Raw genomic sequence first — 57,671 nt, 5'->3', positions numbered from 1 at the left:
GGACCGCAGCTGCTCCAAGGTGAGAATCTGCACCCCGGCCGCCGCCGCACCAAAGATGACATCGGCGCGCTTCATCAGCTCCACCTTGAGGGCATCGGAACTGCCGTCTGCCGCCTCGGCCTGGACTCCGTAGCGCGTGCTGCAGACATGCGCCGCCTCCGCTGCGGGACCGTGCCCGGAATGGCTCACGATGGTGACGTGCGCCCCCACGCGTGCCGCCAGCACAGAAGTCGCAATCCCTACCGGGCCGGTCCCGCCGAACACCAGCGCCCGTTGACCCTGCAACTCCACACCATGATGGGTACGCAATTGTTTCTCGACCGTCGCGACCAGGGCGGCCGACGTGGTGAATGCACCGCTCGGATCCGCAAATACGGAGATCTCGAAGGGGGGCACCATTGCGTCCCGGGCAGCCTCCAGCATATCCATGGCCACACCGGTGTCGCGCCCACCGATGAACATACCCGTACGACGTACCCCCTTTGGGCCACGGGAGAATATGGCATCCTGCACCAGCGATGTGACCTCCGACGTCTCTACACCGGTATACGGGATGAGGGCATCCCAGCCGGCGTCGTAGGCCATGTTCACGTCGAAGGGACTGACGTTCTTTCCCGGCGTGATCATGTGTAACAGCAGTGGTTTTTCCATCGATTCTTTCCCCATGGCAGCGTCGGTTACACGGATACCAGTGTGTTCTTCCGTAGTCGGGCCGCGTCGAACGTGACGATGGAACCACCCGTATTACGCGCTGCGACGACCTCGAAATGCAGCGACAGGGTCGCCGGGTAACGCCTGCGGGCTGCCTCCAGCAAGGACGCTGCCTCTGCGGCACTCCCCACAATGGCAAAGCCGGTCGGCCCCCAGGAACTCTGACCGATCCCGGACACGCCTTCGGCCTCCAGCCAGGCCAGGGCAGCGGCGACCCGGGGACTGGAAAACCGCCCTGACTGGGCAGCAGAAAAATGGTCACCCACCGTCCGTTGCAGTTCACCGATGGCGGCCCCGAATACCTGGCAATCCCGTTCGGCCAGCGCCGGCAGGGCCTGCAACAGCATCAACCGGCACAGGCGTTCGGCCTCCCGGGCGGGAAACTCGGGCAAATCCCGGAAGGCCTGCACCTCCTCAGGACCGTGCATGCCGGCGGCGTGCCGATCGAAGATCAGGAGAATTCGCCACTCGGCCGGAAAATCCTGACGCAGAATGATCGGCGGTGGCTGATCACCGCTGCCGCGGCCGCCATCGATGATGAAACCACCCTGCTCGAACGCCCCGATGCCGATACCCGAGCGCACCCCACGCTGGCCCGCGGCAGCGATTCCGCGCGCATCGAGCCCCAGCCCGTAGAGACCGGCCAGCGCACTCCCCAGCGCGAGTACCAGCTGGGTGCCGGAACCCAGACCAACATGATCCGGAATCGCCCGCACGACCCGGATGGCGACGCCCTGCGGCAGCCCAAGCCGCTTGATCAGTGCGGCCGCGTGGGTCATGACACGCGCCCGCGAGGCCTCGGGACCTTCGTATTCGAGCGTCTTCGCCGGGCGGGCCTCGATCTCGGTAGCGATTCCATCGAGTGTCAGACCGATACTGCCGAACCGTCTCCCCAGATTCCCATTGAGGTCGAGAAAGCCCACATGGAGGCGCCCGGGTGCTTGCACGCGGACGGTTCTCCAACGGGTCACGTCGGCAGGTTCAGTGCTCATACGAGCCATAGAGCAACCCGCATGCCAAGTGAGAAGTGACCGGGTTCAGGGGCCCTCAACCGTCACGGGCACCATGGATGCCACACAAACGGGACACTCTGTCACAGGGCGCACGATACCGGTGTAGCAGTTCTGCCCGCTCGTGATGGGACACCGTCTCTGAAAAGACACACCACCGTGTCGGATCGTCCGCGCCCGGGCATTCGCACTGCTGCCATAGACGGTCTACTACCAGCCCTCTTCAATTGGCATGGTCTGTGCTGCCGCACTGTACGTGCACGATGCTGAGAACACCCTTGCGCCCGGCGGACAATTTCTTTCCATAACCGCTTCCCTGCTCTGGAAATGAACCATCGCTCGCAGAGACCTATGTCGGACATGAATACGGCCAACGAGACCCGGTTCGAGAACGTCGCGTGCCCTTTCTGCGGCTTGTGTTGCGATGACCTGACACTGACGGCCCGAGGGTGCAGGGTCGACGTGGTCGCCAATGGCTGCGAACTGAGTCGCCGTGGCTTCGGCGCGCCCCTGCCGCCAGCCACGGCACTGGCCAGACAAGCGACGATCCAGGGCGATACCTGCACACTGGACGAGGCGATCGCCTACGCCGCGGACCTGTTGCGGCAATCCCGTCTGCCGCTGTTTGCCGGACTCGGCACGGACGTCAATGGTGCGCGCGCCCTCACCCGCATGGCCGACCGGATCGGCGCCATTCTGGATCACATGAACAGTGACGCCATGGCGACCAATCTCGCCGCGGTTCAGGACAACGGCTGGATCACCACGACGCTCACTGAAGTCCGCAACCGGGTCGACACGCTGGTCGTCTTCGGCGCGGGTATCGGCAGCGGCCTGCCACGATTCTACGAACGGTGTTTTTCGAACGTCGATACACTGTTCGACAATTCCACCGCCAACCGGCGCCTGTATCTGATCGGGGATGAACCGCTACCCGCCGGGGTAGACCCGTCACAGGTGGTGCGCATCCCCAGTGCACCGCAGAATCTGGTGAATGTGGCAACCACCCTGCGCGCCATTCTAAATGGTAATACTGACCGCCTGACCCCCACCGACGGGATCCCGATGGCCGACCTGCAGCAGCTGGCGGACCGGTTGCGTCAGTCGGTCTACAGCGTCTTCACCTGGGTGGCCGGCGATCTGGACTTCCCGCATGCCGATCTGACGATACAGACGATCTGCAATCTGTCCCGTGATCTCAACAAAAAGACCCGGAGTGCCGCCCTGCCACTGGGCGGCAACAATGGTGACCATACCTTTGCGCAGGTATGCACCTGGCAGACCGGCTATGCGACGCGGGTCAATCTCGCCACCGGACACCCGGAGTATGACCTGCATCGATACAGCGCTGCCCGGCTGCTCGCCGCGAAGCACGTCGATCTGCTACTTTGGGTATCGGCCTACGCTGCCGACCGCCTGCCACCCGCGGGTGAACTTCCCACCATCGTACTCGGACGGGCATCGATGCAGCTGGACCGTGATCCGAAGGTTTTCATTCCGGTTGCAACCCCCGGCATCGATCATGAAGGGCATATCTACCGGTGCGATGGTGTGGCCACACTGCCACTCAAAAAGCTGCGCTCGTGTGACCTGCCGGATGTCCATACGGTGGTAAGCCGGATCACGGAGATGCTGTAACCATCTTCAAGGATGACCATGCTCATAAAGCTCCAGTCCGGTACGGTCTACGATCCCACGAACGGCATCGATGGCCAGGTCCGTGACCTTTATATACGCGCTGGCCGCATCATAGAAGCGCCGGTGAGCGGTGACGAGAAATGCACCGTCTACGATCTGCGCGGCAAGGTGGTCATGTCTGGCGGTATCGACATCCACACGCACATCGGCGGTGGCAAGGTCAACATCGCCCGTACACTCCTGCCCGAGTTCTGCCGCGAGAACCCCAGTGAACGGCACGGACTGTTACGCTCCGGTTGCAGTCACGCCACGCCAACGACGCTGCTTACGGGATATCGCTACGCGGAAATGGGTTATACGGCCGCCTTCGAGCCCGCGGTACTGCCGATCAATGCACGCCAATCCCACATGGAGATGGCCGATACACTGCTCCTGGACACCGGTGGCTACGCGATCCTCGGCAATGATGACTTTCTGCTGCGCATGCTCTCCGATGGCGCCGACCAGGAGGCCATCAACGACTACGTGGCATGGACACTCCACGCCACGCAATGCGTCGGCATAAAGGCTGTCAACCCTGGCGGTATCAACGCCTTCAAATTCAATCAGCGGAAACTCGACGTAGACGAGAGAAATCCCTACTACGAGGTTACGCCGCGACAGATCGTGCAACGGCTGAGTCGCGCGCTGCACGAACTCGGGGTGCCTCATCCACTGCACATCCATGCGAGCAATCTCGGTGTTCCCGGCAACTACCGGACCACCCTGGAAACGATGGCTGCCGCCGAAGGCCTGCCGCTGCATATCACGCACGTGCAGTTCCACAGCTATGGCACGGAAGGTGACAGAGGCTTCTCATCGGCCGCCGCCGAGATCGCGGAGGCCGTTAACAGGAACCAGAATATCAGCGTAGACATCGGCCAGATCATGTTTGGCCAGACGGTGACGATATCCGCCGACACCATGCATCAGCATGCCAATCACCGGCATGCGCACCCACGCAAGTGGATTTGCACCGATATCGAATGTGAGGCCGGTTGCGGCGTAGTCCCGTTTCGGTATCGGGACCAGAATTTCGTCAACGCCATGCAGTGGGCGATCGGTCTCGAGCTGTTCCTGATGATTGACGACCCGTGGCGGGTGTTCCTGACCACGGACCACCCCAACGGCGCCCCGTTCACGAGCTACCCGCACCTCATCCGCCTGCTCATGGATCACAGCTTCCGTGAAGATCAACTCCAGCGGATCCATCCCGATGTGGCCGCGCACTCCCGTCTTGCCGGCCTGCGCCGGGACTATTCCCTCTACGAAATTGCCATCATGACCCGCTCCGGCCCCGCCCGTATTCTGGGACTGCAGGACCGCGGTCACCTGGCGCCGGGTGCATGGGCCGATATCGCCGTGTATGACGATCTGCCGGACCGGGAGGCCATGTTCGGCAGGCCCGCCTACGTATTCAAGGATGGGGAGCTGGTCGTCCGCCATGGTGAGGTCTGTGGGCTCGTGCCCGGTCGGACGCATGCCGTGCGCCCGGAGTTCGATCGGGGCATCGAGAAACATCTGAAATCCTACTTCGACCGCTACCACACCGTGAGCCTGGACAACTTCAAGATCAGTGCCGACGAAATGAGCGGTGGCATCGGCAGCGAAGTCATGCCGGTGGCGTGCGGGCGACGGGAATCAAAGTGATCATCAACGGCGTCACCATCGAAGACACCTTCGCGGAGGCCTTCGGCATGAAGGCCACGCGGGTGATCATTACCGCGCTCAACGAGACCTGGGCCCGGAACGCCGCGGTGACGATGACCGGATTCGCCACATCGGTCATCGGCAGCGGCATCGAGGCCGGCATCGAAGCCACCCTCGGGATCGACCAGACCCCGGATGGCCGCCCCGGTGTGTCGGTGCTGCTTTTCGGCATGTCGGCGAAGGATCTGGAAAAGCAACTGGAGCGCCGCGTCGGCCAGTGCATCCTCACGTCACCGTCCAGCGCCGTATATGCCGGAATGGAAGGCGCCAAGACGATCAATCTGGGCCGCAATATCCGCTTCTTCGGCGACGGCTTCCAGATCTCCAAGCTGATCGGTGAGCGACGCTACTGGCGCATACCCGTCATGGATGGGGAGTTCGTATGCGAAGAACGGACCGCCTATGGGGATGCCGTGGGCGGCGGGAACTTCATCGTGTTGGCAGCCTCCCAGGAACAGGCCCTGACCGCATGCGAAGCGGCGGTTGTCGCGATGCGCCGTATCCCCAACGTGATCATGCCCTTTCCCGGCGGCATCGTGCGGTCCGGGTCCAAGGTGGGATCCAAATATGCCGCCTTGCCCGCCTCCACCAATCACCAGTTCTGTCCGACCCTGCGCGGAATCACGGCGTCCAGGTTGTTACCGGATGAAATGTCCGTATTGGAGATCGTCGTCAACGGCCTGGCGGACACCGATGTCAGGGCCGCAATGCGTGCCGGCATCGAGGCGGTGTGCGCACTCGGGTCGACGGCCGGTATCCGGCGTGTGTCCGCCGGAAACTATGGTGGCAAGCTCGGGCAGTTTCATTTCCATCTCCGGGAGGTCATGGCGTGACGACGCCCATCACCCTTTCCTTGCGCGCCGCACCGGCTTTCGCCATCGATCTCAGCCCGCTGTGCGCGGTCGCCGAAAAGAACACGGATCCCACACGGATCGCCGATCTGCGGCTCGGGTACGGGAACCGCAATGTCCGGCTCGGCGACCTGTTCGACGTATCCGGGACCGATTCGACTCACATCCATATCCACAACAGCTGCGCCGCGCTGCATGGTATAGGCGCGGGCATGACGTCAGGCCGTATCGATGTCGATGGGGATGCCGGCGATTACCTTGGCCTCGGTCAACGCGGCGGTCACATCACGGTACACGGAAATGTGGGTAATTTTGCCGCGTGCGGATTGCGCAACGGCCGCATCGACATCCACGGCAATTGTGGCGACTACGCCGGTGCTCCGCGGACGGGCGAGATGCAGGGTATGCGCGGAGGCATCCTGTGCATCCACGGAAACGTGGGAGACCGCGTCGGTGATCGCCTGCGGCGAGGTCTCATCGTGGTCTCCGGGGACGCCGGCGCGTATGGCGGCACACGCATGATCGCCGGTACGATTCTGATCATGGGGCGTACCGGCCCCTACGTCGGCCATGCGATGCGGCGTGGCACACTGATTCTGGCCCAGCCGCCCGATCCACTGCCCGCCACCTGGGTGGACTGCGGCACCCATGAGCTCGTATTCCTGCGCCTGTTCTGGCCGGCCTTGAGGGATATCGATGCGGATATTGCCCGGACGCTGGAGTTCACCAGCCGCAGCAGACGCTATTGTGGTGATCTGAGTGGTATCGGCAGGGCCGAGATCCTGGTGCCATCCAGGCACTGAACAGCCTTATTCATTTGATCGTTACGGAGGCCAATGTCTGCCATGCACAATCGAATCGTCATGCGTATCGGTGAAGCCCTCGGCGATGCCGAACCGGTAGAACTCTGTGCCGAACCAGAGGTCGTCATCGGCGCACTGGATGGGCCGGTGGGGTACGCCTTCGCGACCCTGCTCGGCGACCAGACCAAGGGCCATTCCAGGGTTCTGGCCATTCTGAATCCCGATGTTCAGGTACGCCCTGCCACCCTGATGGTGAGCAAGGTCACCGTCAAGGACGAAGCCTATACGAACATACTCATGGGCACGGTACAGGCCGCCATCGCCAACGGCGTCCTCGATGCCGTTCGCTACGGTGACATTGCACGCGAACATGTCTATGGCCTGGGGATCATCGTTTCAGTATGGCTCGATCCGAATATCCTGAAGCTTGAAAGGATCGATCATAAAACGCTGTTCGATGTCCATAGGGCGGCCATGTCCAGGGCCATCCACAAGGCTCTGCAGAATGAACCGACCATCGAATGGTTGCTGGAGAATCAGGACGCCATAGTCCATGAGAACTATCAGCTCGGGCTGGATGGCGAATTATAACCGTCATGGCGACGCCACCCGCGCGCGCCTCCACATCCGATTCCGGATGACGATGTCCCTGCCGTGGGCGGATGAACGATGCAGGCAATCCCGATGGACATCACCATGCCAGGACCACTGATCTCCATGGCTCGCGCAGGCTCCCTGCAATTGCTGTTCGCCGTATGGTTGTGCATGGCGACCGGATCGGCATCGATCGCTGCTGCCCCGGATACACCGCCCAACGACGCGTTTACACTGATCGACGAACAGGGTAATCCCTTCCGTATCGCCACTACCCGTGGCAAGGTCGTGGTCCTTTTTTTTGGTTATACATCCTGTCCGGACGTGTGTCCGACCACCCTGCTGAGCGTGAAGGCCCTGATGAACCGCCTGGGTGACGACGCGAACATGATCCAGCCCATCTTCGTCTCGGTCGATCCGGGCAGAGACACGCCCGAGATCCTGCGGCGCTACACGGATTACTTCCACCCCTCCATCATCGGCGTTACCGGCAGCCAGGACGCCCTGAGGCAGTTGGCTCGCCGTTACCATACCTCCTATCGGTATGAGGGGAAGACGGACAGCGGGAATTATGTCGTAGACCACACCAGCGACCTGTACATCCTGAATCCACAGGGCACACTGGTACAGGCGATCCCCTATGGCACACCGACCGATGTCGTCGTCGAACGGGTACGGACACTGTTGCCCTCCAGGTGACGCAATGGCCAGAGGGACGATCGGTCAGACACGACCGCCGATGTCCCACGCCAGTGCATACAGCGGCACGATGGACTGGCGTACATGGGTGCTTCATCCCTATTGCGGCGTATATTCCTTGCCGAAATGGACCGTATCGAGACCGCCTTTCTCGAAATCCCCTACCGGTGCCGCAAACGCGTCTCTGACGAGTAGCTCGTATTCGCCCGTCAATGCCTTGAGCAACGCCACCAGATCCACCTTCTCCTCGGCAGACAGGCCAAGCGGCTTGATGAGCGGGCTCAGAAGTTCGTTCGGCACACCGCCTCCATCGTAGAATTCAACGACTTCTTCCAGTGTGGCGAATACCCCGTTATGCATATACGGCGCCGTCAGCGCGACATTCCTGAGCGAAGGCGTCTTGAATTTCCAGCGGTCATCCGGATTTCCGGTCACCAGGTACCGCCCCAGATCATTGTGGCGCTCCCCACCCAGCTCCTCGAACACCTCCGGTCCGAACTCGAAATACACCCCGGGAGCGATCAGCACTTTCGCATGTTGCGGCTGTTCGATCTTCATCGCGTGGCGGTAGCCATTGCCGGTGTTATGCAACTTGTTGTCGGAGAATACTGCGTATTCGGACCCGACCGTGTGACAGGTGATGCACGCCGCCTTGCCGCTGAACAGCTTGAAACCCCGCTGCGCAGCCGGTGACATGGCATCCTCATGCCCACCGTAATACCATTGATCAAAAGGTGAATTACCGACTACCAGGACGCGCTGATAGCTCGCGAGCGCCTTGCTCACGGTGTTCATATTGGCGGGCTCTCCGCCATACGCCGCCTCGAACAGACCCCGATAATCGGGTAGCGTACGCAGCCGCTCGACGACCAGCCCGATGGAAGGTGCGGCCATCTCATTGGGATGCAGAATCGGCTGCCAGGCCTGATTTTCCAGACTCGACTCGCGACCGTCATGAAAGAACATCTGCTGATAGGCGACGTTGTAGAGGGTCGGTGTATTACGCCCGACACTACGGCCCTCCGTACCCACCGCAATCGCCAGTTCGTTGTTGGTGAATCCCTGTTCCGGGATATGGCACATGGCACACGACTGGGTGCCATTCAAGGACAATCGACGGTCGTAGAAGAGCTTTCTGCCCAGTTGTACGGATGCTTTCGTGAGGGGGTTGTCCGTCGGTATTTCGGTTGGGGGCAGGCCCAGCGACTGGGCCCTCGCCCGGTCGATCAGATCGACCGCCTCACCCACACGTTCGACCAGGGGGCGGGAGCGCGTCTCGTACTCCGGGTCATCGTAGTTACCACGGTAATCGCCGGGTCCATCCACCGCCGCCGCTGCCACGCCCCAGCACCCCAGCAACGAGCCATAGAGAATCAGTCTTCGCATCGCCATCACCTCTCGGGCAGTCCACGTGATCCGCGGGTGAACCCGTCGGTCGTTATCCTCTGCGCCAGTGCATCGACATTGCTCCCCGTCAGTGTCTGCATGAATTCCACCAGATCGGCTTTGTCCTGCCCCGTCAATCCCAGCGGACGGATTCTCTCATCGATGAATTCATGCGCGAATCCGCCGCGATCGTAGTACTCGACGACCTCCTCCAGCGAAGCCATCGATCCATCATGCATGTAGGGTGCGGTCCGTGCGACATTGCGTAACGAAGGGGTCTTGTAGGCCCAGCGGTCATCCGGATGCTGGGTGGCCTCATACAAACCCAGATCATTGAAGGATTGCTCTTCCGTACCGGCCAATGCATCCTGGTCGACCTCGATGACAACATCAGAACCAATGACGATTCTTGGCGGTTTATCGTCATCATGCATGGATCTGTACCAGCCGATTCCGGTGTTGTGCAGCTTGTTGTCCGTGAATAACGCGTCCTTCGGCCCCACCGTATGGCATGCCGCGCAGCCTGCCTTGCCAGTGAACAGATCGAAGCCCCGCCTTGCCGAGGCGCTGATCGCATCGGCCTGCCCGCCGTAACGCCAGCGATCGAACGGCGAGTCCGCCGCAACGAGGGTTCGCATGTAGGCTGCCAGGGCATCCGATACCGTCTGCATGGAGACCCCCACACCCGGGAACGCCTGCTCGAACAACACCGCATACCCCTCGACCGCCTCGATTCTGGATAGCATACCCCCAACGTCACGATTGCCGGTCGTCGCATAATTCAACAACTCGTCCCATACCGCGGCCTCGAGCGAAAACTCCCTGCCATCCACAAACAGGCGTTTCATGTAGCCCACGTTGTACAGGCTGGGGGCATTGCGCCGCAGACTGCGTCCCTCGAAACCAATGGCCCTGGCCATGGAATTACTGGTGAATCCCTGACTGGGGATATGGCAGTGAGCACACGACAAGGAGGAGTTGGCCGTCAGGCGCCTTTCGAAGAACAGCGTTTCTCCCAGCTTGAACAGCGCGCGGTCGGCCGTCGTACCACCGGCCGTGTTCGTGGCCGGAAGCCCCAGCGGTGGGTTGTGAACCCGGGCGAGTCTGGCATCGATCGCGCTGGTCGTCGCGTCTGCCACCGCAGACTGTCGCGGCTCCAGACCACCACCCGGCAGCGCCAGCGTACGGATATCCGCCAGGATGACGTCGGTATGGAGAAACGAGACACTGTAGATGTTACGTATTCTCTGTTGGGCGTCGATGAGATAGACCCGCAAGACGTGCGCTATCGAACCCGCGCGCGCGCCCTCCGCAGCGAGTTCCTTCTGGATGGTCTGGCCATAGGATGCCAGGATCGGATCCAACGCCGCGGCCGATGCCGTGGTCACGTACTTCCACTCCGTGGCACCGTCCGGAATCCCGTTCTCATAGAGACGCATCACCTCCGGAGTATCCCGCTCCGGATCGAAGCTGAGACTCAGCAGCTTCACGGAGCCCGCCAGATCGGGATCCTTCTCCAGCCGGGCCTTCAGCTGATGCAGAACGAACGTTGCCAAGGGGCAGCCGTTTGCATCGGTGCAGGAACTGTAGATAAAACTGAGTACGACGATCTTGTCGTCGTAGAGATCATGAAGGGTGGTGGGTTCGCCGCTCGATGCAAGCACCACACCATCGGCCGCCGCCTTTATCACCGGAAGAAAATAGCTTCCCGGGACGGGGGCAGTGAACCCGAGCTGTCCATAACCGGGGGCCGCAGTGGCGGCCTGGCCGGTTTCCCTGGTAACGATTTCCGGGAGTTCCGTGTGGGCCACTGACAGGCTGGGTACCACCAGCAGCAGGTGCGTCAGCAGCGCTGCAATAGCGATCATCGGAATGTCTGTCCAGCTGCGCCTCGAACCTCGCCCGGCGCTCGAACCACTGCACATGAGATACCTCCAGCAGCCGCATGATGGCGGTCATACTCCAGCTGCCAACCGTACGGGTTGGCACGCAGAATAAGACAGATGCCGAAGCATTGCTCCGGCACCTGGTGAACCACATGTCCTACTGCTTGAAAGAGGCGTCCTTCAAAACGACCAGACTTTCCGCCACTGTACCTGCTGCCGCAGGCTGTGCAGCGGAAATCTGAGTATCGAACAACTGTCTCGAGTTGAAGGTAATCAGATGCGCCCGGCCAAGCTTCTGCTTGTAGAAGTCGATTTCCCACTGCTTCGCCAATTCCTTGCCATCCCAGTGATACAGCGTCAGGAACTGCTCATCGTGTTCACCCTTCTTGTCCCAGCTGGACAGCAGGGAGGAGCTGTAATACAGACGCTTTCCATCCCAGCTCTGCGATACCATATTGACCTGGGGACCGATCTTCTTCTCGTATACCATCTTCGCATGGAACGGATCGGACACATCGAACAGCCGTGTGCTGCCATCCATGAAGGTATCGATCCAGAGATACCGGTCATCCGCCGAGATGGAGAACGCCACCGGGATCGGCACATTGGCCGGATCACCGATCGTGCCGACCTTCTTGACGCTCCAGCCTTCCTTGACATCGTCGTAGATCAGGAAGATCTCGGAGGTCAGTGCGGTCGTCGTGAAGCAATAGTTGTTGCCCCACGCGCAGCGCACTTCCAGTGGTGCACCGGGCACGTCGATAACCTTCAACGGCTTGCGGGTATGCAGATCCCAGATGACGACGGTGTTCCCGAAGCGCTTCATCGCCTCCTCGTCACCCATCATCTTGCCGAAATCCATCATATAGTTGGACCAGCCGGTGAAGGATGACGTCACCATCACGTTCTTGGCGGGCAGAAAGCGGACATCATAGCCGTACCCGTCCGCATACTTGCCTGACTTGCTCGCTCCCTGCAGGTCACCATCGGTCGGCAGCCAGTAGGTATCGATGTACTCACCTTCATTGGTGTACTCGACCAGTGCCGTACGACCGCCGTGATCCTTGTTGTTCGACAGCGCGCTGATCATCATCCTGCCCGGCATGGCCACGAATGTGTGTGGACCCACCACCCCGCCGCTTGCAGACACGAAGTCATCGATCACCTTGGCGAGTTTGGGTTTGGCCGGGTCGGTGTACACATCGAATATGAAAATCTTGTTGGTATCCAGACCGCCGGCCCAGAGATAACGGCGGTCATCGGTGTAGCCGGAGTGGTGGGCCTCGTTTCTGCCGCCAACCGACAAGACATTGATGACTTCTCCATATTTTCCAGACTTGGGGTCCACATCGACCGTAACCAGCTTGTCCTGCTCGTCACCGACCCCCTCCACGCCCAGGGTCCATACATAGGCGAACTGCTCCTGGCCAACGATCTTGGCCGAATAGGGTGAAACACAGGTCTCATCAGCAGGCGCAGCACTGGGCAGAACCGACCCGGTTATACCGATTACGGCCGCCAGTCCCAGCGTCATGGCAGTGTCTCTGAAAGTCGCTTTGATCATGTCTATCGCTCCTTGCCCTCAAATACGATTGAAGGTCATGTTTTTTGTGACACCCAGGGAGGATGTAGTCCGTCACACACCCTGAAGTCCGTCTCATCAGGTATAGCCAATCCTTAAAGAATTGACATTTGCAAAGCACATGCCACTCACCCGGCACGGGAGAAAGACGCCGTTTGACGCCTTTAATCGATTCATATTCAAAGGATCTTTGAAGCGCACCGACCGCACGCCGAGGGTAACTACCTACCAGGACCGGCAGGGCTGGCTCGTGACATATGTCACGATTAAGAGACAGCGGGCACTCAAGTGATTCTTTAACTGCACAACGCTGTTTACCGGCGCGGGTTCAAGGGGGAGTCGCACGGATTCTACGCACGCAGAGGCCGCCGGCGAGGATCGCCGGCCATCAATTCGTTTTGTCGACCAAAACCACGTAATTGATACGGAGATACCAAAACCTGCATTAACAAAGCCTCACGCCGTGTCGGCAGGTGTCGGCCGCATGGACGCGGCCGTCAAGCCTACAGGGACGTATTCACGGTGTCCTGCCGACACGGCGTGAGGCTTTGTTAATGACTGCCTTAGTAAGATCCGTAGACGCGCCGCGTCGACAGCGCGACCGGTCTTCGATGGTTGGCCCGGGGCGCTGCCGGGCAACCGTATGGGCGACTAGGTGGTGGAGGGTAAAGGCCGTTCGTGATTGGCGTACCGCCGATCCCGTGCACGCTTTGCCAGGAGAACCGCATGGGTGACGTCAACTGCCTGTTTGTTTTCCCGCACGTCATGCACCCGGATGATGGACACCCCGTTCAGAATCCCGAGTGCCGTCATGGCCACCGTCGCATGCCGCAACTCCTCCGGCGTGTCGCAGTTACAGAGGCTCCCCATAAAACGCTTCCGGCTGACTCCAAGCAGTACCGGGTAACCGGTTGGGACACAGTCCTGCAGATTTCCAAGGATTTCCAGGTTGTCGACCTTGCGCTTGCCAAAGCCGATACCGGGATCCACGACGATCTTCTGTGGTGCCACCCCCGCATCCTGCGCCGCCTTGCATCGTGATGACAAAAAGTCGCGTATCTCTGTGACCGCATCGATATAGCTCGGCTGGTCCTGCATCGTCGCGGGCGTTCCCTGCATGTGCATCAGGACGAGTGTCGCGCCACTCTGGGCGGCCACCTCCAGCATGCGGGCATCCGTCCTGGCCGCACTGATATCGTTGATGATGTCCGCCCCCAGTCGAATCGCCGCTGCGGCGACGAGGGCAGACTGGGTATCCACACTGATCCGGACCTGTGCCGGCGTCGAGCTGCGCAGTGCATGAATCACTGGAAGAATCCTGCGACATTGTTCTTCCGGAGAGATCGGCCTGGACCCGGGACGGGTCGACTCCCCCCCCACATCGATGATATCCGCCCCCTCCCGGACCATGATCCTTGCGTGCTCGAGTGCATGGTCGATCTGCAGATGCCTGCCGCCATCCGAAAAGCTGTCTGGCGTCACATTGAGAATACCCATCAGGCGGGGTTTCGATACATCCAGCGCCCGCGGCCGTGATCGGGAAGTGTAGTCGATCGACGTGCCCAGGCATCGCTCGACCAGAGAATCCACTTCGTGCTGCATACCAACGCCTCCATTGCCTGCGTAACGCTCATCCTGACAGAGAGCCAGGGATTGCCTTGCTGATTATCCACCTGCCGACCGTCAACTCAAGCCAGAGATCAAGACAGTCTGAGCCCGCAGACCCGGGGTAACTACCCATTTTCTGACCGCCTCGATGGTGGTATTTTCCTACGCTCAAAGGCCAGAGTCCGACGGCGCCGCCGTATTGCACATGACGTATGGGTGTGTTGCACCGACGTGGCTGGGCAGGCCGTCTGTCTTCGACAAATTATCCCAGAGGTGGACCGATCCATGTTGATTTATGACGCGATAAGCCCGGCACCGCGCTGCCTGCGGATGTTTTTGTTGGAGAAGGAACTGGAACTGCCGGCCGTGACGGTGGACGTATTCTCAGGTGAAAACCGGCAGCCGGAATTTCTCGCCATCAACCCGGCCGGACAGACACCCGCGCTGCGTACCGACGATGGCACCACACTGGCCGAAGCGGTCGCCATTGCGGAATACCTGGAGGAGTTGCATCCCTCGCCCGCCTTGATCGGCAGTGACCCGCTGCAACGCGCGCTGACCCGGCAATGGTGGCGCCGCGTGGAGCTCAACATCACCGAGTTCATCCACAACGCCTATCACTACGCCGAAGGGCTGCCGCGGTTCGAGTCGCGCATCCCGGTGGCCCCCGAGGCGGCGGACGGGTTGAAACGGGTCGCACAAGACCGGCTGCGCTGGCTGGATGGGATGTTCGGTGTCGGCCCGTACCTATGCGGCACACGTTTCAGCGCGGCGGATATCTGGCTGTATGTATGGCTTGATTTCGCGCTCACCGTCAACCAGCCGTTTGATCGCACCCTGCCGCACATCGGCCCGTGGTTCGAACGGATGGAGGCGCGACCCAGCGCAGCGCGCAGCCGGCAACTGCTCCAGGCAGCGTGAGCGAGCGGCCAAACGGGCAGCGCTGCCGGGTACCAGCAACCGGACCCGATGACACCGCAGGCACCACCGACGTCAAACGAACATGACTTCATCCACGTAACACCAGTACCAGCTCTCGCCCGGTTCGATAGAGCGCATGACGGGATGTTGGGTGGCGTGAAAATGCGCGGTGGCGTGCCTGTTCTTCGAGGAATCGCAGCAGCCCACGTGTCCGCAGGTCATACACATGCGCAGTGCCACCCACCGGTCGCCGAGTTGCAGGCATTCCTCACAGCCGTTGGTATTCGGGCTAACGTCGCGAATCGCATTGAGATGGGTGCAGTGTGTGGCCATGCTATTTACCCCGGATGGCGTGGGTTGACGGTGATTCCCTGACGGTCTGTTCCATTTCGTCGGACCCGCAGCGTGGCGGCAGGTTGCGGAGGTGTCGGGCCGGCCACGCCTCGGCCACGGTCGCAGGCCGCAATCTTCGCCAGGAAAGGAGCCTCCCGCTGACTCAGTCGCCGCCGGCAAGTTTGTGTAAATACCCGCGGATCCGCGCGGCGTTGGTACCGACATCACTCTTGCCGACCCGCGACTTCGAGCGCACATCCACCATGCTGCCCGAACCCTCGGCACGCACGCGCACCACGATGTCGTCCTTGAAGCCAAACCAGAACGTGGTCGCCGTGGCTTCGATCCGGCCCTGGTCCGGTACCTCGGCAACGATCTCCCAGCCCATCGCCCTGGCCGCCTCGAGCGCGCGCGGGAAGGCTTGCGCAGCGGGCAGATCGAGGTGCAGTGGCTGGATGTCCGGGTAGGCCGCATGCTGCTGGACCGCCACCTCGGGGCCACCGTATACGGCGGGGTTCGGTGCGTCCTTGCGTAACGGCAGCACCGCCACGAAGTCCGGTGGGTGCATCGTATCGGTGCTGATGTCGTGGATCATTGGTACCGAACGAGCGCGTTGCATCCAATGCCCTGGCAGCCACGCCACCGCAATGCCGACCATGATCGAAACCACCAGCCACGCCTCGGAACCGTGTCGTGCGGCGGGCACGATCAGCGCGATGAGCCCGAGTGCTGCCGCGGCAATACCGGCATACGCGGCCCACTTCAACAGCACGAAACCGACAGTGAATTCCCACCAGCCCAGATGCACCCCCGGGCCGGAAAGCAGCAACAGCACAATAGCGGCCAAGGCCAGCAGCGGAACGATGATGTGGATCATTTTCATGGCGATCCCCTGGGGCGGCCGGTATGCGACGGGGTCGGACGTTGCAGTGGCACGCGTCAGCCGAATGACGATTTTATTTTCCTGCACTTCGATACCGGGTATCTGGACACACCCGGTGAATCATCCAAACTTGACAGTAATCTATAGCACAGGCAGGGGCATACAGCGACGCAATGGGGTGTGACGTTACTGAATAACGTTGCGTTGACAACGTTCTTTTCTCAAACCGGTGAGGTATCAACCAGACAGTCACCCAACCCCGATGATGCACGCCGTAATCCGTTCGTCCGCCCCCGGCAACACCGGGAACGAGCGGAACTTATCGATGAGCTGATCGCCGAACCGGTCTTCCATCCTGATCAGATCGGTGCGGATATCCTTCAACAGCAAGGGCCGGTTGCGCGGTTGCTGGAGTTTCTCGTACCAGACCGGGCGGATGATATCCAGCCAGCGCGCTGCAACCTCGTCCCAGTCAGGCTGATAGTTCACGTTCGGCTTGCGCAGCATTTTCTGGATGGACTGGTAGTGCTGCAACCGGGTCTGGTCCTGATCCTTCGCCGCCTGCTTCAGGAAATGCGCGAGAATAATGTCCAGTTCCTCCAGCGCGCGCTGCTTCTTGCGCGGCAATAGCAGCCGTTCCACTTCCGAGATCCGGCTGACAAAGCGGTTGAGCAGATCGGCGGCCTTGTCGGTCATGGGCAGATCGTCGACCTCGCCGGCCAGGGACTCCCGAAGATTTTCGCAGACCGCCTGCAGGTCCGTGATCGGCGCACCCATGGAACTCGGCATGAAGATCCAACGCGGCGCACCGAAACTCCCCGCTGCGATGCAGAAGAAGGCCCAGGGTCGCTCCGAACGCACCAGACTGACGCGCGACATCACCCGCGCGGTAACCGTACGGTAGGCCTCATAGACCTTGTTGTCTACCAGGGCGCGCTCGCCCAGGATCAGGCTGCGTACCGGCTCGAAGGCATCCTGGATGCCGTCCCATTCGCTGCGTTCGGATTCTTGCTCGTATTCGCGGATGAGGTCCTCCGCACGCAGCGGATCGGCGCGGCGGTTCTGCATGCCTTCCGGCAAGGGCATGTTGGAGCCGAGCAGGCTCTCGACGGTTTCATAGCGCTCGACGAAGCGGTCATCCGAGGACAGGGCGAACTCCGATGCGTCGTCCGGCCACCAGGCCTCGATCTCACGGTGCGGACTATCCATGCGGTCGACGCGTCCCACGCGTTGTTCGGCAATGCGGACGACGCTGGGCATGTCCAGATGCACCAGGGCCGAGGCCTGTTGCAGATTGACGCCCTCCGAGAGGCTGTCGGAGCATAGCCCGATGACCCCCTTCGCCGTCGAGCCCGGTTTGAACGTCTCCAGAATTTCCGCCCGTGCCGAACCGGGATCGCCGGTCGCGACGATCGTGCGGACCTCAGGCTGCAAGGACTTCAGGTGCTGCTGGATCAGCGCCAGGGTCAACGGCCGGCTGTCGAACGCCAGCAGCAGAGCGTGACGGCCGGCGAGTTGGGCGAGGTGCCGAGCCTTGGCGCGTTCGCGCGCATCGCTCATCTGCATCAGGCAGGCATACATCTCTTCGTAGAGGGCGTGGTCGTGCGCGCAGGCGGCGCGGTGCCGTTCGGGATCGCTCAGCCAGTCCGGCAGCGGAATCGACAGCTTGTTCACCGGCAGCCTGCCGGCAAGATCGTCCAGACGCTGCAACTGATTGCCGGTCTCGTCCTTGGTGAAACCCTGTAACTCGAAAACGTGAATGGCTTTGCGCGTGCCGACGATGTGCTCGGCCAAGGCCGCCCGCGAGGAGCGCAGCGAGGCCATGATGACGTAGCAGGCGATCTTCTTGGCCGAGGTCAGGCGGCTGTGCAGGTAGGTTTCCTCCGACCAGCCCTGACGGATGAGTACGTCGGGCATCTCCACCGACTTGATGAAATGCGACACAGCGTACAACTGATCCGCCAACTCGCGAATCCTGGAAGCCAGTTGCCGATCCACCACGGGCTCGTCGAGACCGTAAATCTTCGGAAGATGCCTGGGAAAACGACAGGGATTGCCATCGCGGTCGCGGTAAAGCTCAGGATCGCGCTCGATCAGCGCGTTGAGCATGCGCTTGGTGCGCCGCACCGTGAAGCGCTGGATCTCCTTGCGCAGAACGCCGATCTCCTCCTCCGTCAAGGAACGATTGATGCTCTTCACCCCGAGCATCTTCTTGAAGGCGTTCAGCGTGGACGGCTCCAGATTGTCCGCACCGAGCATGTCGGCGATGCGCAGCAGATCGACCACGCTGCGATTGATCGGCGTGGCCGTGAACAGCAGCACATGGTCGGCCATGTTGCGCAGCAATTGCTGGGTGCGATTGGACTTGAAGTTGAGGAAGTTGTGGCCCTCGTCCACGCACAGGATCTGGGCGCGACGCAGGCCCTCGACCGTCAGCTCGTGGCGGCCGCTGCGCTTGTGGCTGAGGCTGCCATGCGAATAAATATCCAGCGGTACGCCGCACAGCAGCGACTCCCACTGCCAGTTGTCCTGCACAGCGGGCGGACAGACCATCAGTGCCTTGCCCCGGCGCAGCCGGCCGGAACGGATGATCTGGTCCTGTACCGCGCGGATCAGATGCGTGCCCATGCGCGTCTTGCCCGAGCCGGTCGCGTCGGCGACCAGCACGCTACCCTGCTGCGACAGCACCAGCAGGGCCTGGGCGATGCCCTGACGCTGGGTCGGCCACAGATCGGCGTCACCGGGCAGATTGTCCGAATGCAGATAGGCCTTGGCCCAGTCGCCCTCCAACAGCTCGGCGCAGGCGCGCGCCAGGGCCTCCTGCCAGGGCACGACCCGGAGTAGCGCCTCCAGCAGATCGATCAGTTCCTGACGGTAATCGCGGCCCAGTTGCCAGTAGTTCTCGGCGATGGTGACGAGTTCGGCATAGCGCTTGGGCTCCTTCTCGCGGGAAAAGCGCGCGTTGGCCTCGAGCTGCCGCTCCAGGCCGGGCCGGGTGAAGTTCGACGAACCCAGCGTGGCGGCCTGATCACCGACGTAGATCTTGGCGTGCAGGCGGCTGTCCGAGCTGGCCAGGTAGCGGGCCTGTACCTGACCGGATTTGAGCCGCTCGATGCAGTGGATCAGCTTGGCGCTGAGCAGCAGGGAGATGCCGCGCTCCAGCCAGTGGTGCTGTACCTCACGCGCGAAGGACTGACCGCCGACCTCGAAGGATTCGCGCTGCGAGGGAAACGGCTCGAAGCCGAGCAGCACGCGCACCCGTGTGGATTCGCCCACGCCGGCGATGAAGTCGATCAGCCGGTCCAGGGTAGCGTAGCCGGTCACGATGAACGGATTGGCAGACAGGCGCAGGTCGTTGAGCACCTGCTCGGCCACGCGGTGATGGTCGACGTTCAGCGGGAAGCGCTGCGCCTCCGGCCACGGCGCGAGTTGGGCCGCCGAGGCGACCTCGGCCTCGTCGGTGAACAGATCCAGATTGTAGACGCGCGGCCTGCCCCGGCTCATCGCTCTCCCCATGTAGTCATTATCGTTATAGCTGGTCGGTAACGACCCCTTCTTCCCCGAGCATGTCGATGATCTTCACCACGACTGTGCCGCCCTTGCGCGGGGCGGGCAATCCATAGCTACCTTCGATCAGGTGCTGCTTGCGCGCCGGAATGTCGGTCAGGGCGACCATGAAGAACTCGCCGCCGTAGTCGGTATCGATCAGGATGCAGTCAACCGCCCAGTGCAGGTTGCGTCCGCTCACCACCGGCGCGGCACGTCCAGCACCCGACCGGGATTGCGCCGCAGCAGTTCCGGGAATCCGCGTCCGAAGGGTGGCGGTTCCTGGGGGATCTTCATGGCCTCGGCTGGCAACTGCTAAATCTTGCTCAATCAGCACTTGGTTGGCAGTTCAGCCGCTTATTACTAATTCTTGTCAAATTAGCAGTTCATTAGCAGTTGATGCCCTTGGCGTCTACCGCCTCGCCAGGACTTAATCATATTGTCAATTCAATCTGTTAAACAATCTTAGCTGGCCGGCATCGGAGCGGTACTGGCCACGCATCCAGCGATGAAATCATGCACGGCCGCCAAGGCGTCCTGGCCGGGAGGAGTCCATCCCATCAGTTCACAATGGCTACCCTGCGTTCCGATGCCCCAAATTCCCTTAAGGCCTGGAGATTTCCGAGGCAACCCATGCCTTGTGATGTACGCACGTATGGCGTACACTTCGAAGGTCAGAAGGAGATCGCCTCAATGGCCAACACAGAAACCATCAAGCAACAGCGCATGCATATTCGCCTCGATTCCCTGTCCAAGCAGAAGCTTGAGCGAGCGGCTGCGTACGTTCATAAAAGTCTGTCGGAATTCGTTCTTGTGCAGGCTCTGCACGCAGCCGATGAAGTGATCCTCGAACATGAGACGTTGACCCTGACGCAGGCCGATTGGGGCGTATTCCTGGACGCCCTTGAGAATCCCCCCAAGCCCAGCGCCAAGCTCAAGCGCACCTTTGCCGAACACAAAAAGCGCGTACAGCAATAAGAGGCTGCCCGCTTGGATCTGATTATCTCACCGCTGGGAAATTCTCATGAGCGGGAATCCTTCCATTGCGGTGAGCACTCCCTCGACGAATACCTGCAGCAATATGCCAGCCAGGACATCAAGCGACGAATCAACAAAGTATTTGTCGCCTCGCCGTCGGAAGCCCCGTGGCAGGTAATCGGCTACTACGGTCTCAGCGCCGGCAGCCTGGATGCCAATGATTTACCCGAAGGGCTGCGCAGGAGGCTACCCAGGTATCCGGTTCCCGTGGTCCTGCTGGGAAGGCTCGCCGTTACCCAATCCCACCAGGGGCAAGGCCTTGGATCTATTCTGCTCGCCGATGCCTTGCAACGTATCGTTCAGGCCAGCCAGGTGATGGCGGTCTATGCCGTAGTCGTCGACGCCTTAGATAATCGAGCCGCCGGGTTCTACCAGCAATTTGGCTTTATCCCCCTACCCAGCCAACCACTGAAACTGTTCCTGCCAATGGACTCCGTCGCTGCTCTGTTTGATTGAGTTGCTGCCTGTTACCTTCGGTGCCTTCGTGAAGGCCAGTTAGCGCAGGAGAGCAAACCATGGAGTACGAACAGACGGTATATCCCCCCTTGAGACTATTTTAGAGGAGGCGACATCTATCCTGACATAGGGTCTGTTCACAAAGGGACCCATCGAGGGCCACTTTGTGAAGGGTGGGATGACCGCCTCCGCTGCGCTGCGGCGTTCTCCGCGGCCTGCGGCCGCTTCGTCGAACGGGGGTTCTTCATCAAGGCTACCCTCACCGTCCAAAAATAGAAAAGGCCCCGCGCGGGGGCCTTTTCTATTTTTGGCGGAGAGGGTGGGATTCGAACCCACGGTACGCAAAGCGTACACTTGATTTCGAGTCAAGCACTTTCGGCCACTCAGTCACCTCTCCAGGGATTGGGTGGGCATCTGCGCGAAACTACTGCGAAACGCCACACATCCTGAACGCGGGATTTTACCTCAGGCCGGGCGGAAAGACTAAATCTTTGTTCCGCCTACCCGCTAAAACCGGTTAAGCTCGGCACTCGGGCCTCGACCATACTCCTCATGCGACGGTTACTCTTCATTTCGCTCTGGTGCCTTGTGCTCGCCGCCTGCAGTCGGCCTGATACGCTGTTGGAGCGGGTGCAGGATGCGGGCGAGCTGATCGTCGTCACCCGTAACGGCTCCACCACCTATTACGAGGGCCCGCACGGGCCCACCGGCCTCGAATACGATCTCGCGCTGCAGTTCGCCCAGCACCTTGGCGTGCGGCTGAAGATGGTCGTACCGGAGGATTTCGGTGACATCCTGGGCATGGTGGAGCGCGGTGAGGCACACCTGGCCGCGGCCGGCCTCACCATCACCGATGAGCGCCGCAAGCGGGTGCGCTTCGGACCCAGTTATCAGAAGACCACCCCGCAGCTCGTCTACCGCATCGGCAATGCCACGCCGCGCAATCTCGACGATCTGCACGGCACCCTGGAGGTCCTCGCCGGCTCCAGCCACGAAGAGCGGCTGCAGCAGCTGCAGGCCGAATACCCGAACCTCACCTGGCGCAGCAACAACACGCTGGACACCGAAAACCTGCTGGCCCTCGTCTGGGAACAGGTCATCGACTACACCATCGCCGATTCCAACGACATCGCCATCCACCAGCGTTTCTATCCCGAGCTGCGCGTCGCCTTCGATATCAACGGCCCCGAGGAACTGGCCTGGGCCTTCCGCAGCAGCACCGACAGCAGCCTCTATGATGAGGCCGTGACGTTCTTCCGTGAGCTGCGCGCCGGCGGCCAACTCGACGAGCTGCTGGAGCGGCATTACGGCCATGTGCAGGATTTCGACTACGTCGGTACGCGCCGCTATCTGGCCCATATCGACCAGCGTCTGCCGGAGTTCATTGCACTGTTCGAGGATGCCGCCACCGAGACCGAGCTGGATTGGCGCCTGCTGGCGGCGGTCGGTTATCAGGAATCGCACTGGGACCCGGAGGCCCGTTCGCCGACCGGCGTGCGCGGCCTGATGATGCTGACCCGCAACACCATGCGCTTCCTCGGCCTGGAAGACCGTCGCGATCCCGAACAGAGCATCCTCGGCGGGGCACGCTACCTCCGCCTGCTGAAGGACAAACTGCCCGAGCGCATCACCGAACCCGACCGCACCTGGCTGGCACTGGCCGCGTACAACGTCGGCTACGGCCATCTGGAGGATGCGCGCGTCCTCACCCAGAAGACCGGCCACGATCCTGACAAGTGGATCGACGTCAAGGAGCACCTGCCGCTGCTGACGCAGAAGAAATGGTACTCGCAGACACGCCACGGCTACGCCCGCGGCCGCGAACCGGTGCGTTACGTGGAGAATATCCGCAGTTACTACGACATCCTGGTGTGGCACAGCGAGCGCCAGCCGGATACAGCGGACACCCCCGGTCCCACCTTTCCGACCGATCTGCTGACCCTCTGAGACCGACTACTACCCTCTTCGGTCGCGGAAGAACCCCTGCAGCAAGGCGGCGCACGCCGTGGCGTCCACGCCCCCGGTCACGATGATGCTGTGGTTGTGGCCGGGCACGGCGAAGGCGTCGAACTGGCTGCCGGCAGCGCCGCGCTGGGGATCGAAGGCACCGAACACCAGCCGGTGCACGCGCGCGTGCAGCATGGCGCCGGCGCACATCAGGCAGGGCTCCAGGGTGACATACAAGACGGCGCCCGGCAGCCGGTAGTTGCCGGCGGCCCGCCCGGCCGCGCGCAAGGCGACGATCTCGGCGTGCGCACTGGGATCGTGGTCGGTGATCGGCCGGTTCCAGCCCTCGCCCAGCACCTGGTTATCGCGCACCACCAGCGCCCCGACCGGCACCTCACCCATGGCCGCGGCGCGCCGCGCCAGCGTCAGGGCGTGCCGCATCCAGTGCAGGTCCTGGTCATCAGGGAGGGAATCGGTAACGGGCATCCGGGTTCGGGCAGGTTGCAGGATCCCGGCGGAGTGTAGCGGATATCCCCCGGCCCGTGCAGGGCAGGCCCCCGCCCGCCGCGGCGACGCGCGTGCCGGCTGCGCCGCCGGTCGGGAGCCGCCGTACGCCGTGCCTCGCGGCACCCCTACTCGTGCCGCAGGGCCTCGATCGGATCGAGCCGCGCGGCGCGGCGGGCGGGGAAATAGCCGAACATCACCCCGATCGCGGCGGAGAATACGAAGGACAGCAGGTTGATGGCCGGATCGAAGATATAGGGTACCGACATCAGACCCGCCAGGAAGATCGACGCGGCGGCGGCCAGCACGATACCGATCAGCCCGCCCAGGCTCGACAACACCACCGCCTCGATCAGAAACTGCAGCAGCACCTCGCGCTCGAGCGCGCCGATGGCCAGCCGGATGCCGATCTCGCGGGTCCGTTCGGTGACCGACACCAGCATGATGTTCATGATGCCGATGCCGCCCACCAGCAGGCTCACCGCCGCCACTGCACCGAGCAGCAGGGTGAGGATGCGGGTCGTGCCGGTCAGGGCATCGGCGATCTGGCGGGTGTCCAGTACCCGGAAATCGTCCTCTTCGGACTCGCTGATCTTGCGCCGCTCGCGCAGCAGCAGGTCGAGCTGTTGTTTGACGGCGTCGATCGAAGTGCCGGTGGCGACCGACACCATGATCATATTCACATCCACACTGCCGGCGAGACGGCGCTGCACCGTGCGCAACGGCATGATCACGGTGTCATCCTGATCGGACCCCATCGCCGACTGCCCCTTTGCCTTGAGCAGGCCGATCACCTCGCAGGCGAACTGCTTGATACGAATCTCCGCGCCGACGGGGTTCTGCTGGCCGAAGAGCTTGTCGCGGATGGTGGCGCCGATCACGCACACGGCCTTGCCGGCACGCTCCTCGGCCTCGGTGAACTCGCGCCCGGCGGCAATCTCCCAGTTGCCGGCCGTGAAGTAGTCGTTGGTGGTGCCGGTCACCGAGGTGGACCAGTTGTTCGCCTGGTACACGGCCGTGACCGCACTGCTCACCACCGGCGCCACCGCCGCCACGCCGCTGATCTGGGTATGCACGGCCTCGACGTCGGCGAGCTTGAACCGGGCCGCGGCCGTCGCGCCGGGGCCGTAACGCTGGCCGGGCCGTACCATCAGCAGGTTGCTGCCCATACTCGCGATCTGGTCGGAGACCGACTGGGTCGCGCCGTTGCCCAGCGTCACCATGGTGATCACCGCGGCCACGCCGATCACCACGCCGAGGATGGTGAGGAACGAGCGCATCAGGTTGCGGCGGATGGCGCGCATCGCCAGCATCAGTGTGTTCCACCACATCAGGCACGCCCCTGCTGACGGGCATCGCTGTCCACCCGGCCGTCGACGAAGCGCACGATGCGGTGGGCGTAGGCGGCCATCTCGGGCTCGTGCGTGACCATCAGCACGGTGATGCCATGGTCGCGGTTGAGGGCGACGATGAGGTCCATGATCTCCTCGCTGGTGCGGGTGTCGAGGTTGCCGGTAGGCTCGTCGGCGAGCAGCACGATGGGCTGCGTGACGATGGCGCGGGCGATGGCCACGCGCTGCTGCTGGCCGCCGGACAGCTCACCGGGGTTGTGGTGTTCCCAGCCCTCGAGACCGACCTGCCGCAGCGCGGCGCGCGCCGCCGCATGGCGGGTGGCGGTCGGCGCACCCCGGTAGATCAGCGGCAGCTCGACGTTCTCCAGTGCGGTGGTGCGCGCCAGCAGGTTGAAACCCTGGAAGACGAAGCCGAAGAAATGCCGCCGCAGCAGGGCGCGCTGGTCACGCGACAGCTGCTCCACGTGCACGCCCTGAAACAGGTAGCCGCCGCGGGTCGGCATGTCCAGGCAGCCGAGGATGTTCATGGCGGTGGATTTACCCGAGCCGCTCGGACCCATCACCGCGACGAATTCGCCCTGGGCGATGTCCAGATCGATGCCGCGCAACGCATGCACCGCAGCCTGGCCCTCGCCATAGGTCTTGGTGATGCCGGTCAGGCGGATCAACGACGCACTTCCGGCCATCACTTGGTGCTCGCGATCTCGGTGATGACCTGCATGCCAGGCTGCAGCTCCCCGTCAAGAATCTCGGTGACGCGGCCGTTGGTCGCACCGGTCTTCACCTGCAGCGCGACCGCTTGTCCGTCCCGCAGCACCCAGATGCGCCGGCTACCATCCGCTGCCGTCACCGCCGCAGCACCTCTGGGCCGGCTTGACGGCCGCGGCATCAAGGTGCCGAAGACGCCGCGGCTCGCAGCCTGCTCCGAGGTTGGGTCCGGCGGGCTGAAGCGCAGCGCGGCATTGGGCACCAACAGCGCGTTTTCGTGGGTGAGCGTGGTGATCTCGGCGGTACCGGTCATGCCCGGGCGCAGACTGAGGTCGCTGTTGTCCACCTGCAGCACGGCGGGATAGGAGATGACGCCGTCGGTATCGGTGGCGTTGTAGCCTACGCGGGTGATCTGCGCCTCGAAACGCCGCCCCGGCCAGGCGTCGACGGTGAAACTGGCCGGCAGCCCGGCCTTGACCTGGCCGACATCGGCCTCGTCCACATCGACCTTCAGCTCCATCTTGGAAAGATCCTCGGCCAGCGTGAACAGCGTCACCGCCTGCAGCGAGGCGGCCACGGTCTGACCCGGATCGATCGCACGTTCCAGCACCACGCCGTTGATGGGCGAGCGGATGTGCGCCTTCTCGAGGTCGGTTTGGTCGGAGCGCAACGCGGCCTCGGCCTGGACGACGCTCGCCTGGGCGCTCGCCAGGTTGGCCACGGCACGCGCCAGTTCGGCCTCGGCGGTGTCCATCTCGGTCTTCGACGGCACCTTGCCGCCGGACAGGCGCGCCACCTCGTGAAAGCGCTCGAGCCTGGCGCGCGCCTCCGTCACCGTTGCCTGCGCCTGCTTCACACTCGCCTCGGCGGCGCCGACGGCGGCGCGCGATCGGGCCACGGCATCCTCGAACTTCGACAGATCGAGCACGGCCAGCACCTGGCCCTGAGTCACGCGGTCGTCGTCGTCGACGAACACCGTCTCGACCGTGCCGGACATCTCGCTGCCGACGTTGACCTGGTTGGTCGGCTCGAGCCGGCCGGTCGCCGAGACCTTGACCACCAGGGTGCCGGTCGTCACCTCGGTAGTCCGATACTGCGGTGCACCCGAATCGCCGTTGCCACCGAACAGAAAATACCCCACCGCCAGCAACGCGAGCAGCGCGATGACCAGCGGCAGGCGCCAGCGGCGCAGAAAACCGCGGCGACCACCCTGCGCAGCGAGGATGGCTTCGAGGTCAGCGCTGGCGGCGTGCGGTTTGCTGTTGTCGTTCATGCCGGGCAACCCGGATTGGCCACGGGATCCCACGGGAAAACACCCATGCAATCGGGCATCGACCTGTCCGTGTGCTTCTGGCGCTGGAATGATGGCTCGCGACTCATGACGTGTTCCTGGGCTTTGCGGGGGTGTATGCCGCTGCGGGTGTCGGCTCGGGTTCGGGCGACCAGCCGCCGCCGAGGGCCTTGTAGAGTTGGATCTGAGCGGCCGCGAGTTCACCGGTACTGTTGGCGAGCTGGTCTTCGAGGTTGAGCAGGGTGCGCTGGCTGTCGAGCACCGAGAGGAAATCGGCCAGCCCGGTGGCGTACCGGTGTTCCGCGATGGCGAACGCCTCCCGCGCCGCAGCGACCGCCAGGGCCAGCTGGGCACGGCGCTGGTCGGCGTTCGCCACCCCCACCAGCGCGTTCTCGACATCCTCGAGCGCGGTCAGTACCGCCGCCTCGTAGGCCAGCCGTGCCTGTTCGAGCAGCGCGTTCTGGATCTCGATGTTGGCAACGATGCGGCCGGAATGAAAGATCGGTGCCGTGACGCTGCCGAGCAGCGAGCGGGTGTCCGCACCGCTGTCGCCGAGGCCGGAAAAGGTGAGTGCCTCCAGCCCGATCGAGCCGGACAGCCGGAAGCTCGGGTAACGGGCCGCCTCGGCCTGGCCCAGACGTGCCGTCTGCGCCGCCAGGCGGCGTTCGGCGGCGCGTACGTCGGGACGCATGCGCAGCACGTCGGCCGGGATGCCCGCAGCGGCCGCGGTGCCGGCGAGCGGCACGGCAGCGGTGGCGGTGAGACGTGCCTGCAATTCACCGGGGGAGCGGCCGAGCAGGACCGCGAGCCGGTTATGCGCCTCGGTCACGGCGGTGCGGAACGTTGGTATGGCGGCACGGGCACTCTCCAGATCGGTACGCGCCTGGGCGACATCGAGTGCCGAGACCAGCCCCGCCTGCAGGCGCCACTGGGTAAGCTCATAGGTCTCGCTGCGCGCGGCGACGCTGGCCTCGGTCACGGCCAGACGGCGTTCCGCGGTGCGCAGATCCACGTAGTTGCGCACCACCTCGGCGGCCAGCGAGACGCGCGTGTCGCGCAGGCTTTCGGCGCTGGCGCCGACATCGGCCGTGGCCGCCTCCACACCGCGGCGCAGCCCGCCGAAGACATCCGGCTCCCAGCTGGCGTCGAAGCCGGCGCTGTACAACTCGCGCGTGGCGCCGCTGCCGCTGCGCTCGCTGGAGGTGCTGCTTGAACCCGACAGCGACGCGTCCAGCGTCGGCCCGAGCTGCGCCCCGGCCAGGCCGCGCCGCGCCCGCGCCTCACGCAGTTGGGCGCGGGCGGTGGCCAGATCGAGGTTGGCCGCCAGCGCATCGGTCACCAGCGCATCGAGCAGCGGGTCGTGGAATTGTCGCCACCAGTGGGCGAGCACGGCAGTATCCAGTGCGCGCGCCTCGGTCGCGGCGCTCCACTGTGCCGGCACAGCGGGCGGCGACGCCCGGTAATCGGGCCCCACGGCGCAACCGGCCAGCACCAGCAGCGCGGCGAGTGATGCGTAGACCGTGGCGAGCTTAGGCAACACGGAACTCCTGCGTGACCGGCCAGGCCATTCCCGTTGCGGGGAGAGCCGTGATGGCGAATGGTACTGGTAAACGAGCCGCGAAACCCCGGTATCGGCAGTCGGTTCCCCGGCAACCACCGGGACGAACGCCATGAAAAAAATATTACTCAATGATTATCCTGACAATATATCACACCGCAACTGCGGCCCTGAAGTGCCTGCCGGTACCGGCCCTGGTGACCCGCCGGGTGCCGGCGCGACGCGACCGCGACGCAGGCCCGCGTTCCGACCCGCTTTCAGACCGCAACTCAAGCTGAAATACTCATTCCGGCCACGGCAGCACACAAAGAACCCGGCCAAGATCATACGCTTCACACCACCACCCTCCTCACCCGCCAGGTACTGCGCCGGGACTTGGCGACGCTGTTTCATGGCGGTGTCTTCCGGGTGCTTCCGTGGCAACTAGCGCTTTCGGGTTCAACGCGCGCGCTCTGCACGGGAACCTTTTCTCATCGCCACGCATTGCTACCGGCATAGCGCTGACATCGCCCCTGCGACCTTGCGCACACCGGCACGCCGGGCTGCGCGTTGGGCTGCAGGCCCACTGCACGAACGACCCGCTGGTAACGTGGAGAACACCATGACGCTGACACTCGATTCCCGCCTGGCCGTGTCCATCCTTGCCACCCTGACTGTCGCCGGCTGCGGCGGCGGTAGCGGCACGGACGCGACGCTGGACCCGCAGCTCGTCGCCCAGGGTAAGGAAATCTTTCGGTCGGACACCTTTGGAGACGAGATCTTCTGGACGGACGTCCTCGGCATGCACGAGGTGATTGCCACCGCAGTGGACCCCACGACTGCGCTCGCGGTCGGGTTGAAGGTGGATGCCGCTGCGCTGCCACCCGCCGTGGTGCAAGGCATCCAGGACGGCTCCATCAGTCTGACAGACCCTGCCACGACCGTGGCCCTGCTGAAGCTCGATGCCGTGGTTGGACTGAAGGGCACGGTCGAAACCCTCAACGGCATCGACTCCCTGACACGCGTAGGAACGACGTGTGCGCTCTGTCACTCCACGGTGGACGACTCCTTCGCCCCCGGGATCGGCAAGCGCCTGGATGGCTGGGCAAACCGTGATCTCGATCCCGGTGCGATCATCGCGCTCTCGCCCGCCGTGCCGGCAAGCGCCAAGGCCGTCTATAACTCCTGGGGCCCGGGAAAGTACGATCCCCGCTTCAACCTGGACGGGCTCAACGGGCCGCAGGTCATTCCGCCCGCGTATGGGCTGCAGGGGATACATCGCATCACCTCCACGGGCGATGGCGATGACATCGCCTACTGGAATCGCTATGTCGCCGTAACGCAGATGGGTGGGCAGGGCTCGTTTTACGATAGCCGCACCGGTGTGAACGTAACCAATGGCACCGACGATCTCGTGTCCTCGAAACTCCCGGCGCTGCAGGCCTACCAGTTGAGCCTCCCGGCACCACCCGCCCCCGCCGGAAGCTTCGATCCGGTCTCTGCGGCACGGGGCAAACTGGTATTCGAGGGTGTGGGACAGTGCGCAAGCTGTCACACCGGCCCGACCATGACCGACGCCAACATCATGCTGCACCCGCCCAGCGAGGTCGTCAGTGAACCGGAGCCCGGTGGGGCACCGAGCTATGCATCACGGACCGCGACGCAACTGTACCGTACCGCACCGCTCGCGGGGCTGTGGCAACACCCTCCCTACTTCCATAACGGCAGCGCCGCCACCCTGGAAGTGGTCGTGGAAACCTATGACACAAAGAAAGTCCTTGGACTGACGGATATCCAGAAGGCGGATCTCGTTCAGTATCTGAAGAGCCTGTAATGTCGCTTTCGCAGGGCTGCGGTACTCCTTGAGAAAGTGGTGGTGGTCGGGACCGGCACACCGACTTGCTAACCGGTCAACCCGGGCAGGTCCACACCAAGCAGCGGTAATAGAATGATGACGTTCAGCGACAGCACTACGGTCGAAGCCGCGACCGCCAGGCCGATGATGAGCGGGCGGTTGCGGTAGACACCCATGATGTCACGCCGGCAGGTGAACCATAACAGCGCGAGCATCGGGACCGGCAGCGCCAGGCTCAGCGCAACCTGACTCAAGACGAGCGCGCGTGTGGCATCGACACCCCATGCCACCACGACGAAGCTCGGGATCATGGTGAGGAGGCGGCGCACCCACATCGGAATCGCGAAGCCGACGAAGCCCTGCATGACCAACTGACCGGACATCGTCCCGACCACCGAACTCGCGATACCCGAGGCGATGAGCGAGAGCAGGAACACACCCGCCGCGGCGACACCGAGAATCGGTGTAAGCGTGTGGTACGCGGTCTCGATCTGGGCGACCTCGGGGTGCCCTGCATGAAATGCCCCGGACGCCATCACCACCATCGCCAGATTGATCAAGCCGGCGATCGTCAGCGCAACGAGTACCTCGATATGGGAAAACCTCAGCAGCTTCACCCGCTCGGCCTCGGTCCTCGCAGGCGTGCGGTCTTCGGTGAGGCCTGAGTGCAGGAACAGGGCATGCGGCATCACCGTCGCGCCGATGATGCCGGCCGAAAGAACCAGTGCCTCGGCATCGGGCACACGGGGTGTGACCATATGCCCCAGCAGGTTGAGCCATTCGACGGGTGCCATCATGAGTTCGGTGATATAACACAGCCCGATGATGCCCACGAGGGCACCGATCGTGATCTCCATCGGCCGGAAGCCGAATTTGTCGATCAGCAGCAGGCCATAGGTGATGACTGCGGTAATGACCATGCCGACCAACAGTGGCAGGCCAAAGAGTAGCGACAAACCGATCGCACCGCCGATGAATTCGGCCAGATCGGTCGCCATTGCCGCGATCTCACTGATGACCCACATCACCAGGACCAGCGGCGTGGGAAAATGCATCCGGCACAACTCGGCTAGATTGCGTTCGGTCACGATGCCGAGCTTTGCCGACAGCGCCTGAAACAGCATCGCGATGAGATTGGCGAGCAGCACGACCCACAACAGGTCGTAGCCATAGTGGGCGCCAGCTTGTATGTTCGTCGCGAAGTTGCCCGGGTCCATGTAGGCAACCGACACCACGATCGCGGGACCTGCGAACGGCAGCAACGCCGCCATCCCCCGACGGCGACCCTCCAGCACCTCGCGGACTGCGAGAGACGTGCTCTGGGTCATCGTCAGACGCTTGGATCTGTCTCGCTCGCGGCCGTTCACCTCTTTCCCGGGCGGGCGTTTACGGCTGCACGAAGCCGCGCCCTCCTCTCACGGTGCCTTTCATCCGGGCTTTCCGCCCACCACGATCATGACCCAAACCGCAGGGATAAGGCGTTGCGCGCAGACGACGGGATGGTGCCCGATGCCACCGCACGGCGGCCCTGACTCCCCACCAGCCCCTTCATTGCCCCAGCGCACAGATATTTTTCCCCAGCTCCAGCTCCTGCGCCTTGCGCTCATCCGGACTGGCAAGCCCGGCGTTGGCCCGTTTGATTTCGATATAGGCCTCGGGAAATTCGGGCAGGCTCGACAGGACATAATCGGTGAAGGCCTTCTCGCCCTCGACCAACTTCAGCAGGCCGGGATTGTGCAGCTTGAGCTCTCCTAACGTGGCCCGGTAGACGCCGTGCTCATCACCGACCGTGATGTCGCTGAAATGTCCCGGCAGGATCACTGTTTCGTCCGGCATTGCCAGCATCTGCTGCAGCGAGGCGTAGAGCAGCGGCGCCCAGGTTTCGGCCTTGCCACCCAGGTCCGGGCGGGCGATGGACTCGAGAAAGATGCTGTCGCCGTCAAGCAGATAGCGCCCGTCGACGAGGAAGGCCACCATGCCCAGGGTATGGCCGGGGAAATGCAACACCTGAATCTCGACGCGGCCGACGGGAAGCACCTGCCCCTCTTCCAGATAGTGATACGGTATGCGGGCCGGCAGCATGTCCATCGGATGGATGGCATCATAGGGATGCAGGTAATAGGGAATGTGGTCGTGCTCGCCGAGCGCCGGCCCGCCGCTGAGGTGATCGGCATGGAGATGGGTGTCCAGCACCAGTTCGATGCGGGCGTCCGCGGCGGCAGCCAGCTCGTGATAGGTCTCGAGGTGTCGGGCGGGGTCGACCACCGCGGCGTGCCCGTCGCTGATCAGCATGTGACTCACGCAGCCGCGGGCCGGGCGCACCACCTGGAAGAGCGAATACCGCGCGTTCTCCTCCACCAGGCGCCAATAATAGAAATTACCCCAGGCCTCCATGCCGCCTTCCAGGTTTGCCGCATCGAAACCCAGACGGCGCAGCCCCTCGGCAACGTATGCGGAGGTCTCGCCCTCGGCACAGACGGCGAGGATGGGTCGATCGTCGGGCAGTTGTCCTTTGAGCTGCGTCTGCACCCCCCGCATCACGGCCTCGGCGACATCCTCCTCCTCGTGCTCCAGATCGAGCAGTTCGAAATAGGGGACATTGAGCGTGGGTACCGCAGCATGAGGGCCTTCCACCCGCCAGCTTTCGAATTCATCGGGGTTACGCACATCGAGAATAAATATCGGCTCGTTGCGTAGCAGCCGCTCCCACACCTTTGCCGGACTCGAATTGCCCGAAACCTTGTCTGACATGGGTTACCTCCTGAGGAAACGGCGCTGGCACATCCCACCGCTACGGCGCACGCTCTGCCACATCCGCTCGGTCCATCCTGTATGTTTCGAAATATAGTCGATGCCTGTCCGGGCGCAACGCAAGGTGCAGGATCATCCAGTCCCGCCCCGCGCCTTACGATCTGGCCGGAACGCACGCCGGGCACCCCACTCCAATTGCCCGGACCTTGTAAAAGTGCGCACAGGTGCTAGCTTAAAAACTGGCGGAACAGGCCCGATCCTGACCCCGGGCCGGACGCCGGAAATCCCCTTAGACAATACAAGGAGAACGTAATATGGCTGCATCCAGCCCTGGTCTGCACGAGGCGGCCGACGCCTTGGGCCCCGAGGTGATCGACCGACATCGCGCAATCGTCTCGATCATGGAAGAACTGGAAGCGATCGACTGGTACGACCAGCGCGTGGCAGCGACTGATGACGAGGAATTGGCGGCCATCCTTGCGCACAATCGCGATGAGGAGAAGGAACACGCTGCCATGGTGCTGGAGTGGCTGCGCCGTCGGGACCCCCAGTTTGATGAGCATCTGCGCAATTTCTTGTTCATCGATGAATCACCGCTGGAGCGGGAACACGAACTGGAGGCAGGTGGCGGACAGAGCCCGGCTAGCGACGGCTCTCTCGGCATCGGCAGTCTGCGCGGGGGGGTGAAATCATGAATGACCTGCTACGGGATCTGGCACCCATTTCCACCGAGGCCTGGACAGCCATCGAGGACGAGGCGCGGCGCACGCTCAAGACCATGCTCGCGGCCCGCAAACTGGTTGATTTCGTGGGTCCTCTGGGGTGGGGGGCGTCTGCCATCAGCCTCGGCCGCAGCGAGCGGCTGAAGAGCGATCCTCACAAGGGCGTGGAGGCGCGCTTGCGCCAGGCACGGCCACTCGTGGAACTGCGCATCCCTTTCGAGCTATCGCGGGGCGAACTCGAGGCCGTCGGTCGCGGCGCCGATGATCCGGATCTCGACCCGGTGCGGGAAGCCGCACGCGCGATTGCGCTGACTGAGGACAAAGCCATCTTTCACGGCTTCCACGATGCCGGCATCGGTGGGATCGTCGCCGCGGCCAGCGCGGCCAGATGCACGTTGAGCGAAGACTACACCGAGTACCTCGGCGTGGTGGCCGAGGCCTTGTACAAACTGCGCAATACCGGCGTTGATGGACCGTACGCCATTGCCCTAGGGCCGCGCTGTTACACCGGGCTGCACAAGACACTGGATGGCGGCTACCCGGTAATCGAGCACGTGCGGCGGTTGCTGGATGGTCCCATCATCTCCGCCCCGGCGATGGACGGCGCAGTCGTGATGAGCCTGCGCGGTGGCGACTTTGAACTGACCGTCGGCCAGGATTTGTCGATCGGCTATCTCGAGCATACGGCGGCAACGGTACGCCTGTATCTGCAGGAAAGCTTCACGTTCCGGGTGTTGGCGCCCGAGGCGGCGGTGCCGCTCATATACGGCAAAGGTAAAAAATAACGGGCCTGCGCGAATCGGCGGGGGCCATTTCCAGAATTGCGCGGCGATCCCGCCGGTGTTGTGCCTATCGCTTACACTCCACGTGCGCCGTGACCATGTCGGAACCACCTGCCACATTGTTCAATAGATCGGAGTTGGCGAAAACTCCGGAGCGGTGTATCAAGGTCATACCGACATAACAGTTCTTCACCGCATGGCTGTCGAACAGGAGCCGGAGCGGCACATCCAGTTGTGCCTCCAGGTAATTGAGGAAATGTGAGGTGTTGCGGTCACTCTTTCCCTGTTTCACCTGTTCGATGTATGGCACCCTGGAGGCGTAGGAAAACCCGACACCCAGACCGTAACGGAACAGTTCTCGGTGGCTCCATGGCGAATGAATCGAGGTCATTGCCATCACATAGGCGTTGTATTCCCAGAAGTCACTCTGATAATTGTTCTCGAAACGACGATTCAGCGACAACTTCCCCCAATAGTCGAGGTATCTGCCATCCGCGAGCAGCTTGCCCAATGTCAAGCCACCAACATACGCGTCAAGATCTTTGCTGCGCTCCAGGTGCCCCCTGTGGGTTCTATGAAACGTTCCCTGGGCCTGGTAGCCCGCATTCACGCGCCAGGACCACTCGCCTGCTCGCGCAGAGTAGTTCTGCTTGGTTGAGTCATCCATCACATTGCCAAACAGGTACGCAAAACCGAAGGTGACCGAATTGAGCTGTTCTTCGTCAACCAGGGGGCTGTCATAGATCTCCTGATCGACCTGTTGAAATGCAATATTGGAAAACAGCATCAACCGCCGGGTAAAATGGTAGGAAGTATTGATGCCAGCACGCCAGAAGGCCGCAGACCCGGCCTGGTAGGCTGGCCGGTCATGCCGCGCCTCATCGACAGCGACACCGTAGTAGTAGTCGGTCAGATCACTGTCCTGATAGATGTAACTGATAAACGGCGACACTGACCAGCGACCGGACTGCCACGGATATCGGTAGGTAAGGTCCCACTCAGAACCGTTGTGGTTACCCAGCAGGTCATTCACCCACGTAGTGGACAACGCACCCCAGTCCCCATGCACGGCGACTGACAGCCCCCCATCGATGGTTTGCTTCCGGTCGTGCAGGCCGCTGAAGTAGTCACTGGCATTGGATTCCAGGCGATCGAAACGATACTCAGTCAGGGCATCGATCTTCAGCCAGTCGTTGCCAAAAAGATGTGCGCCGGCTGACGTCCCGTGCACGAATAACCATTTACCCTCGTACAAATAAAGCGGGATCAGATCGGCCTTGCTGTCGCTGAGAGTACTGGAGATATTCCCGACACCCACGTAGGGACTGGTGCCCCGGCGTAACGCAAAGCCCAGACCGACGGTACCTGGTGGTGCATTTTGAATGGTGATTTGAGTATCCGGCAGGTCGGCAAAGCAGTCCCCTGCTGTCAAACACAGGCTCAAGAAAGCACCTTTCCAGATCAGTTCTCTTTGCACTAGTGATATCCGGCTTGTCACAGATGCCATTATTTTGTTGCACCAGACGGCTGGCCACGATGACAGTCTTCCAGCTCCGCGGGTGCCAGGGCCAGGCACGGATTGTGGGTAGTGCAAACACTTTCGGGTGGCTGTTAGCGTTCTGTCCGCGCTCCACCAGCGCCTGTGTCGCTGCCTGGTCCTGCCGAAGCTGGTCGTATTCACAGTCTACGTCAAAACTGCGCTGGTCGATGCCCCAGGGGCCTAGCAGACCGACCGTGCCGTCAATCGTCAGGTCCTGACGTACAACAGTCCTGCCTTGGACTCATAGTAATACAACCCGAACCGAGCAGTCTGTTACCGAAGTGCCGGCACGTTGAGCCTCGATGTCGAAATCTGGGGCAATCTCGTCATTGTGAGGGGCGCAGCGCAGCGGCAATCCTGTGACAAGCCCCGTAGGGTGCGTCGGCGCAGCGACGCACCATGAAGCGTTCGGCGCACACCGTGGCTCCGGTGCGTCAGCTTCGCTTCGACACACCCTACGAGGGATGGCTTGGCGTTTCGCTTGGCACGTACTCATGGCTACGGCGATATCCGGCCAGCCTGATACCTTGCACGTCGCCGCCCGACCTGCCGGTGCCGGAAGCAGTCGATCACATGGTCGTTCACCATACCGACCGCCTGCATGTGCGCATAGACAATCGTCGAACCAACGAAACTGAAGCCGCGTTTCTTGAGATCCTTACTCAATGCATCCGATTCCGCCGTGGTCGCCGGCACGTCCTGCAGCCTGGTCCAGCGGTTACGAATCGGCTTGCCGCCGACGAAGCGCCACACATAGTTGTCGAAGTCATTGAATGCCTCCTGCACCGCCAGAAAGGCCCGCGCATTCTTCACTGCACTCTCGATCTTCAGTCGGTTGCGCACGATGCCGGGGTTGCCGAGCAGTCGTTCGACGTCACGCTTGCCGAACCGCGCGACGCGTTCGGGATCGAATTGCGCGAATGCCGCCCGGTAGTTCTCCCGTTTGCGCAGAATCGTGATCCACGACAGCCCCGCCTGCGCGCCCTCGAGGACCAGAAACTCGAAATGCCTGCGGTCGTCATGCACCGGGACGCCCCACTCTTCGTCGTGATAGCGGATATACAGGGGATCGCTTCCGCACCAGGCGCAGCGTGAGTTGGTATCGGTCGTGTCGGATCCGGCCATGGAAATACCCTGTCCTGAATGGCGTACCGAAAGTCTACCTGCCGCACCTCGTTCCGGCTATATGCTCATTCAGGGAGCCTGCCGCGGCCTCGCCGAGGGGAACGAGATGAATCGCAGTGCGGTGCACAAGGCGGTGGACGTGATGGTGCCCAAGGTCGGCGGGCTACTGACGCAATCCACAATCGGTTACGATACAGCACCGCCGCGCCGGTGACGGCCGGCAGTTGGGATCGCCCCTGACTACCTGGAGCCCTTCATGAGTACACCGCACGTCGTCGTCATCGGATCGGGATTTGCCGCGCTCACCGCGGTGCGTGAACTGCGCCGTGGCAGTCGGGACGTGCGCATCACGCTGGTCGCCCCGAAGGCCGAACTGGTGTATTACCCGAGTCTGATCTGGGTACCCGCCGGCCTGCGGAAGGGCGCCGATCTCAACATCGATGTATCCGGTTTTCTCGCCGCACAGCGGGTCGAATTCCGTGCCGGCCGCGTAACCGGTCTACGCGACGGCGGCCGCACCGTGCTGCTGGAAAATGGCGAACTCACCAACGACGCGCTCGTCATCGCCAGTGGCGGGCGTTTCCTCAAGGCCCTGCCCGGTATCGAACACGCGCTGACGATCTGTGAAGGCGCGGCTGCGGCCGAATCGATCCGCAAACGCCTGGAAACCATGGACAGCGGCACGATTGCCTTGGGTTTCGGCACCAACCCCAAGGAACAGGGCGCGATGCGCGGCGGGCCGATGTTCGAACTGCTGTTCGGCATCGACACGCTGCTGCGCCGTCAGGGTCGCCGGGACCGCTTCAAGCTGGTGTTCTTCAACGGTGCAAAAGAGCCGGGCAAGCGCCTGGGTGGAAAGGCGGTGGTCAACCTGCTGCGCGAAATGCAGAAACGCGACATCGCCACCCACCTCGGCCACAAGCCCACCGGGTTCGAGACCGACCGGGTCAGGACCGAAGGCGGTGACGTGCCAGCCGATCTGATCCTCTTCATGCCGGGTATGACAGGGCCTGACTGGGCGAGCGAGGCCGGGTTGTCACTGTCCGCCGGCGGCTTCTTCCAGGCCGATGCACACTGTCAGGTGGCCGGCGCGGACAAGGTCTATGTGGCGGGCGATTCCGGCAGTTTCCCCGGCCCCGACTGGCTGCCCAAGCAGGCGCACATCGCCGACCTGCAGGCAAAGGCCGCCGCCAAAAATCTGCTGCTGGCATTGGCGGGCAAGCCGCCCATCGCGTGCTTCAAGTGCGAACTCATCTGCATCGTCGATGCACTCGACCGCGGCATCCTGGTCTATCGTAACGAAAAGCGCGCCATCGTCCTGCCGCCCTGCCGTCTGTTTCACTGGGTCAAGCGGTTTTTCGAGTGGCAGTATCTGCGCCCCTATCGCCAGGCCAGACGTACGTGAACACTACACTCAACCGTGGTTGGATACGTAAGGAATTGCGCTGCACCAAGTGGAGCGGCTCACCCCCGAGAAAATGGGTGGGCTACAGGTAACATTGCACCTGCAGCCCGCGAATATTGATCGGATTAAAACCAATCGCGTGTTATTTTACGAACCTCATTGGTTTTGGCATCAACAATCACTTCCCATTCCTTACCATCCACATCAACGATTTCGATCTCATAATCCCAACCTTTTCTAAAGGTGCGATTTTCCAGATCAACATCATCGATCACACCCGGTTTAGCCTCAAGCGCTGTGGCTTCAGCTTGTTCAAGAGAAATGAGTCCAAGCCCCTCTGAATACGCATTCATGTCACGTATATCATCATCTGCATACGCTGGGGCGACATTCAACATTAGTGCCATCATGCCTGCCAGGGAAACTACTGCTGTAGTTTTCATATTAACCTCTCCGCTTGAGTTAACAATGTGTTGACGCTTGCCATCGTAAAGAGGTCAAATTAAACCAAGCTGAATTTAGTCTTGGACCAGAAAGGTCGGTGTGTCGGCATCGACACACTGCGGCACCGTCAGGGTCGCCGTAACCGCTTCAGGCTGGTGTCCTTCAACACCGTAAAAGAGCCGGGCAAACTGCTGGGTGAAAAGACAGTGATGTACCGACTGATCCAATCTCCGTCATGCCGGGTATGATGGGTCCTGCCTGGGAGAGCGAGGCCGGGTTGCCGCTGTCCACCGGCTGCTTCTTCCTGGCCGACCTGCAGGCAAAAGCTACCGCTGAATATCTGCTGCTGGCGTTGGTGGGCAAGCCACCCATCACCCGCTTCAAGGTCGAGCTTATCTTTATCGTCAATGTGCTCGACCACGGCATCCTGGCCTATCGTAACGAAAAGCGCGCCATCGTCCTGCCACCCTGCCGTCTGTCTCACTGGGCCAGGTGCTTTTCGAATGGCGGTATCTAGGCCCCTATCGTGAGGTACAAAAGCTACGATAGTTTTCCGGTATACCGCCGGTGAATGTTGTAGTGGATCGATCCGCTCTTCCTCAATGGAACAGTGGACGGCCCAGGTAAAAGAAGGCTGCGTTGTGTCCCGCCTCGGCCTTGCCCACGCCGAGATAGACCGGTCCGATCGGTGTATCGGCACCAAGGAATACGCTGCCTGCGGCAATACCGTCGGTGCCGATATCATTCCTGTCTTCCCAGACACCACCGTATTCCAGCGAGCCGCCAATGTACCAGTTCAGGAGGCGCATCGGCGTGAAGCGCCGATAGTAAATCGCTGCGACTATCGCTGCCTGCTGACCGCTCAGCGAGTTATCGGCAAAGCCGGACAGATTCAGGAAGCCACCCATACGATAATGGTCCTGAATATCAGCCGTACCGTTCAGGGTGGTATATACAAGCCCGCCGATGCCGAACACGTGGCCATCGCCGAAGGTTGCGAACTTGCTGCCGCGGGCGGTGAACTGATCGAAATCCGCGTCACTGCCGAGGTCCTCGCGGGAACTCGCATATTCCAGTACGCTCGACCAGCCGTGATCCGGAAAATTGTAGTTGTCGAGCCGGTCGACGGAGAAGCGACCGTAGACCTTCGCTGTATCGAAATCGAATTCCGGCCAGCCGGGCGTACCGGTCCGTAACTTGACCTGGCCGGTGTTATAGCGATAACCGAGTCTCACCTCTCCATAGACACCGATTTCACGGCCCATGGCAAGATCAAGCTGTGTTCCATACACCCGGTAGTCGGCCAAGTGGGTCTGGTCTGAGCTGTATAGACTGATATTACGTACCGAGTGCTCGAGGCTCGTATCGATGAAATAGTGTGAGAGCGTGTCGAGCGGTTGATACCACTCGCCTGCAATCAGCGGCTCGGCGCCCAGTTGTAGCCCAATGCGAATCTCGCCATTCAGGGCATTGATGCCGGTACGCAGGTAGGCGACACCCAGGTTGTAACTATTCTGGCCCCGTTCATCGCTGGACAACTGGATGCCGAACTGGAGATAATTCGGACCCCAGCTGCGCGCACGTGCGTCGACCAACAGCCCGGTCTTGCCGTCTTCCTCGACAACGTCGTATTGCACGGTCTGGAACAGTTCCAGCCCATAGATATTGCCGATGTCCTGTTGCAGTTGCACAATATCCAGCGGTTCGCCGACCTGCTGATGCAGGCGGTCGCGAATCATGCCATCGGCAACGGTTGAATCGTTGCCGATACGTATGAAGTGCACGATCGGCGCGTCGGCAGGGGGCCGAGCGCTACGCGCTGCGAGATAGTCTTGATAGTCACGCGCCGACAAGGACAGCTGCGCCAGCTTATCTCGCTGGGTATCCGCGGCTTTGAGGCCCTTTGTCACCGCCTCGGGTGCGCGCCCGAAATCACTGCTGGTGATATCACCGAGATCCGGCACGATGAGAATGTCACGCTCGGTGAGCGTAGCGATCTGCCGGTCGGCGTTGGCGCGGGTCATGATCGAGGTCAGCTGCCGGGTGATCTGGAACAGATTGTTCACGTCCTCTGCCGGCATATAGGGTGAGCTGATATCAATGGCGATGATGATATCTGCGCCCATCGCCCGCGCCACATCGATGGGTATATTGTCTGTGATGCCACCATCGACCAGCAGTCGTCCGTCGATCTCGGTGGCTGCAAAGGCGCCGGGCACGGACATGCTCGCCCGCATTGCCGTCGCGAGATCCCCGGAACTGAGCACCACCTTCGTACCCGTGCCGATATCCGAGGCGACTGCGCGGAAGGGGATGTGCAGACGGTCGAAGTCGGCCGTGCTGGAGACCGGCAGGGTGAGTTCCCGCAGCGCCAGATCGAACTTCTGCCCCTGGATAGCCCCGGTGGGAAACTTGAGCTTTCCCTTATCCGTGATACCGGGCTTGGCCTTGACCAGATACAGGTCATCATCCCGCTTGCGGCGGAATGAACGGTCCTGGCGGGGCGGATCGTCATTGAAGATATGCTCCCAGTCCATGGCCTTGAGCGCCGCTTCGATCTCGTCCGGCGTCATGCCCGAGGCGTACAGCCCGCCGATAATGGAGCCCATGCTGGTCCCGGCGATGTAGTCGATCGGGATATGCATCTGCTCGAGTACCTTGAGCACACCGACGTGTGCCGCGCCGCGTGCACCTCCACCGGATAAGACCAGCCCGATCTTGGGCCGCACAGGACTGGATTCCTTCGACACCATTTCGGTCGCGAATGCTGGCTTCAACGACACACAGCACAGCATCAACCCACTCAGTGCCCAGACCATCCTGCACCCACAGTCCATAACCGTCCCCTCTTGTTCTCTTGGCTCACCTCTGACCCCGTGAGCCTGGAATGGCTCCACTTTATAGATAGATCTCCACGGGTAACAAGCTGAACAGGCCGGATTTGAAATGCCACCAGAATCCCGTGGCGGGTTCGTGTGTCCGGGACTGTCCCGCGCCCGCCGACCAGTGCAGCTGTCCATCCGTATCCCAGGCCACCAGCCAAGTGTTGTCCGGCGCCATTCCCATGTCGATGTCCTGTGCGAGACGCCCTGCCAACTGCGGGCGAGCAAGGCCGTGCCGACGCCTGGGATGTGTACGCTGATCAGCTGAAACGAATGGGAGAGAGGAAATTAACCTCGGGCGATGTGTTCGGTACCCGCAAGTTCCTCAATAACAACTACCTGTACCGCTGGATTGAGTCCCCCGGCATCTATAGCAACTCAAAACAGGAGGCCATGTATGACGGCAAGAGCCAACTGCTGATCAAAGATCCGATCAACCGTTGTCCCATCAACCTGCCGATGCTGACAGACATGAAGAAGAATACTGCTGGATCGCTGACGCTCTAGCCCCAGAAGGACAGCCCCGTTAGGGCAAGGAAGCCAACTGACTGCGCGTACCCGACGACACGGCCTACATCGCGATGCGCCTGTATTGTCCCGGCACCGGAGCTTCGCCCATCCTATCGCGGAAAGGGGCCTGGCAGCCACTGGGTATCGTTGTGACGAAGTAAGAACTTTGCCATGAGGATAGGCATGCAGGCCGCACCTTTCTGGAAGCGACCCGCAGCTTTGTTCTGGTGATCCGCCCTATTGCGCATGTCAGCGCCGGGCCTGGTGCTGCTCACCGGTTGATCCACATCGCCAAGACCGCACCGCTCCAGAGCTGGCGCCCAGTGGGGCTTCGCTGCCGGGTACTGATATCAGGCCAATACTTCGGCTGCAGCCTTCGAGGCGCCGTGACAATCAGTAGCCACCAAACTCCGCGGACTTTATGGCCTCATCGTCGATGCCGAGGTCCTCCAGCATCTCCAGCATCGCGAGCGTCATGGTCGGTGGACCGGCAAGGTAATAGATCGGCTGGGTAAGGTCGGTGAGATGCCGTGCCAGCAGTTCGGGTCGGATGAGGCCCCGCTCACCCGACCAGGGTTGTGTCGACTTCTCAGCTTCGGTCATGGTCGCGATCAAATGATAGTTCGGGTTTGATTGCTGCATGCCCTGCAACTCGGGCAGGAATGCCGTGACGTCGGGCTTCCAGTTGGAATAAAAGAGATAAATCGGGTGCTGCAGCGACTCGTGCGCGGCATGCCGTACGATCGACAGGAAGGGTGTGATGCCGATACCGCCGGCCAGAAACACGGCTGGACGCGAGGTATCCTCATGTAACACCACCTCACCGTCGGGTTCGCTTATCCTGACCGGAGTTCCCACCGGTGCCTCCTTCAGGACGCGTTTGAACGCCGTGTCGCGCATGCGCATGGCGATCATCAGCTCGGCTTCATGGGGTGCGCTCGCGATCGTGAACTCGCGGGTGTCCCCCGCATCGTCGGTCTGCGGTGGATCGATCAGCGCCACCTGCACCGACTGCCCCGCCCGATGCGGGTAGCCGGGGGGTTTGGAAAAATAAAACGCCATGGTGCCTTCTGCCACGACCTCACGCCGTACCAGGCGTACTTCATATACGTCCAAGGCGAACTCCTCCCCTGCTCAACAAATATGAATTCCCGGACAGAAACGCCGCACAGCGCCGATGCCAGGCACTTTCGTGTCAGGCTTGCTCAGGTGGCAAAGTGGAACTCGGTTTGGGTGGACTGACGACCCCTGAACTGCAAGCCGTGTTCGGTATCCATCACCCGGTGCCGAACCACCTTGCCCGGATAGGTCGTGGTACCGTACAGGTCGCCGAGACGGGCGTTATTCAAGGTGGTGGGGGTTCCGTCCTTCGAGGTGAACCCCTCCACCTCGCCTTCGACCACACCCTGAACCTTGAAACTCCCGGTGCCTTTGTTAACGTCGAACTCGATCGGCGCCCGGGCCACCCCGACGATTTTTTTCACCAGACCGGCCAAATCCGCCAACGGCCCGCCGGCCTTGCCCGTGAAGGCCTCGACGAGCGCATCCGCCTGGGCATCGTCGGCACGCTCGTCGATGATGACGAAGGCCCGTACGCTGGGATCGAAGACATTGTCCTTGTGGTGACCGAGGATGGCCAGGTTGAGACCGGAGACATCCGTTCCGTTGATTTTGCCTTGATCGAAGTGGAACACCCAACTGAATCCGCAATTATTCCCGTCCGCATTTTCGCCGATTGCGCACGGGCACAGTGATTTGCAGCTGCATACCTCGGCCATCCGGCCTGTTAATTGATACCCCATCGTGATGCCCTCCTGATGTTGAATGCCCAAAACGGGCCTGGTCGCTGAACTCAGCGTCGAGCTTGCGTGTCGGTGCGGCACCCCGGAGGCCGAGGTAGCTGTATCCAAACCGGCCGACGGAAGACCAAACCCTGCATAATCTTCCAGACCGTCAAATCGACTACCGCCTCTCCGGTCATTACAAACGTGTAGTGCACAGGGAATACAAAGGCGCATACAAGCCCCAGCCCCACATCTTGTCCCCGAAGAACGCCACCAATACGGCCGCGAACAAGAGGGCTATCCCCAAGGGTACGGCCATTCGCCTCCCCCAGCGGGTGGTCTTCTCGGCCAGCATCACCACCGTCAGCACGAGCATGGCCATCACGTTTTCCACCCCGGTGCCGAGCATCACCAGCATCAACGCCCAGCAACAGCCCAGGCAGGACAGACCGTGGCGCAGCCCCAGCACCCAGCCACCCCGGATGCCGCGACGATAGTTCAGGAACAGAAACATTCTGGGATCACGACACTGGGTCAGGCACCGATCCTTGAGTGAACTCAACTGGAATGCCCCCGCGATCGCCAGCATCACGGCCAGCAGCAGGTACGGGTGAGTGTAGATCCAGGTCCACTGCCCCAGCACGGCCGCGGTTTGGATACCGGTGGCGGCCGCGATCGCGACCAGGGCGAACACCATCCACAGCGCCAGGTAACCGGCAAGGAAAGCGGCCCGCGCCGCTGTCGGCCGGGGGCCGCGGGCACTGACCACGTTGAACATCCGCACCATGGGCACCACGGTCGGCAACATCATGGCCGCAATCATCTCCAGCCACGCGCCGGCGATCACCAGTACGGCCAGCGCGACGGTTGACGCCGACCCCGCCGACCCGTCGAGTACAAGCACATGATGTTGATGTCCACCCGCCAGCAACGCGACCCAGAAGATCCCCGCGATCCCCCATAACAGAAAACCAGGATCTGAGACCCATTGCCGATAGGACAACACGTGCGGTTGGCTGATTATTGACACGGTACCCTACGCATCGCAGAAGTTCCTTTTACAACAGATCTTCACCAACGAGTGGCCGTTGCTAACGGGAAAAACCGAACGGATCACTTACGCAGCCGCCCGTCTCACACCTCACCTGATGCGCCATGGAAAGGAAACCCGGCATAGAAGTTCGCGTTCACCTGAAGCCCCCCACCGGGCAGGACGCGTACTTGGCTCATCGTTATTTTTACCTGTGGCACTTCGACCATAAGGGGAGAAAGCATTCGGGGTAATTAGGATATCTACCTAGTTCGGGAGAGGATTTCCCCAGGGATTTGCTGCACAGCACACCCGGGACGGGTGGATGTCTCGAATCCTCATAATCTGTATTTATAAGAAGCAATCTACCCCCTTTCTAAACTAATGATAGCGCCATAGCTGAGGCTATCCATGCAGTCCAGCAGATCGAAGATGGTGTGCGTGGTGCCATCGCAATACGGGAGTGTCAGCTGATAACGGATGTTTCCGTGCGGGATGTGCGACAAGTAATTCTCCGGCACCGCCGGTTGGTGTCATTGCCGCATGCTCCGCAGCCCTGGCCAGCATGCAGTCACATCGCAATTCTGTTTTGTTCGATACCGCACATCGTTCAGATGGTCGTCTATACTCGACAGGGTAACGTGATTGCCCCGAACCCTCAGAGGGCATCGCTTCATTTCCGGCAAAGGAATGTCAAATGACTGACAAGCATTCCCCACGGCAAAACCGCCTCCTTGCCGCCCTGCCCGCGACCGATTACCAGCGTCTGTCGCCACATCTGGGCGTGGTCCAGATGCCATCCGGCCACACCATCCATGAGTCAGGTGGCCCATTGCGTCATCTCTATTTCCCGACGACCGCCATCGTGTCCGTGTCGTATGTCATGACGGATGGTGCGTCGGTGGAAATTACCGGGGTCGGCAATGAGGGAATGATCGGGATCTCCCTGTTCATGGGAGGAATGACCATGCCCGATTGTGCCAGAGTGCTGTGTGCCGGCCATGCCTATCGAATGCCGGCGCAGGTGCTGATGACCGCATTGAACCATCCGGGGGATCGTACCGGGGCATTGCATCATTTATTGCTGCGTTACACCCAGACACGGATGATGCAGATCGCTCAGATTGCCGCCTGCAATCGATATCATTCACTGGAGCAGCGGCTATGTCGCTGGCTGCTGTCCAGTCTGGACAAATCACCTTCGAATGAATTGGCTGTCACGCAGGAAGCGATAGCCGGTGCGCTTGGGGTACGTCGAGAGGGAATCACAGCGGCCGCCGGGAGATATCGACGCACCGGGTTGATACGCTACCACCGTGGTCACATCACGGTGCTTGACCGGTCCGGGTTGGAAAAACAGGCCTGTGAATGCTACCAGGTCGTCAAGCAGGAATACGATCGCCTGCTTCCCGATGAGACCGCGACGCAGGCCGTACCACCTCCTTGTATGCCGACATACCAGGCTCCATCGCCGAACAGGATGCGTACTAGTGCAGCTCTCCCCTCGCCGCAACTGCGCGTTCTGCCCCAGCGCTTCGGCTGAAGGGTTCTTGCGGCCTGCCGCGCAATGTGTGCATCACCTGCCATGTCACCCAGCCGCGCCCCAGCCATTGCGGGGCACGCACCGGAATGGCGAGCGCCTAGCGGCGACCGGTGAGCAGGCCGACCACCAGGCCGACACCGGCGGCGATGCCGATGGCTTGCCATGGATTGTCGTGGATATAGGCATCGGTAGCCCTGGCGGCATCTTTGGTTCTGCCCAACAGTGCCGTCCGCTCCTCCGCCAACCTGGCTTTGGCAGCCCTGAGGGAGGCTTCCGCCCTGGCGCGCACTTCGGCCAGCTCTTCACCACCATGCCTGGCAGTCGCTTTCAGTAGCGCTTCCGCATCCGCTACCACCTTCTTGAAATCGGCGATCAACTGGTCTTTGGTGACTTCATCGGCTACGTTTTCCATACAGCCCTCCGTTACGGATTCTTGCGTGTTACTTATTGTCGCCCTGTGCCGAGTCCTGGATGGCATCACCGGCTTTTTCGATCTGTTCTCCCGTCTTCTCTACCGCCTCATCGATACTCTCACCGGCCCGTTCCGCCGGACCCTCTTTCTCGCAGCCGGGGAGTGCTACCAGCAAGGCACTCGTGATCAGGGCTGCACTGACGATCTGGATTGATTTCATGATTCATACCTCTTGTTGAACGATTGACATGGAATGGAGAACAACCGCGCCGGCTATTCCCGTTTGTAAAACATAGTACGTGCGCTGCGCCGTAGGGAGTCGGTGGTGCGGCTTCCGACCCTCGCCTTCGCCGCCGTGAAGGCAGCTCACGCGTGCAGGTACCGATAGTCCCAGTTTATGGGGAGAGCCCCTCGCCGTCTGTCTGCTGGCGTACATAGCCGGCCCGCGGAGTGCAGGCTGTGTCACCCGCACCGGCCCGCCTGCTACGCCTGTGTGCCGCCAGAAGCAATCTCCTCTTACGGTAGATCAACAGATTGTAGATTGCTTTGCTGCACCCATTAGAAGTCCAGCGGACTTCATTATGGGTACCTCACCCTTCGGGTCTAGGCATTCTCGCAATGACGGAGTAATCAAAGGTTCCCTGGTATCAGGTTCCAGCACGTCCCTGAGACAAGACGAAGGATTCCATAGCGTGACCCGGTATAAACCGATCGGGTGCCGGCCGGGTTCATCACCTCAGGGCAGGATGCGCACGGACGAGATGCCCGAGTAGCCTTTAAGATCGCAGGCACCGGTGACATACAGCTGCACCTTGAGCCCCGCAAGCGATGCCTCCAGCAGGGTCCGATACATGAGTTCGCTGCCGGGACGACCGTAGTCGCCATAGAACCAGTCGGCATTGCGGCAGCCGCTGGTATTCTTTTCGACCGCGAGTTTCGCCGTGAAGCGGCCGGCCTCATTGGCCTCCAGCGCCTTGACGTTCGCAGCATCCGTCCAGCCCGCGACCCCGGCCTGTGCCGTAACGACGGCCCCCAGCGACAACAGCAATGTGATCCAGACTGATTTCATAGTATCTCCGGTTCTTTTCATATCCATGGATAATTGGAGTCAGAGCAAAAACTATTAGCTGTTACTCACAGGTTTTCACTCTGCCCCCAAACATCGTTAATCAGGCAATCTCGCCCTACCTATATTCTGCGTATCGGTGCCGAACCAGATGGTATTGGTCTTCGGGTCGAACACCATGTGTCGTACGGAGCCGCCGCCGCTGGGGATGTCTGTCTGGCTGAAAAATTCCTCTGTCGCCGGATCGAAACCGACGAACTGGTTTGGTTGCACCAGGGTCTCCACGAACCAGATGCGATCCTTGGCGTCGACCGCCATGGCATACGGACCGGATTGTCCGTTCGGTGTCCGCCATTCCTGGATCTTTTTGGTCGTCGGATCGTAACTGCCCAGGTAGCCCTGAGCGTAGTCGACGTACCAGATCCGTCCGTCACGGGTTCTCACCACGCGGCGCGGCCGCGCATCTTCACGTGGCAATTCGATCTCCGTCAGCTGCAGCGTTTCAGGATCGATGGTTGCGAGTTTGTTGGTGCCGACCAGGGCGATCCAGGGGCGGCCCTGGCGGTCGCTGATGATGCCGTAGGGTCGAGCCTGTGGGGTCGGGACGGGTATCAGCTGCACCTTGTGGCTCGTCATGTCGAGTCGGCCGATGACATTGCCGTGTTGCACGGTAAACCAGATTGCCCCGTGGCCGTCCTCGATGAGGGTATGGGGGTCACGCGCCGCCGCGTCCGGCATCTCGATGCGCTGGATCGTCCCCGTCTCCGGATTCATGCGACCGATATGCCGGTCACGGTTGCCGGCGTACCAGATGTAGCCGTCGGATCCGACGATCAGATTGTGCGGGCCCGCGCCTTCATTGAGATCGATGCGCTCAAAGTGTTGCGTGGTCGGATCGAAATGGGCCACATAGTCGCCGGTCTGCCCAACAAACCAGATGCGGCCATCGGCGGCCACATCCGGGTCGCGCGGCTGGGTGCCTGGCCAGGGTACCGGCCATTCCTGAATCGCCAGCGCTGCTGACACAGCATGGGACAGCGGCACTACGCTCAACAGGAAGATTGACAGCAGATAGCTCAGGGTACGCATAACGGTCTCCTTTTCCAGGGGACAGACTGAGCCACCCGGGGCATTGAGGTCGAGTCCTCAGTTCGGGTGTCAGCCGGAAAGGCCCGCCGGCAAGCCAGGCGACGGCGCACGGCTCTGGGCCAGGTGTTGCCGTTCGGTGGAAACACCCCACAGGCTGCACTCCTCCACTATGCGCCGCCCCCGCCGCATGGAAGCGGCCCGCATGTTTATTGCGACCTGACTAATTTATTAACTATATAGATTTTCCTTATGGCGCTATTCGCGATAGGCATGCCGGCAAGCAGCACCGTTAGGACAGCGCCGGCGTTTTCTACCCGCGTGGGCCGTACAGCAGCATCGTTATTTTGGCCACCCGATCAGGGGTGATAGTATTATCCCCCCATGTAAAACGGGTGGCGGAAAAGGTGGCAGCAGGGCTGTTGGTGGCGGAAGTTCGACGCTAGAATGCCGGGTTCGACAGCTTCGGAGGGAACGGCAAGGGAAAGCATCGACGGCCCCAGCACCAACGCCAGAGCAGCGGCTCTGGGCTGACCCTGGCCGCCCCCCGCCAATGTGATCCGTTACGATCTGTGAAAGAATCCCGCCGTCGAGGTCCAGGCCACCGACCGCATCGGCCGGCACTCAAACCGTGCGGATGCACCAATTTATGACCCTCGACACGTTGGAGGAACGTATCAACGACCAGATCCACGCCAAACGTACATTGGCCGACCCGATGGTAGGCACCGAAGGAAAGTAGATCAGTACTCTGAGTGAAGAGGAATTGAAGACATTCAATTGACTATTCCTTGTCGCAGAGCAACCACCCCGTAGTTTCAGGCCGAGCAATTTTGTTATACTCCGTGGCTTGTTTATACTCGCCGCAGAGCTGAGTTTAAGGATACACTGGCGACTAAAATACTTGAGGATTACCTAATGTTCACGAGCAACCCCTTTTCTGAGCTTTCGGCCATTATATCACCGGCCATTATGCAGGCATACATTATTTTGATGGTCCTGCTGGTGATCGGTGGGACGATACTTGACATGGTTCATAAGAAAAGCGCTCAGTACTTTTTTGAAAATGCAAAAAAGGCACAGAAAAGCGCGAAACGTACAGTGAGTAGCGGCGAGAAAGCATCGATTGCCATTAAAGTGCTGGCGAACGAAGTGCTGACATCTGGCGAGTTCTGCAATCCAAGACGCAGACTTTCTCATCTGCTGACCATGTATGGCTTCATTATATTCGTCGTCACTACCGCCATTATGATTTTTGGCTACTCGACGCCCGCGACGTCTACACCCACCACCCTGCCACTGCTCTGGCATCTCGGCGCGCTGATGCTTGCTGCCGGTGGATACTGGTTCTGGTTCTCTATCCGGGTCGATGTTTCTGCGGAGGGCCTGACGTGGTATCGCATCGAACGTGCGGACCTCTTTATCCTGTCGCTATTGGCAACTTCAACGTTTGCATTGCTCTGGTCCTTTGCGCAGTCGATCGGTATTGCCGGGTGGTCAACCCTGTTCCTCGTTTTGTTCATCGTTTCAAGCACAACGCTTTTTGGCACCGTATTCTGGTCGAAGTTCGCCCATATGTTCTTCAAGCCCGCCGCTGCTTTTCAGAAGCGTGTTACCAGGGCCGATGGTTCGAGAGAAAATCTACCTGCTGAGTACGATCTGACGGATCCTGCAGTACAGGCGAAATTCCCGGATATCCCCGAATATATGGGTAAGAACCCAGCCTACATGGGACCTGGTATCAGGCGCGAGTCTGCAAACAACTACTAGCATTCATTCAACAACTTTCGAAGTTAAAGAGAGAACATTATGCCAACTTTCGTATATATGACTCGTTGTGATGGCTGCGGACAGTGCGTTGATATCTGCCCGTCAGACATTATGCACATTGATAAAACCCTTCGACGCGCTTACAACATCGAACCCAGCATGTGCTGGGAGTGTTACTCCTGCGTGAAAGCCTGCCCCCACCAAGCCATTGATGTGCGTGGTTATGCCGATTTTGCACCCCTGGGCCACTCGGTACGTGTGCTTCGTAATGAGGAACAAGGAACGATTGCCTGGCGTATCAAATTCCGCAATGGCAAAAAGGACATGGAGTTGTTGGCGCCTATCACGACAAAACCGTGGGGCACGGCCATTCCTGAACTTTCCAAAGAAGCCGCACCGAGTAATGAAATGCGTGCCAGTGAGCTTTTGTTCAACGAGCCCAAGTATATTCGACTGGATGAGGGTGGCTTGCACACGCTCAAGTCGAATGGCCTGAAAATGCAAGAAGGGGTGTACTACTAATGGCCTACAAAACTATTATCGAAGATGATATCGACATCCTGGTCGCAGGTGCCGGCCTCGGTGGTACCGGTGCTGCATTTGAAGCAAGGTACTGGGGCAAGAACAAGAAGATCGTCATTGCGGAAAAAGCAAACATTGATCGCTCTGGTGCGGTCGCCCAGGGCTTGTACGCGATCAACTGTTACATGGGCACGCGCTTTGGCGAAAACAATCCAGAAGATCACGTCCGCTATGCGCGCATGGACCTGATGGGTATGGTGCGTGAAGACCTGGCTTTTGATATGGCGCGCCACGTCGACTCCACGGTGCACCAGTTTGAAGAGTGGGGCCTGCCACTGATGAGAGACCCTAAGAAGGGCTCCTATCTGCGTGAAGGGCGTTGGCAGATTATGATTCACGGTGAATCCTACAAGCCGATTGTTGCCGAAGCTGCGAAGAAATCAGCTGACAAGGTATTCAACCGTATCTGCATAACCCATCTGCTGATGGATGATTCCAAAGAGAACCGCGTCGCCGGTGCTGTTGGTTTCAACGTTCGCACCGGTAACTACCACGTATTCAAGTCCAAGACCGTAATCTGTGGTGCCGGTGGTGCTTCCAACATCTTTAAGCCGCGCTCCGTCGGTGAAGGCGCGGGTCGCGTCTGGTACGCACCGTGGTCATCGGGATCCGCGTACGGCCTGATGATCGAAGCCGGCGCGAAGATGACGCAAATGGAAAACCGTATCGTGCTGGCTCGATTCAAGGATGGTTACGGCCCAGTCGGTGCATACTTCCTGCATCTCAAGACCTATACCCAAAACGGTCTGGGTGAAGAGTATGAATCCAAGTGGTTCCCGGCGCTGACGGAAATGGTCGGCAAGGAATACCTGGATACGGAAGGACAGCACCTGTCCCACAAGCCCATTCCGACCTGTTTGCGTAACCATGCCTTTATCTCCGAGGTGAATGCCGGTCGCGGTCCCATACACATGGTGACCATGGAAGCGTTCCAGGATCCGCACCTTGAAGAGATCGGCTGGCACAACTTCCTGGGTATGACTGTAGGCCAAGCGGTACTTTGGGCTGCCACGGACGTCGATCCGAAATACGAGAACCCTGAATTGACGACCTCTGAGCCCTACGTCATGGGTTCACATGCAACGGGTTGCGGTGCATGGTGCTCGGGTCCTGAAGATGTTTCCCCTCCGGAGTACTACTGGGGTTACAACCGTATGACCACTGTCGAAGGCCTGTTTGGCGCGGGTGATGCGGTAGGTGGCACACCACACGCATTCTCATCGGGCTCCTTCACTGAAGGTCGTCTGGCCGCCAAGGCCGCCTGCAAGTACATCGACGACGGCAAGGCCGAAGGCATTGTAGTCTCTGACAAGCAGATCAATGATCTGAAAGAGAAGATCTACAAGCCGCTGGAGACCCACAGGGTTTACAGCAATGAAGTTGTTGCCGGGTCGGTGAACCCAAACTTCATCAATCCACGACAGGGTCTGGATCGCTTGCAGAAACTGATGGATGAGTATTGCGGTGGTTTTGGCGTCAACTACATGACCAACGAGAAACTTCTTCACATCGGCCTCAAGAAGCTTAAAACGCTTGAGGAAGACATGGAGATGGTTGCGGCATCCGATATACACGAGCTGTTGCGTGCATGGGAATTACATCACCGTGTCCGTACTTCCGAAAGTGTGTTCCACCATACGTTGTTCCGCAAGGAAACGCGTTGGCCTGGCTACTACTACCGTGGTGATGCGATGAAACTGGATGACAAGAACTGGCACGTGCTGACCGTTTCTCATCGTGATCGCAAAACAGGTGCATACACGATGGAAAAAGCCCCTCTGTACCATCTGGTAGCTGATGAATAGAGGTAATAGCTGAGCAGTAGAAAAATAACTTCAGGAACCCCTGGTGAATTCGTCGTACCGTCATTGCGAGCGAAGCGAAGCAATCTTCTTGTCGCTACGCTCCTCGCAATGACAAATAAGCCAGAGGTTCCTTTACTTAATCTTTAAAAGTAAGACCAGCATATTGTTTGTTGGTCTTTTTTTTCTATGGTTTACAGCATGCGACTTTTTTACGATGGTAGCCCTGCAAAACCAGATGCATGCTCTAAATGAAGAACGAAATGATGAATATTATTGAAAAATCAGATGAAGAGATTCTAGCGCTGGCAAATCCAATGTGGGCTGATCTCGTCAAGTACTCGAACGAACAAAACTACGGCGCTTTCACCCGTAATTTTGCAGCCGCCATGCTGTTAGGTGCGAATGAAATCGAGATGGGTAAACAGTTCGCGAGAAGTGAATTAACAAAAAACCTGTCAGAAGATTACGAATATCTTGGCATGATACGCCGCGGTGAATATGTAACGGTGTTATATAAGCAGAGGCACACCAAGAAAGAGGGTGAATGGCTGGGCCGACTGGTACTGGGTTACGAGAAGGATAAGGTAAAAATATTTGGTGCTACGCTGTTCTAAGACAGCATTACCTACATCAGGCTTTGTCAGTTATGTCAGATATTATTCGAAACGAAAAATTCGTTGAGCTGAATTATAAGGTCATCGACCAAAAAACCGGTGACGTGCTTGTTACCGTTGATTATCCCCTGGGCTATGTACATGGCGTGAATGATGTCATGTCTGAACAGGTGACAAAGCAACTGGACGGCAAAAAAGTCGGGGACATCATCGAAGTTCCGATCGATACCAAACTGTTATATGGTGAGAGAGACGAATCACTCGTGTTTACTGATCACATCGATAATGTTCCTGAAGAGTATCGAGAGATCGGCATGACCATCACCATGGAAAATGAAAAAGGTGAACTTAAAAACTTCATCGTTACCCGATTCGATGACAAGACATTGACCGTGGACGGCAACAACCCACTTTGTGGCAGAGACGTAATTTTTACATTGGAAGTTCTGAGCATACGTGAAGCGACCGATGAAGAAATTGACCTCGGCGGAGCTGTTGGCGCCGATCCGGACATCAATGAAATTCTCGGTCGGGCATAAATGAAATTCTCAAATACCTACCTGTTTTACCCGGTCAATAAAGCCCTGGAACGTGCAATAGCCAATGCTATCGGCATGCTTGGCGAAGAGTTGGCCGTTGCTGCCACTCCGGATACCAAGGTAACAGTAGCTGATAATTTCCTCTATACACGGGGGAATTATGAACAACGCAGATTCAGTTCCAATGTTCTTGGCAGTGCGCGTGAGGCTCATGAGGCAACACTGACAGCCAAATATCGTGATCAGGAACCATTAGCCTGGGCTGAGACCCAGAATGATCTTGGCAATATCCTTGCGGCGCTGGGGCAGCAGCAAAGAGATGTTGCATTGTTTGAAAAATCCATTCAGTGCTTTACTAGTGCGCTGGAAGAGTTCGACCAGGAAAAGTCACCCCTTGACTGGGCGGCAACACAATATAACCTGGGAACCGCAAAACAAGCATTGGGCCGGCAACTGGATAACTCGAAATTATTGAAAGAATCCATCGATGCTTACACTAATGCATTATTGGTATGGTCCCGAAAAGAGACGCCTGAAGAATGGGCAGCAACCATGTATCAACTTGGCGCCACGTTCCATACGCATGGCAAACTTCTGAAGGGTAGTCGTACTTTTCAAAAGTCCGTTGTCGCCTATAAAAATGCAATTACCGAGTTCGATGCTGATAACAACGCTTTCGAGTTAGCCGCCACACACAATAATTCTGGCGCGGTACTGCATAATCTGGGTGAATCAGAAGAAAGCCCAGATCACCTGGAAGAGGCAATCAGGTCGTATGAAACGGCATTGACAGTATGCATGGAGCAACAACTTCCCATTCATCTGGCAGTGCTATGCAGGGTGAACAGGTCTACTGCACGGGGCGTGCTGGCTGAGTTGACGAAGGACGCCACACTTGCCGACGAAGTGGCCGATGAATTTGAATTGATTATCGAATGTTTCCCGCATGCGCTTCAACCACTCTGTTTAAAGCATTGCGAGGCGCAGATTAGTTCAGTTGCAGGGGCTGCAAAATAGTTTACATTTATCCCGTTCAAACCAGCAAGGAGTTAGTACTATGAGCGAAGCACCAAAAACCAGGCCCAAAGTTCCCGAGGGCAAGAGCCGTTTTCTAACGACCCGTCAAATGCCGGCAAATGAAAAGGGCTATGTTGGTTATGAAACCATCTGGGAGTCTTTCCAGAAAGAGGTTCCCTACACCACCCCCAAGAAGCCCTAAGGCAACCAGCCACGCGCAGCCGGTGCTCGCGTGGCTACTTACTTCAGTTCTTGGTTGTGAAATGCACGCTTTTTGTAGCGTGCATTTTTTTTGGCTCTGAAAAATGGCAGAGATTACTTAGATACGCTCAGAAAGCCGGTAATCCACATTTATGAAAGCCCCGATATCCGCCAGAAAGCGGATTGTTCTGGCACCAAAACCAACGTCGGGTACTGATTCATCTTTATCAGTCGACAAAACCAGGACCACCCCGATTCTGGGGGACAAGTTGTGGCTTTTAATCACCTGCAGGATCTTTTCCTTGGCCGGCTCCACTTGCTTGATGAGTTTTCCAGTCAAGTCATAAACGTCCACATCATCAGTGATCGTATCCGTCGATAACTCCCATGAACTGATCACAGGCTTGTCCAACCCACTGGCCGCACCAGCGGCATTGATTGAGGTGGGTTGTATGCCCAGCAGGCGAGTGATGTCGTCTGGATTGAAATGATAACCACTCAGCGCGAAGTAGGCCCGTGCTTGATTAGATGCCATTATACTGTCCTCATTGTCATGGTAGCAGTTCGTGTGCCTGCCATATTGGCTGCTGCACGCGCCATCCGATCTCAGCAAGCTGCCGTCGGCAGCTGGGCAAGCAGCTCCTGGACGGCGACCTCTGCCGCTTCCAGCGCTCCTTCGAGATAGCCACCGTGCTCGCGGGCCGACTCCGTGCCGGCCAACCACAGGCGGTCCTTCCAGCGCCCGGGCAGGGCCGTGTGGGCGCCATAGGCGGGATGGGACAGGGGCGCCGTCTCGTCGTCGCGCGTAGCGATGAACGCGTCGTCCACCCAGTCCTTGTAGAAGGTGTGCAATGGCTTCGCCGCGGCGGGTCCGAACAAGCGCTGCAGTTGCGCGAGCGCAGCCTCATGGAGCTGCGTACCAGCCGTACGGCGGGCTTCAACGGGCACGCCGAAGAACCCAAACAGCGCTGGCTGCCCGCCTGGTTCTGTCGCGTCGTGGATCTCCACCAGTGGCCCGACCCGGCTCTGTGCCTGACCGGACAGGCCGGCATTGCACCAGAACGCACGTTCGAAGACCGCTACGAACTTGGCATGCGCGGCCATCCACGTCGGGACCGCCAACCAGTTATCAATGATGGCATCCGGCAACGGTGGAGCGAAGGACACCGACCG

At 60.3% G+C, this 57,671-nt stretch carries 55 protein-coding genes and 1 tRNA gene (2 of these 56 running past the window's edge); 24 read left to right on the top strand and 32 right to left on the bottom strand.

Translation table 11 applies throughout. The features are described 5' to 3' along the window. Nucleotides 1-651, bottom strand: partial view of a methylenetetrahydromethanopterin dehydrogenase gene (locus K8I04_09945; GenBank protein ID MBZ0072032.1) — the 5' portion only. The gene continues 255 nt to the left of window position 1, outside the view; only the first 651 of its 906 coding nucleotides appear in the window; its start codon is at nucleotides 649-651; its stop codon lies off the left edge, out of view. A 26-nt stretch (nucleotides 652-677) separates the two neighbouring features. Further along, nucleotides 678-1,703, bottom strand: coding sequence for a GHMP kinase (locus K8I04_09940; protein MBZ0072031.1), 1,026 nt, complete (start codon nucleotides 1,701-1,703; stop codon nucleotides 678-680). A gap of 369 nt (nucleotides 1,704-2,072) precedes the next feature. Here K8I04_09940 and K8I04_09935 point away from each other — a divergent pair, with 369 nt between their 5' ends. From K8I04_09935 to K8I04_09910, 6 genes are all read left to right on the top strand, one after another. Beyond that, the gene (locus tag K8I04_09935; protein MBZ0072030.1) at nucleotides 2,073-3,359 is read left to right on the top strand and encodes a formylmethanofuran dehydrogenase subunit B; all 1,287 of its coding nucleotides are present in this window, start codon (nucleotides 2,073-2,075) and stop codon (nucleotides 3,357-3,359) included. 18 nt (nucleotides 3,360-3,377) lie between these two features. Next, the gene (locus K8I04_09930) at nucleotides 3,378-5,048 is read left to right on the top strand and encodes a formylmethanofuran dehydrogenase subunit A (GenBank protein MBZ0072029.1); all 1,671 of its coding nucleotides are present in this window, start codon (nucleotides 3,378-3,380) and stop codon (nucleotides 5,046-5,048) included. Then, nucleotides 5,045-5,941 (top strand): formylmethanofuran--tetrahydromethanopterin N-formyltransferase, encoded by an 897-nt coding sequence (gene fhcD / locus K8I04_09925; protein MBZ0072028.1) that lies wholly within the window; start codon nucleotides 5,045-5,047, stop codon nucleotides 5,939-5,941. Before K8I04_09930 ends, fhcD begins: the two co-directional genes overlap by 4 nt. Then, nucleotides 5,938-6,762 (top strand): formylmethanofuran dehydrogenase subunit C, encoded by an 825-nt coding sequence (locus K8I04_09920; protein ID MBZ0072027.1) that lies wholly within the window; start codon nucleotides 5,938-5,940, stop codon nucleotides 6,760-6,762. Before fhcD ends, K8I04_09920 begins: the two co-directional genes overlap by 4 nt. 42 nt (nucleotides 6,763-6,804) lie before the next feature. Next, nucleotides 6,805-7,353 carry a formaldehyde-activating enzyme gene (locus K8I04_09915; GenBank protein ID MBZ0072026.1) on the top strand — a complete coding sequence of 183 codons (549 nt, stop codon included), beginning with the start codon at nucleotides 6,805-6,807 and terminating at the stop codon, nucleotides 7,351-7,353. Nucleotides 7,354-7,431: 78 nt separating this feature from the next. Further along, entirely contained in the window at nucleotides 7,432-8,055 is a 624-nt protein-coding gene (locus K8I04_09910) for an SCO family protein (GenBank protein MBZ0072025.1), read from the top strand. 99 nt (nucleotides 8,056-8,154) lie between these two features. Here the strand turns inward: K8I04_09910 and K8I04_09905 are convergent, their stop codons facing one another. The 4 genes from K8I04_09905 to folP form a co-directional block, all read right to left on the bottom strand. Further along, the gene (locus K8I04_09905; protein MBZ0072024.1) at nucleotides 8,155-9,447 is read right to left on the bottom strand and encodes a methylamine utilization protein MauG; all 1,293 of its coding nucleotides are present in this window, start codon (nucleotides 9,445-9,447) and stop codon (nucleotides 8,155-8,157) included. Further along, nucleotides 9,447-11,309 (bottom strand): SCO family protein, encoded by a 1,863-nt coding sequence (locus tag K8I04_09900; GenBank protein ID MBZ0072023.1) that lies wholly within the window; start codon nucleotides 11,307-11,309, stop codon nucleotides 9,447-9,449. The genes K8I04_09905 and K8I04_09900 overlap by 1 nt, the downstream gene beginning before the upstream one ends. A gap of 175 nt (nucleotides 11,310-11,484) precedes the next feature. Next, nucleotides 11,485-12,861 (bottom strand): selenium-binding family protein, encoded by a 1,377-nt coding sequence (locus K8I04_09895; protein ID MBZ0072022.1) that lies wholly within the window; start codon nucleotides 12,859-12,861, stop codon nucleotides 11,485-11,487. Nucleotides 12,862-13,560: 699 nt separating this feature from the next. Further along, nucleotides 13,561-14,511 (bottom strand): dihydropteroate synthase, encoded by a 951-nt coding sequence (folP, locus tag K8I04_09890; protein MBZ0072021.1) that lies wholly within the window; start codon nucleotides 14,509-14,511, stop codon nucleotides 13,561-13,563. 291 nt (nucleotides 14,512-14,802) lie between these two features. Between folP and K8I04_09885 the strand changes: the two genes are divergently transcribed. Beyond that, nucleotides 14,803-15,438 carry a glutathione S-transferase family protein gene (locus tag K8I04_09885; protein ID MBZ0072020.1) on the top strand — a complete coding sequence of 212 codons (636 nt, stop codon included), beginning with the start codon at nucleotides 14,803-14,805 and terminating at the stop codon, nucleotides 15,436-15,438. Nucleotides 15,439-15,510: 72 nt separating this feature from the next. On the opposite strand, the gene K8I04_09880 is transcribed toward K8I04_09885, so the two are convergent. The 4 genes from K8I04_09880 to K8I04_09865 all read right to left on the bottom strand — a co-directional run bounded on the left by K8I04_09880 (nucleotide 15,511) and on the right by K8I04_09865 (nucleotide 20,402). Further along, nucleotides 15,511-15,771 carry a UBP-type zinc finger domain-containing protein gene (locus K8I04_09880; protein MBZ0072019.1) on the bottom strand — a complete coding sequence of 87 codons (261 nt, stop codon included), beginning with the start codon at nucleotides 15,769-15,771 and terminating at the stop codon, nucleotides 15,511-15,513. 163 nt (nucleotides 15,772-15,934) lie between these two features. Next, nucleotides 15,935-16,654: a DUF1499 domain-containing protein gene (locus K8I04_09875; protein ID MBZ0072018.1), complete on the bottom strand. Its 720-nt coding sequence runs from the start codon at nucleotides 16,652-16,654 to the stop codon at nucleotides 15,935-15,937. Nucleotides 16,655-16,903: 249 nt separating this feature from the next. Continuing rightward, nucleotides 16,904-20,158, bottom strand: coding sequence for a helicase (locus K8I04_09870; GenBank protein MBZ0072017.1), 3,255 nt, complete (start codon nucleotides 20,156-20,158; stop codon nucleotides 16,904-16,906). 25 nt (nucleotides 20,159-20,183) lie between these two features. Beyond that, the gene (locus K8I04_09865; GenBank protein ID MBZ0072016.1) at nucleotides 20,184-20,402 is read right to left on the bottom strand and encodes a hypothetical protein; all 219 of its coding nucleotides are present in this window, start codon (nucleotides 20,400-20,402) and stop codon (nucleotides 20,184-20,186) included. Nucleotides 20,403-20,893: 491 nt separating this feature from the next. Between K8I04_09865 and K8I04_09860 the strand changes: the two genes are divergently transcribed. After that, a complete protein-coding gene (locus K8I04_09860) occupies nucleotides 20,894-21,178 on the top strand; it encodes a DUF1778 domain-containing protein (GenBank protein MBZ0072015.1) in 285 nt (94 codons plus the stop codon). Nucleotides 21,179-21,190: 12 nt separating this feature from the next. Then, entirely contained in the window at nucleotides 21,191-21,694 is a 504-nt protein-coding gene (locus tag K8I04_09855) for a GNAT family N-acetyltransferase (protein MBZ0072014.1), read from the top strand. Between the two features lie 308 nt (nucleotides 21,695-22,002). Here the strand turns inward: K8I04_09855 and K8I04_09850 are convergent. Next, nucleotides 22,003-22,091 (bottom strand) — tRNA-Ser (locus tag K8I04_09850). Nucleotides 22,092-22,246: 155 nt separating this feature from the next. Here K8I04_09850 and mltF point away from each other — a divergent pair. Beyond that, nucleotides 22,247-23,641 carry a membrane-bound lytic murein transglycosylase MltF gene (mltF, locus tag K8I04_09845; GenBank protein MBZ0072013.1) on the top strand — a complete coding sequence of 465 codons (1,395 nt, stop codon included), beginning with the start codon at nucleotides 22,247-22,249 and terminating at the stop codon, nucleotides 23,639-23,641. Between the two features lie 9 nt (nucleotides 23,642-23,650). Here the strand turns inward: mltF and tadA are convergent, their stop codons facing one another. The 5 genes from tadA to K8I04_09820 all read right to left on the bottom strand — a co-directional run bounded on the left by tadA (nucleotide 23,651) and on the right by K8I04_09820 (nucleotide 29,168). Beyond that, nucleotides 23,651-24,082: a tRNA adenosine(34) deaminase TadA gene (tadA, locus tag K8I04_09840; GenBank protein ID MBZ0072012.1), complete on the bottom strand. Its 432-nt coding sequence runs from the start codon at nucleotides 24,080-24,082 to the stop codon at nucleotides 23,651-23,653. A 191-nt stretch (nucleotides 24,083-24,273) separates the two neighbouring features. Further along, the gene (locus tag K8I04_09835) at nucleotides 24,274-25,476 is read right to left on the bottom strand and encodes an ABC transporter permease (protein MBZ0072011.1); all 1,203 of its coding nucleotides are present in this window, start codon (nucleotides 25,474-25,476) and stop codon (nucleotides 24,274-24,276) included. Then, a complete protein-coding gene (locus K8I04_09830) occupies nucleotides 25,476-26,165 on the bottom strand; it encodes an ABC transporter ATP-binding protein (GenBank protein ID MBZ0072010.1) in 690 nt (229 codons plus the stop codon). The genes K8I04_09835 and K8I04_09830 overlap by 1 nt, the downstream gene beginning before the upstream one ends. A gap of 17 nt (nucleotides 26,166-26,182) precedes the next feature. Next, entirely contained in the window at nucleotides 26,183-27,478 is a 1,296-nt protein-coding gene (locus K8I04_09825; protein ID MBZ0072009.1) for an efflux RND transporter periplasmic adaptor subunit, read from the bottom strand. 103 nt (nucleotides 27,479-27,581) lie between these two features. Further along, complete coding sequence (locus tag K8I04_09820; protein ID MBZ0072008.1) at nucleotides 27,582-29,168, bottom strand: efflux transporter outer membrane subunit; 1,587 nt, start codon at nucleotides 29,166-29,168, stop codon at nucleotides 27,582-27,584. Between the two features lie 487 nt (nucleotides 29,169-29,655). Here K8I04_09820 and K8I04_09815 point away from each other — a divergent pair, with 487 nt between their 5' ends. Continuing rightward, nucleotides 29,656-30,867 (top strand): hypothetical protein, encoded by a 1,212-nt coding sequence (locus K8I04_09815; protein ID MBZ0072007.1) that lies wholly within the window; start codon nucleotides 29,656-29,658, stop codon nucleotides 30,865-30,867. 68 nt (nucleotides 30,868-30,935) lie between these two features. Here K8I04_09815 and K8I04_09810 read toward each other — a convergent pair whose 3' ends face one another. Further along, complete coding sequence (locus K8I04_09810; GenBank protein ID MBZ0072006.1) at nucleotides 30,936-32,216, bottom strand: Nramp family divalent metal transporter; 1,281 nt, start codon at nucleotides 32,214-32,216, stop codon at nucleotides 30,936-30,938. 220 nt (nucleotides 32,217-32,436) lie between these two features. After that, on the bottom strand, nucleotides 32,437-33,639 hold the full coding sequence (locus K8I04_09805) for an MBL fold metallo-hydrolase (protein ID MBZ0072005.1): 1,203 nt from the start codon (nucleotides 33,637-33,639) through the stop codon (nucleotides 32,437-32,439). 314 nt (nucleotides 33,640-33,953) lie between these two features. On the opposite strand from K8I04_09805, the gene K8I04_09800 reads away from it, so the two are divergent. Continuing rightward, entirely contained in the window at nucleotides 33,954-34,334 is a 381-nt protein-coding gene (locus tag K8I04_09800; protein MBZ0072004.1) for a ferritin-like domain-containing protein, read from the top strand. Further along, the gene (locus K8I04_09795) at nucleotides 34,331-35,146 is read left to right on the top strand and encodes a bacteriocin family protein (GenBank protein ID MBZ0072003.1); all 816 of its coding nucleotides are present in this window, start codon (nucleotides 34,331-34,333) and stop codon (nucleotides 35,144-35,146) included. Before K8I04_09800 ends, K8I04_09795 begins: the two co-directional genes overlap by 4 nt. Nucleotides 35,147-35,210: 64 nt before the next feature. On the opposite strand, the gene K8I04_09790 is transcribed toward K8I04_09795, so the two are convergent. Together K8I04_09790 and K8I04_09785 are read right to left on the bottom strand one after the other, a co-directional pair. Continuing rightward, entirely contained in the window at nucleotides 35,211-36,620 is a 1,410-nt protein-coding gene (locus K8I04_09790; GenBank protein MBZ0072002.1) for a MipA/OmpV family protein, read from the bottom strand. A 561-nt stretch (nucleotides 36,621-37,181) separates the two neighbouring features. Next, complete coding sequence (locus tag K8I04_09785; GenBank protein MBZ0072001.1) at nucleotides 37,182-37,808, bottom strand: DNA-3-methyladenine glycosylase I; 627 nt, start codon at nucleotides 37,806-37,808, stop codon at nucleotides 37,182-37,184. Between the two features lie 256 nt (nucleotides 37,809-38,064). On the opposite strand from K8I04_09785, the gene K8I04_09780 reads away from it, so the two are divergent. Continuing rightward, complete coding sequence (locus tag K8I04_09780) at nucleotides 38,065-39,213, top strand: FAD-dependent oxidoreductase (GenBank protein ID MBZ0072000.1); 1,149 nt, start codon at nucleotides 38,065-38,067, stop codon at nucleotides 39,211-39,213. Between the two features lie 125 nt (nucleotides 39,214-39,338). Here the strand turns inward: K8I04_09780 and K8I04_09775 are convergent, their stop codons facing one another. Further along, nucleotides 39,339-39,656, bottom strand: coding sequence for a PepSY domain-containing protein (locus tag K8I04_09775; protein ID MBZ0071999.1), 318 nt, complete (start codon nucleotides 39,654-39,656; stop codon nucleotides 39,339-39,341). Nucleotides 39,657-39,892: 236 nt separating this feature from the next. On the opposite strand from K8I04_09775, the gene K8I04_09770 reads away from it, so the two are divergent. Continuing rightward, on the top strand, nucleotides 39,893-40,174 hold the full coding sequence (locus K8I04_09770; protein MBZ0071998.1) for a hypothetical protein: 282 nt from the start codon (nucleotides 39,893-39,895) through the stop codon (nucleotides 40,172-40,174). Nucleotides 40,175-40,256: 82 nt separating this feature from the next. Here the strand turns inward: K8I04_09770 and K8I04_09765 are convergent, their stop codons facing one another. Together K8I04_09765 and K8I04_09760 are read right to left on the bottom strand one after the other, a co-directional pair. Then, nucleotides 40,257-42,386: a patatin-like phospholipase family protein gene (locus K8I04_09765; protein MBZ0071997.1), complete on the bottom strand. Its 2,130-nt coding sequence runs from the start codon at nucleotides 42,384-42,386 to the stop codon at nucleotides 40,257-40,259. A gap of 169 nt (nucleotides 42,387-42,555) precedes the next feature. Then, the gene (locus tag K8I04_09760) at nucleotides 42,556-42,723 is read right to left on the bottom strand and encodes a hypothetical protein (GenBank protein ID MBZ0071996.1); all 168 of its coding nucleotides are present in this window, start codon (nucleotides 42,721-42,723) and stop codon (nucleotides 42,556-42,558) included. 11 nt (nucleotides 42,724-42,734) lie between these two features. Between K8I04_09760 and K8I04_09755 the strand changes: the two genes are divergently transcribed. Then, nucleotides 42,735-43,046 (top strand): hypothetical protein, encoded by a 312-nt coding sequence (locus K8I04_09755; GenBank protein ID MBZ0071995.1) that lies wholly within the window; start codon nucleotides 42,735-42,737, stop codon nucleotides 43,044-43,046. A gap of 396 nt (nucleotides 43,047-43,442) precedes the next feature. On the opposite strand, the gene K8I04_09750 is transcribed toward K8I04_09755, so the two are convergent. From K8I04_09750 to K8I04_09740, 3 genes are all read right to left on the bottom strand, one after another. Then, entirely contained in the window at nucleotides 43,443-44,165 is a 723-nt protein-coding gene (locus K8I04_09750; GenBank protein ID MBZ0071994.1) for an FAD-dependent oxidoreductase, read from the bottom strand. Nucleotides 44,166-44,254: 89 nt separating this feature from the next. Beyond that, nucleotides 44,255-44,881, bottom strand: a complete 627-nt coding sequence (locus K8I04_09745; protein MBZ0071993.1) for a DUF1326 domain-containing protein — start codon at nucleotides 44,879-44,881, stop codon at nucleotides 44,255-44,257. A gap of 148 nt (nucleotides 44,882-45,029) precedes the next feature. Further along, complete coding sequence (locus K8I04_09740; protein ID MBZ0071992.1) at nucleotides 45,030-45,737, bottom strand: DUF2182 domain-containing protein; 708 nt, start codon at nucleotides 45,735-45,737, stop codon at nucleotides 45,030-45,032. Between the two features lie 823 nt (nucleotides 45,738-46,560). On the opposite strand from K8I04_09740, the gene K8I04_09735 reads away from it, so the two are divergent. Beyond that, complete coding sequence (locus K8I04_09735) at nucleotides 46,561-47,406, top strand: Crp/Fnr family transcriptional regulator (GenBank protein ID MBZ0071991.1); 846 nt, start codon at nucleotides 46,561-46,563, stop codon at nucleotides 47,404-47,406. A 97-nt stretch (nucleotides 47,407-47,503) separates the two neighbouring features. On the opposite strand, the gene K8I04_09730 is transcribed toward K8I04_09735, so the two are convergent. From K8I04_09730 to K8I04_09715, 4 genes are all read right to left on the bottom strand, one after another. Continuing rightward, the gene (locus tag K8I04_09730) at nucleotides 47,504-47,818 is read right to left on the bottom strand and encodes a DUF883 family protein (GenBank protein MBZ0071990.1); all 315 of its coding nucleotides are present in this window, start codon (nucleotides 47,816-47,818) and stop codon (nucleotides 47,504-47,506) included. Nucleotides 47,819-47,846: 28 nt separating this feature from the next. Continuing rightward, nucleotides 47,847-48,038: a hypothetical protein gene (locus K8I04_09725; GenBank protein ID MBZ0071989.1), complete on the bottom strand. Its 192-nt coding sequence runs from the start codon at nucleotides 48,036-48,038 to the stop codon at nucleotides 47,847-47,849. A 516-nt stretch (nucleotides 48,039-48,554) separates the two neighbouring features. Further along, complete coding sequence (locus K8I04_09720; protein ID MBZ0071988.1) at nucleotides 48,555-48,887, bottom strand: hypothetical protein; 333 nt, start codon at nucleotides 48,885-48,887, stop codon at nucleotides 48,555-48,557. Nucleotides 48,888-48,983: 96 nt separating this feature from the next. Next, on the bottom strand, nucleotides 48,984-49,973 hold the full coding sequence (locus K8I04_09715) for a lyase (GenBank protein ID MBZ0071987.1): 990 nt from the start codon (nucleotides 49,971-49,973) through the stop codon (nucleotides 48,984-48,986). A gap of 915 nt (nucleotides 49,974-50,888) precedes the next feature. Between K8I04_09715 and K8I04_09710 the strand changes: the two genes are divergently transcribed. The 7 genes from K8I04_09710 (at nucleotide 50,889) to K8I04_09680 (ending at nucleotide 56,499) form a co-directional block, all read left to right on the top strand. After that, entirely contained in the window at nucleotides 50,889-51,740 is an 852-nt protein-coding gene (locus K8I04_09710) for an adenylyl-sulfate reductase (GenBank protein MBZ0071986.1), read from the top strand. A gap of 39 nt (nucleotides 51,741-51,779) precedes the next feature. Further along, on the top strand, nucleotides 51,780-52,262 hold the full coding sequence (aprB, locus tag K8I04_09705) for an adenylyl-sulfate reductase subunit beta (GenBank protein ID MBZ0071985.1): 483 nt from the start codon (nucleotides 51,780-51,782) through the stop codon (nucleotides 52,260-52,262). Beyond that, nucleotides 52,262-54,127: an adenylyl-sulfate reductase subunit alpha gene (gene aprA, locus K8I04_09700; protein ID MBZ0071984.1), complete on the top strand. Its 1,866-nt coding sequence runs from the start codon at nucleotides 52,262-52,264 to the stop codon at nucleotides 54,125-54,127. Before aprB ends, aprA begins: the two co-directional genes overlap by 1 nt. 263 nt (nucleotides 54,128-54,390) lie before the next feature. Then, nucleotides 54,391-54,741, top strand: a complete 351-nt coding sequence (locus tag K8I04_09695; GenBank protein MBZ0071983.1) for a hypothetical protein — start codon at nucleotides 54,391-54,393, stop codon at nucleotides 54,739-54,741. A 32-nt stretch (nucleotides 54,742-54,773) separates the two neighbouring features. Continuing rightward, complete coding sequence (locus K8I04_09690) at nucleotides 54,774-55,280, top strand: peptidylprolyl isomerase (protein ID MBZ0071982.1); 507 nt, start codon at nucleotides 54,774-54,776, stop codon at nucleotides 55,278-55,280. Beyond that, entirely contained in the window at nucleotides 55,281-56,297 is a 1,017-nt protein-coding gene (locus K8I04_09685; protein ID MBZ0071981.1) for a tetratricopeptide repeat protein, read from the top strand. A 40-nt stretch (nucleotides 56,298-56,337) separates the two neighbouring features. Continuing rightward, a complete protein-coding gene (locus tag K8I04_09680; protein MBZ0071980.1) occupies nucleotides 56,338-56,499 on the top strand; it encodes a hypothetical protein in 162 nt (53 codons plus the stop codon). Between the two features lie 117 nt (nucleotides 56,500-56,616). On the opposite strand, the gene K8I04_09675 is transcribed toward K8I04_09680, so the two are convergent. Together K8I04_09675 and K8I04_09670 are read right to left on the bottom strand one after the other, a co-directional pair. Continuing rightward, entirely contained in the window at nucleotides 56,617-57,033 is a 417-nt protein-coding gene (locus K8I04_09675; protein MBZ0071979.1) for a DUF4279 domain-containing protein, read from the bottom strand. 71 nt (nucleotides 57,034-57,104) lie between these two features. Next, nucleotides 57,105-57,671, bottom strand: partial view of an FAD-dependent oxidoreductase gene (locus tag K8I04_09670; GenBank protein ID MBZ0071978.1) — the 3' portion only. Its footprint extends 576 nt past the window's final position; 567 of the gene's 1,143 nt are visible here — the last part of the coding sequence; its start codon lies off the right edge, out of view; the stop codon is at nucleotides 57,105-57,107.

Source organism: Gammaproteobacteria bacterium, assembly GCA_019911805.1.
Taxonomy (GTDB): Bacteria; Pseudomonadota; Gammaproteobacteria; order Thiohalobacterales; family Thiohalobacteraceae; genus JAHJQQ01.
Note: the sequence above shows the minus strand (reverse complement) of the source record. Positions and strands in the feature narration are given on the sequence as shown.

Bases quoted from the DNA above. Each gene is read 5' to 3' on its own strand.
- K8I04_09825 (MBZ0072009.1), bottom strand. From the start codon at position 27,478: ATGAACGACAACAGCAAACCGCACGCCGCCAGCGCTGACCTCGAAGCC.
- K8I04_09880 (MBZ0072019.1), bottom strand. From the start codon at position 15,771: ATGGCCACACACTGCACCCATCTCAATGCGATTCGCGACGTTAGCCCG.
- folP (MBZ0072021.1), bottom strand. From the start codon at position 14,511: ATGCAGCACGAAGTGGATTCTCTGGTCGAGCGATGCCTGGGCACGTCG.
- K8I04_09760 (MBZ0071996.1), bottom strand. From the start codon at position 42,723: ATGGGAATGGCGCCGGACAACACTTGGCTGGTGGCCTGGGATACGGAT.
- K8I04_09775 (MBZ0071999.1), bottom strand. From the start codon at position 39,656: ATGAAAACTACAGCAGTAGTTTCCCTGGCAGGCATGATGGCACTAATG.
- K8I04_09680 (MBZ0071980.1), top strand. From the start codon at position 56,338: ATGAGCGAAGCACCAAAAACCAGGCCCAAAGTTCCCGAGGGCAAGAGC.
- K8I04_09895 (MBZ0072022.1), bottom strand. From the start codon at position 12,861: ATGACGCTGGGACTGGCGGCCGTAATCGGTATAACCGGGTCGGTTCTG.
- K8I04_09685 (MBZ0071981.1), top strand. From the start codon at position 55,281: ATGAAATTCTCAAATACCTACCTGTTTTACCCGGTCAATAAAGCCCTG.
- K8I04_09905 (MBZ0072024.1), bottom strand. From the start codon at position 9,447: ATGGCGATGCGAAGACTGATTCTCTATGGCTCGTTGCTGGGGTGCTGG.
- K8I04_09735 (MBZ0071991.1), top strand. From the start codon at position 46,561: ATGACTGACAAGCATTCCCCACGGCAAAACCGCCTCCTTGCCGCCCTG.
- K8I04_09835 (MBZ0072011.1), bottom strand. From the start codon at position 25,476: ATGTGGTGGAACACACTGATGCTGGCGATGCGCGCCATCCGCCGCAAC.
- K8I04_09815 (MBZ0072007.1), top strand. From the start codon at position 29,656: ATGACGCTGACACTCGATTCCCGCCTGGCCGTGTCCATCCTTGCCACC.
- K8I04_09935 (MBZ0072030.1), top strand. From the start codon at position 2,073: ATGTCGGACATGAATACGGCCAACGAGACCCGGTTCGAGAACGTCGCG.
- K8I04_09860 (MBZ0072015.1), top strand. From the start codon at position 20,894: ATGGCCAACACAGAAACCATCAAGCAACAGCGCATGCATATTCGCCTC.
- K8I04_09915 (MBZ0072026.1), top strand. From the start codon at position 6,805: ATGCACAATCGAATCGTCATGCGTATCGGTGAAGCCCTCGGCGATGCC.
- tadA (MBZ0072012.1), bottom strand. From the start codon at position 24,082: ATGCGGCACGCCCTGACGCTGGCGCGGCGCGCCGCGGCCATGGGTGAG.
- K8I04_09695 (MBZ0071983.1), top strand. From the start codon at position 54,391: ATGAATATTATTGAAAAATCAGATGAAGAGATTCTAGCGCTGGCAAAT.
- K8I04_09780 (MBZ0072000.1), top strand. From the start codon at position 38,065: ATGAGTACACCGCACGTCGTCGTCATCGGATCGGGATTTGCCGCGCTC.
- K8I04_09730 (MBZ0071990.1), bottom strand. From the start codon at position 47,818: ATGGAAAACGTAGCCGATGAAGTCACCAAAGACCAGTTGATCGCCGAT.
- K8I04_09820 (MBZ0072008.1), bottom strand. From the start codon at position 29,168: ATGGCGTTCGTCCCGGTGGTTGCCGGGGAACCGACTGCCGATACCGGG.
- K8I04_09800 (MBZ0072004.1), top strand. From the start codon at position 33,954: ATGGCTGCATCCAGCCCTGGTCTGCACGAGGCGGCCGACGCCTTGGGC.
- K8I04_09940 (MBZ0072031.1), bottom strand. From the start codon at position 1,703: ATGAGCACTGAACCTGCCGACGTGACCCGTTGGAGAACCGTCCGCGTG.
- K8I04_09875 (MBZ0072018.1), bottom strand. From the start codon at position 16,654: ATGAAAATGATCCACATCATCGTTCCGCTGCTGGCCTTGGCCGCTATT.
- K8I04_09675 (MBZ0071979.1), bottom strand. From the start codon at position 57,033: ATGGCATCTAATCAAGCACGGGCCTACTTCGCGCTGAGTGGTTATCAT.
- K8I04_09805 (MBZ0072005.1), bottom strand. From the start codon at position 33,639: ATGTCAGACAAGGTTTCGGGCAATTCGAGTCCGGCAAAGGTGTGGGAG.
- K8I04_09795 (MBZ0072003.1), top strand. From the start codon at position 34,331: ATGAATGACCTGCTACGGGATCTGGCACCCATTTCCACCGAGGCCTGG.
- K8I04_09885 (MBZ0072020.1), top strand. From the start codon at position 14,803: ATGTTGATTTATGACGCGATAAGCCCGGCACCGCGCTGCCTGCGGATG.
- K8I04_09930 (MBZ0072029.1), top strand. From the start codon at position 3,378: ATGCTCATAAAGCTCCAGTCCGGTACGGTCTACGATCCCACGAACGGC.
- K8I04_09690 (MBZ0071982.1), top strand. From the start codon at position 54,774: ATGTCAGATATTATTCGAAACGAAAAATTCGTTGAGCTGAATTATAAG.
- K8I04_09710 (MBZ0071986.1), top strand. From the start codon at position 50,889: ATGTTCACGAGCAACCCCTTTTCTGAGCTTTCGGCCATTATATCACCG.
- K8I04_09720 (MBZ0071988.1), bottom strand. From the start codon at position 48,887: ATGAAATCAGTCTGGATCACATTGCTGTTGTCGCTGGGGGCCGTCGTT.
- K8I04_09785 (MBZ0072001.1), bottom strand. From the start codon at position 37,808: ATGGCCGGATCCGACACGACCGATACCAACTCACGCTGCGCCTGGTGC.
- K8I04_09715 (MBZ0071987.1), bottom strand. From the start codon at position 49,973: ATGCGTACCCTGAGCTATCTGCTGTCAATCTTCCTGTTGAGCGTAGTG.
- mltF (MBZ0072013.1), top strand. From the start codon at position 22,247: ATGCGACGGTTACTCTTCATTTCGCTCTGGTGCCTTGTGCTCGCCGCC.
- K8I04_09810 (MBZ0072006.1), bottom strand. From the start codon at position 32,216: ATGACCCAGAGCACGTCTCTCGCAGTCCGCGAGGTGCTGGAGGGTCGC.
- K8I04_09770 (MBZ0071998.1), top strand. From the start codon at position 39,893: ATGCCGGGTATGATGGGTCCTGCCTGGGAGAGCGAGGCCGGGTTGCCG.
- aprA (MBZ0071984.1), top strand. From the start codon at position 52,262: ATGGCCTACAAAACTATTATCGAAGATGATATCGACATCCTGGTCGCA.
- K8I04_09870 (MBZ0072017.1), bottom strand. From the start codon at position 20,158: ATGAGCCGGGGCAGGCCGCGCGTCTACAATCTGGATCTGTTCACCGAC.
- K8I04_09900 (MBZ0072023.1), bottom strand. From the start codon at position 11,309: ATGATCGCTATTGCAGCGCTGCTGACGCACCTGCTGCTGGTGGTACCC.
- aprB (MBZ0071985.1), top strand. From the start codon at position 51,780: ATGCCAACTTTCGTATATATGACTCGTTGTGATGGCTGCGGACAGTGC.
- K8I04_09910 (MBZ0072025.1), top strand. From the start codon at position 7,432: ATGCAGGCAATCCCGATGGACATCACCATGCCAGGACCACTGATCTCC.
- K8I04_09725 (MBZ0071989.1), bottom strand. From the start codon at position 48,038: ATGAAATCAATCCAGATCGTCAGTGCAGCCCTGATCACGAGTGCCTTG.